The following is a 57,028-nucleotide window of genomic DNA, read 5'->3' on the forward strand; positions in this document are numbered from 1 at the left end:
TTCCGGCGGCAACGCGCGGATCCACATAGATCACGCGCGCGTCCGGGATGCGGGCGCGAAACTCCCGTCCAAAAGCGCGGCCGGATTCGGTGCGCATGTCGTCCGAAAAAATAACGGCCAGCGTCTGGTTATGGGTCTCCTCTCTGGTCATATACGGAAGGCCAGTCTTGCCGGTTCCCTTGGATTTCAGGGGAAGCACCTTGCCGTTGTCGCGAACCAGGGTGATGGCACTGTCGGCAACCAGTTGGCCAAACGTGATATTTTCCGGCCTTCCGATGGTCGTTGCGATCGCCCCGGGATCGACCGTGCGCGTCTTGTTCAGGCCCAGGCTGCCCTTTATTTTCAGAATCTTGAGAACGGAATGATCGAGACGCTGCCGCGAAATTTCGCCTGATCGCACGGCCTTCAGCATGGACTCATAAGAGGCTCCGAGATCGGCAGGGATGATCAGCAGGTCGTTGCCTGCCTTGAAGGCCTCTACGGCGGCGCGTCCGATATCGTTGGCGAAAAGATGAGTCAGGCCGGCCATATCGAGAGCGTCGGTCACGATGAGGCCTTTGAATTCCATCTGTTTTTCGAGCAGATCGCTGACCACCGCCGGCGAAATTGAGGCCACATGATTGGGATCGGAATCGAGCGCCGGGACGGTGACGTGCGCGATCATCACGGAGTCGACGCCGGCGGCGATCGCCTGCCGAAAAGGCGGAAGTTCGATCGAATCGAGATGCGCGCGGTCGCCGTTCACGCTGGCCACGCCCAGATGCGAGTCGGTGGCGGTATCGCCGTGGCCGGGAAAGTGCTTCACCGTGGTCAACATTCCGCCCTCATGCGCTCCCTTGATATAGGCGGCGACCAGGTCGCCGACTTGTTTGGGATCTTCGCCAAAAGATCGCGTGTTGATAATCGGGTTGGCGGGATTCGAGTTGACGTCGGCGTCGGGAAAAAAATTCCAGTGCACGCCGATGGCGCGGGCTTCCTGCGCGGTAATGCGGCCGAAGTTCTCGGCGTCTTCAATTTTGCCATCGGCGCCGAACGCCATGGCGTGCGGAAAATTCGCGGTCCCCATCAGGCGCGTGGCGACGCCGCGCTCGAAGTCGGCGGCAAACAGCAAGGGCAGCTTCGATTCCTTCTGTAGGCGATTGAGCAGTTCGGCAGCCTCGTAGGGCTCGGTGCGAAGCAGAAACGGGCCGTCGACGTGCACCGACATGGCGAACGAGCCCACGTGATATTTCTGCATGTCCGCCAGCCATTGCAGATACTCGGGATTCTGCATGTTGAGAAAACCGGCGCGGCACCAGATCATGAAGACCTGCCCGATTTTTTCTTCCAGCGTGAGTTGACGTAGCGTTTTCTCCGCCCACTTGTCACCGCGCGTGGGATTGATGGGGCCCGGGTGCTTGCTTTTGTCCTTAGCAAAGGCAGGGAGAACTAGCGTCAGGGTAAGAATGAGGGCTGGAACGATTCGGGACATGGGGGAACGATAGCAGAAAGTCCGGCTTCCAGCGCTCGGCTACCGGCTTCCGAATCACATCTCATTTTCAATGCGAGTGATGGCTGCTTCAATGCGAGAGATGGCTGCGCGCTGCATCTCCACATCTTCTCCGAAGCCCTTCAGCCATGTGACTGCCGGCTCGCGGCGGAACCATGTCAGCTGGCGCTTGGCGTAGTTGCGGTGGGCTTGCTGGGCAGCTTGGAGGGCTTGCTCGCGGATAAGTTCGCCGCGCAGGAATTGGACCGCCTGCTTGTAGCCAAGTGATGCCAGCGGGCTTGCCGCTAAGCCGTATTTGTTCAGCAACGTCTGCGTTTCTTCGACCAGGCCGGCTTCGAACATTCGGCTGGCCCGCAGGTTGATCCGTTCGTAGAGCTCGGCGCGATCCGGATCAAGCCCTAGCCGTAGAATTCGAAAACCCTTTAATGGATCACGACCCTGCTGCCAGAGTTCAGACATTTTCTCTCGCGACGCGAGGCAGACTTCGATTGCGCGGATCAGCTTTGGCGCGTCGTTGGCGTGGATTTTTTCGGAGGTCGCGCGATCAAGGCGCTGCAGCACACCGTGCAGATGATTTGGGCCGCGCCTTGCCGCGCTTGCGCGCAGGCGATCGCGCAACCCTTCCGAGCGTTGCGGACCAGGGAAAAGTCCTTCGAGCAATGCGCGCAAATATAGCCCGGTGCCGCCGACCACAATGGGCAAGTGCCCGCGCAGCTTGATTTCCATTAGCACGTGCCGTGCCTGGCGCGCGTATTCGCCCGCCGTCATATATTGCGTGGGATCGACGAAATCGAACAGATGATGAGGCGTGCGCTTTCGCTCATCAGCGGTGGGCTTGGCCGTCCCGATATCGAACCCGCGGTACATCGCCAACGAATCGCAGTTGACGATCTCGCCGTTGAACTTCCGGGCGAGCGAAAGGGACAAAGCCGTCTTCCCACTGGCGGTCGGACCGACGATCACGACCAGCAGCGGCTCTGCCTGAATAGATGCGGCAATCGGCTCCGCACCCACGTTCAGCGCAGGCTCCAGTGAATGTCATGCCAGTACCGAACCAGGGTGAGAATCAGCAGGATGAATGCGATTACGAGCAGCCCGGTGGTTTCCGACGTATAGACTGCATGGCGGCGATGCTTGCGATCGTCCTGGGGAGGGGTATCGGGCACCGTGACATTGTAGCTCCGCCAGAGCCAGGAAATGCTCGCGTAGACCCGAACGCATTCGTTCGGGACCGATGCTGCGACTCGCCGGGTCTCTGCCGAACCCGGGGCGGACGAATGCGTCCGCCCCTGCGCGATTCCCGCGGTGCTAAACTACGGCGTCGCCATCGCTCATGCCTGTTCCACAAAATCACAGCCGCGTCGCGCGCTTTGGAGTTTTCGAACTCGACCTGAGCGCTGGCGAATTGCGCAGGAGCGGAGTTAAGTTGCGTCTGCAAGGGCAGCCGTTCCAGGTGCTGGCGGTGCTGCTCGAACGTGCCGGGGAGGTCGTAACGCGCGAGGAGTTGCAACAAAGGCTGTGGCCCTCTGATACCTTCGTCGACTTCGACCACAGCCTGAACACAGCCATCAACAAAGTGCGCGAGGCGCTGGGCGACTCCGCCTCCAGCCCGCGCTATGTCGAAACTTTGGCTCGCCGCGGATACCGCTTTATCGCTCCGGTCCAGATTCCCGACGGCGGGCACACTTCGGGTGCAACTTCTTCGGGACACGGCGCGGTCGCAACTATCGTGCGTCCCGCGATAGCCTCGTCCGATCCGCCTGTCTCGATTCATCCCGAACTCGAAGTTCCCATCCCGCGCCGCGCCATTACCCGCGGCCTGTTCGCGCTGATTCAATTGATGTATCTCGCGTTCTATCTGAGCGCCCTATTTCGCATTCACGATGTCCAGGCCGTCGCAGACTTGATTCTTCCGGGTTGGGCCGCGACGACACTCGCCGCCGCGGTGATGGTGACGGCTGGCATCGGCATCCCGCTGCGCTGCTGGTTGATGTCGGCAGTGGGATTCGACTATCAGCGGCTCGGCGAGAAATTCCGCCAGATTTTTCCCTTCGTGCTGGCGCTGGACCAGTTGTGGGCCGTCGCTCCGTTTCTCTTGATCCAAGAGATTGGACTGGGAGCAGCCTTCGCGGTCAGCGCGGCCCTGCTATACCTGCCGTTCTCAGAGCGCACGTTGATTCGCATGGCATATCTCCCTTCTCAGAATCGAGGTTAGATTTCTTCACGTCTGCGCTTTTTTTGGAACCAACCTCACCGATGCCGCGTAACTACGTCTATCAGCTTGGGCGAAGTGCGCCCCGCCCGGGGATGGGACGAGAACAAGATCTGACGAAGAAGATTGAACCAGAAGAAGCACGCACGAAATGAGGCTCTTATGACACCTGCTGCCGTGAAGCGCCTGTTACTCGCCGTAGTGGCCGTCGCCATCGTCACCAACCTCCCCGCTTACGCCGACGAGTGGTCGAAGACCTACACCCTGAGCGGCAAGCCCGACCTGCGGATCGACACGTCGGACGCAAACATTCGCGTAACGACTTGGGATCAGAACACGATTGAAGCCAAGGTCATCACCAGCCATTACAAGATCGGCGATGGCGGCATCCGCGTCGAGGAGCATCAGACGGGCGACTCGGTCGACATTGAAGTGCGCTACCCGCACCACGGCCTCACCATCGATTGGGGCCAGCATCGCGTAGACATCGTCATCCAGATGCCGCGTGAGGGCCGGGTCGACTTGAAGACTGGCGATGGCAAAATCGACCTCGCCGGATTGAAGGGCGAGATGGAGTTGCATAGCGGCGACGGCTCGGAGAACCTGGAAGACGTTGACGGCAAACTGCACGCCTCGACTGGCGATGGCCACATCACGGCCCGTGGCCGCTTCGACGAACTCGAAGTAAAAACCGGCGACGGACACCTCGAAGTGCGCGCGACACAGGGCTCTACGCTGGCCTCAGGCTGGCGGCTTGAGACCGGCGACGGCAACGTTTCCCTTGAGATTTCCCCGGAACTCACGGCCGACGTGAGCCTGCACACGAGCGACGGCCATATCGATCTCGACATGCCGATTACCACGGAGGGCGCGATTCGCCAGAATGAGGTTCATGGCAAACTCAACGGCGGCGGCAACCAACTCACAATCCGCACCGGGGATGGATCGATTCATTTGCGGAAAGGCTGACTTCGGGCCGGGGCGCCAGACTTCAGGATTCGTATCGCCATTTAACACATGAAACACGCAGCCCCGACACATTCGTCCGGGGGCCTTATCATCACGGACTGCATGTGCTGGCGGACGAATGCGTCCGCCGCCACGTTGTTCTCATTTAGGCGAAGGATCGAAAAACGGACTCCCGCCGATTACTGCAAATCCGACTTGTCGGGGTTGTAATAGAAGCGAAAGCGCAGCGCCAGATACGGGCCAGTAAATTCTGTGGGCAGCGGCGGAAACGGATTAGAAGCGGAAATGCCCGCCCAGGCGGCGCGATCCAGAGCCACATCCCCGGACGGAAATGTTAACCGCATGTCCGCCACTTTGCCGTCTTTGGTGATGGCAAACTCGATCTGCAACTTCCCCTTCTTCATCTCGGCGGATTCTGGAATCGCCTGATACCAGTGTTCGCGGACTTCCTGCAAAATGCGCTGCAAGTACGGTCCGAAGTCGACGCCCTGCGTATCGCTGAGCACTTCGAGATTGCCCAATTGCCGGCCGTGTGCACCCGTGCCCAGGCCAAAGTCGCCTTCCTGTCCTCCGCCACCTCCGCGGCGGGCGGCGGCTGCTTCGGTCGCCTGCTGAATCGCGGAGCCTGCGCTCATACCGGTGCCGAACTTGGCAAACTCGTTGGGCCGGGCCGGAGTCTGCAACTGCGCCGTCTGATCGCTCTGGAATTGCGGACGCTGCGCCTGCTGCTGTCCCGGCTGCGGAGCCGGTTGCTGATTCTGCGACACTGCTGGCGGCGGCTGTGCCGGTTGCGCCGCGCGTGGAGCAGACAGTCCTGGGGCGCCGGGAGGCGGCGTCGCCAGAATTTTTCGCAATTCCTTCGGATCGAGCTCGGGATGCCGCGAAGTTGCGATGCGGTCCTTGTCGGACGCAATGTTTGTATTCGGCCGACGTGGAGCTTTCTGTAAATCCGGCGGAAGCTCAAGGTACGTCAAATTATTGTTCTTATTCGCATTCAGCGGCACGGCGACCGCCGTATGCCAGCCGATTGATTTCTGGATCCAGTCCAGATGCCACAATCCGATGAACAACAGCAGGTGGACAATGATCGACAGCCATAGCGCCTCGCGCTTGCGCGACCGTTGCAGATCGTCCTGCAATTGGATGAGCAGGTGCGGCACGCGCGCGTCCAGATCACGGTATGCGGTTTCCCAATCCTGAGTGTCGTAAAGCCCGAGCTGTTCTGGTTGCGGCTTTTCGGGCGGAGCCACCGGGTCCTGGAATGGAATTTGAGTGATCGGCATGCGCTGGGGCTCAACTGCAAAACTCAACTGCAAAGCCTAACCATTAGGTTAGCTGTATTCGCCTGTCTTTAGACACCGAATACAGTCACGGCGTTGCATCCGGCCTCCAGGAAGTAACGCAAGGGTGCGCGCGCGCTTTTACAACCAAGTTATCTCTATTTTCGCATCTTTCGCGTCATTCTGCTCACCAACAAATCAGATGCGTCCTAGGCATGTAAACATATGTAAATTGTCGTTTTTGGTGGGATAGAAAACTCATGTGGGGACAGCCGCCTCGGCTGTCCGGCGCCGGCGAAGCCGCGCCGGCCCGCGTCGATTTTTCTTAGTAACGAATACTCTCAGAGCTTCGCCGACGCAATCCCGGCGAGATTCACTTTCTTCCCGTGATCGCGAATCGCCGCCACAATCTCGAGTGCGAGCGCCAGCGCGCGGCGCCCGTCCTCGAGCGGAACTTGCGGGCTGGAACGCTCGCGCACGGCGCGCAAGAACGACTTCAGTTCCGCGTGCAGCGGCTCTTCAGAAGCCACCGGAGGCTTGCTCACTCCTATCTGAGGATTCGCCGAAGGAGTTCCCTCTGCCGCTCCATCCTGCCCGACGGTGAAGACCAGAACTTCCTGGCGTCCATAATCGAGAGAAATATACTGCCGCGGCTGAAAAAATCGCAGCTTGCGCACGCGCTCGGTGGAGACTCGGCTGGCGGTGAAGTTGGCGACGCAGCCCGATTCCAGTTCCAGGCGCACATTGGCAATGTCCACCTTGCCCGACAAGATCGGCAGACCGACGGCGCGAACTTCCTTGACCGGCGACTTGGCAAACGCCAGCACAATATCGAGATCGTGGATCATGAGATCAAGCACCACATCCACATCCAGCGATCGCGGAGTAAATACACTCAGCCGGTGGACTTCGAAAAACATAGGCTGCGTCAGCAGCGGAATCGTAGCGCGCACCGCAGGATTGAAACGTTCAAGGTGACCGACCTGCGCAATCCGTTTGTGCCTGGCGGCGAGTGCGACGAGTTCGTCGGCCTCGGCCAGAGTTGTCGCCAGCGGCTTTTCGATCAGAACGTCGACGCCAGCCTTCATCAGTTCGCTGGCCACGCTCAGGTGATGCACGGTCGGCGACGCCACCGACGCGGCTTGCAACTCGCTATGCGTGGTCAACATCTGGTGCACCGAGCCGAAGCCCTTGCAGCCAAACTCCCGGGCCACCTCATCGGCGCGATTCACATCGCTATCCACCACTCCCAGCAGCCGGACCGGTTCCCCTTGTTGTTCGAGTTCCTTGTAAACTCGGGCATGATTGCGTCCAAAAACGCCCACGCCCACGACGGCGACGGAAACGGAATTGTGCGACGGCTGATCTTGCGATGACAGAAGAAATTCCCGCTGGCCGGTTGCCGGAACGAAATTGTAAACGGAAACCAGGGAAAGAGCATCACTGGTGCGATATAACGTTCACGGCTACGATCTCAGGCTTAACGGCCGCGGCGCGGTACCCAAACTGCATAGCGGCGCCCCTGAGCGGATAGCTTTTGTAACCGCGACCCAGAAAGGACTCCCTCGCCCCATGAGGACGATCGCACTGCTCACTATCTCCAACATCTTTATGACGTTCGCCTGGTATGGACATCTGAAATATCGCGAGGTGCCGCTCTACAAGGTGATTGTGATCAGCTGGCTGATCGCCTTCTTCGAATACTGCTTTCAGGTCCCAGCCAACCGCATCGGTTCATACGAATTCACCGCGGCGCAATTGAAGACCATCCAGGAGGTCATCACTCTGACGGTCTTCGCCGCCTTCTCGGTCCTGTACCTGAAGCAACCGCTGCGCTGGAATTACCTGGCCGGCTTCGCGCTGATCGTGGCTGCGGTGGCGGTGATCTTCAAAAAGTGGTGAAGCGAAGATGGAGCCTTGAGTGTTAGGTCTTGGGTTTCGCTCTTCGTTACTATCTGAGTCTGACGTATGAAGTCCGAGGTCCGACGCCGAACGCCTGACGCCGATCCTAAGACCTACCGCCCCAAAACCTTCTTCAGAACCGCAATCTGTCCCGCATGATAAAGCTCATGCTGCGCGATCCCATGCAGCATGTGATAGAAGTCATAGCGCTTGCCGGGAACGCGATCTCGCAGCCGTGAGTCGGGCAGAGCGGCGACTGTTTTGACGAGAGCATCGTGCGTGCGCTTCGCCGCGGCGACCGCCTTGCGCCAGGCAGCCTCTCTCGCTGCCGGCGCCGGCGGAAAGTTTGCCACTCCCGCCGGCTGACATTTCTCGCCACTAAGCCTCCGTGCCCCGGCGGCGTCCCACACTGCAATGTGCAAGACCAGTTCCCAGATGCTGTGAACTTCAGGCAGAGGCTTGGCAGCCGCACTGGCAGCGTCGACGTCCTCCAACAGTTCGAGCAAGGCCGGCCCGTGCCACGCGCTGCCGTAGAAGGCGCGCTGAAGCTGGTCGGCGATGCGGCTGGCTTCGGATTGCATTTGTGCCTGCTTCGATCTCATCGAATCAAATCCCGTTTGCGACGATTGCGATTCTCGCCGTGTTGGCGGCGTCGATAATCTTCTGCCCGTCCAGGAGCAAGCATTTTCCCGCCTCCAGAGAGAGACAAGTCGCCCCCGCTTCCTGCATTACGTCGATCGTCTTCACGCCGATGACGGGCACATCGAAGCGCATATCCTGATTCGGCTTCGCAATTTTGACCACCGTAAGAGCGCGGCTCAGCGTGGAAATATCGCTCTTCAAGGGGTCGTTATTCCGAGGGTCGCCAATCTCGGAGGTGCTACTCAACGACCGCATAATCTGTCCAGCCCGCTCGATGGTTGCGTCGGTGCCTTCCATGGCTTCAACCGCAACGCATGCAGATTCTGCAATGACTACTGTCTGCCCAATATCGTGCTCCGCAAGTTGGCGGGCCACACTGCGCCCGTACTCGATATTCTTGCGCTCCTGCTCAGTTGGCTCCCGCTTTGTCAGCACGCCGGACTTCGCCAGCAGCGGTTCGAGCAGCCAGGTTGAGCTTTCGAGCGTCACGCCTTCGTCGCTCAACACCTTCGCCACCGCTCCCAGCAATGAATCCGTATTGCGTGCCGTTAGAGAGAGCAGAAGTTTAGCCAGCCGCCAGTCTGGCCGGATGCTGGAAAAAATCTGCTTGTGCTTCACCTGCCCCGCCATAATGGCGCGCTTCACCCCTTCGCGCTGAAAGGTTTCAATCAGCTTCGAGAGTTCCCCGAGCGAAACCCACCGCACCACCGCGGCCCCGCGAGATTCGATCTCTGGAAAAGTTTCTTCCTTGATAGCGACCACCACGACTTCATATCCCTGCGCGCGCGCCGCGTCGAGCACCAGGAAAGGAAACTTGCCGTTGCCGGCGATGAGGCCGAGACGTTGCATAAGTGATCCGTGATCAGCGATCAGTGGCTAGTAAGGTGCGATGTTACTGACCACTGGCCACTAGCCACTCACTTAATCACTCCTCGCTCCGACACTTCGATAAACCGGATCATCATATCGACATCGTCCCCGCGGTCGGCGTCGGACTTCAAAGCCTCCAGCGCCTGCGAAGTATTCAGCTTCGACGCCAGCAAAATTTTGAACGCGCTCTGGATCTTCGCGATGCGATCCTTCGAGAAGCCGCGGCGTTCGAGGCCGACTTTGTTCGCGCCGTAAGCATGATTTTCGCGCGCCGCCGAGGTCATGGAGAAGGGCAGCACATCCTGCGTGATCATCGCTCCGCCGCCAATATAGGCGTGCGCCCCGACCCGCACGAACTGATGGACCGCGCTCAGCGCGCCCACGACAGCCCATTCTTCCACGATCGCGTGGCCCGCGAGCGTGGCGCCATTGACCAGCATGGCGTAATCGCCCACCACGCTGTCGTGCCCGATGTGCGCGTACGCCATAATCAGCAGATGACTGCCGAGCTTAGTCACGCCGCCGCCCTTCGCCGTGCCCCGATTGATGGTGACGAACTCGCGAATCTCGTTGTGATCGCCGATTTCAAGCTGCGTCGGCTCGCCTTTGTAAGTCACATCCTGCGGCGCCATGCCGATGGCGGTGAACGGGAAGAAGCTATTGCCCGCGCCGATTTTCGTCGGCCCTTCGATCGTTACATGCGAGACAAGCCGGCACCCCTCCCCCAGTTCAACCTCGGCGCCAATCACGCAGTAGGGGCCGACGTTGCAGGAGGCAGGAACCTTCGCGCGCGAATCGATAATCGCCGTAGCGTGCACGTTCGAGGAATTCACGTTACTGGCATCTGCGTTCATGGGTGGGACATGCCTGGACAATCGCGGCGGGCTGAGCACTTGCAGTATTTACCTCGCACCGGCGTTCCCTGGCGTTCGGTCGATCAGTTGGCATGACAAGGTTGCCTCCGCCACACGCTTGTTGTCCACGTAAACGAGACCCTCAAGCTTCGCAGCGGTCATCCCTTGCATCGTGCGCCAGCCGGTCACTTCCACCTCGAGCCGCAGTTGATCGCCGGGACTCACTGGACGCCGGAACTTCGCCCGCTCGATGCCGGTGAACAGCAGAACTTTGTTGCTGCGATCCTCGAACTCGATCAACAAAAGGACTCCCCCCGCCTGCGCCAGCGCCTCCACAATCAGCACGCCGGGCATGATGGGCAACTGGGGAAAGTGTCCGACAAAGAACGGCTCGTTGACGGTCACATTCTTAATGGCCACGAGGCGCTCTTTGCGCCTCACCTCGATCACACGATCGATCAGCAAAAAAGGATAACGATGCGGAAGAATCTTGAAAATTTCGTTGATATCGAGCGTGGTCTTTGCGGAGCCAGCCGAATCGTCCGGCACAGGGATGCTCTCATTCATGGTCGTTAAAACCAGTGATCAAACCGGTTGTTCCCAACCCTGTTCGAATATTACTCAAATCGTAGAACGGGGTTCGTATCAAAACGGCTTGAAGATTATACTGTACGGCTTGTGCCCAAGCTGCCGTCGGCTCCGGGCTGGAGACCAACGACCGATGCCGCGCCAGAAAAAAAGTTCACAAAAGCTACAGCCGGAACAAGCGCGCTCCAACTTAGTTGAGCCCGAGGCTGCCGAGGTAACTCCGCCGTGGCCCGAGCGATTGGCCTACTTCGAAGCGCGACAGGAAGCGATCGTCAAGACCATCGGCGAATTCGTCGAGATCGAATCTCCCAGCGACAATAAGCACGCGGCCGACGGCATGGGTGCCTTCCTCGCAGGCGCCTTCGAGGCCGTCGGCGGACGCGCCCGCGTGCATCATTCCGAACAATTCGCCGACAGCGTGCAAATCGATTTTTCCGCAAGCGTCAATGCCCCGGGTGAAGCGCTTCGCCCCGTTCTGCTCCTCGGCCACTTCGATACCGTCTATCCTTTGGGAACGCTCGCCACCATGCCCTCCTATGTTGCTGATGGCCGCATGCATGGCCCCGGCGTACTCGACATGAAATCGGGCATCGCGCTGATGCTGTATGCGATCGCCGCGCTGCAAGCCTGGCGCGGCGGCCTGCCGCGCCCGATCACTGTGTTTCTGGTTTCCGACGAAGAAGTCGGCAGCTATTCTTCGCGAAAAATCACCGAGGCGCTGGCGCTGGAATCGGCTGCTGTACTCGTGCTCGAACCGGCCGCATCGCGCGGAGCCGTAAAGACCGCGCGCAAGGGCGTCGGCGAATACGTCCTCAACGTGAAGGGCGTCGCCGCGCACGCCGGTCTCGACCCCGCCAAGGGACACAGCGCTATCCGAGAACTGGCCCGCCAGATCGCCGCCATCTCGAAGCTGAACAATCTGAAGCTGGGTATCTCGGTAAATCCCGGCGTGATCCGCGGCGGAACCCGCACCAACGTCATCGCGGCCGAAGCCGCCGTCGAAATCGATGTACGCATCGCGAATGCCGAGCAGGCCGCTGCGCTCGATCGCAAACTGCGAGCGCTCAAGCCCTTCGATAAACACTGCAATCTCACCATCGAGGGTGGAATCAACCGCATGCCGATGGAGCGAAATGCCGGCGTCGCCGCACTCTACGAGAAAGCGAAAGCGATCGCGAAGCAAGTTGACTGGAAGCTCGAAGAGGCCGCGGTCGGCGGAGGCTCCGATGGAAACTTCACCGCCGTCTTGGGCATCCCGACCCTCGACGGCATGGGAGGCGCGGGCCAGGGAGCCCACGCTGTTCACGAATACATCGAGATCGCCGAGTTGCCGCGCCGCGCGCTGCTTCTGGCCGGAATGATCGAAAGCGCGTGATTGTCGTTTCGACGATGTTCTGTGAACGATCTCGGAAGACGCTTACTGGAGACACTCGCTTGCTCAAGTTCATGGTTGTCATCTACCGCCGTCCCGATCTGACTTCAGAACAATTTCGGCGTCATCTCGCGGAGGTTCACGCGGCGCTCGCGAAGAATCTCCCGGGCGTCAGAAAGTATGCGCAGAATTATCCAATTGCCGATCCCAAGCGGAAGGCCCCGCAGTGGAGCGCTATCGTTGAACTTTATTTCGATAGTTGGGACGCGATGGAGGCGGCTTGGGCCACCCCGCAAGGCGCGGCCTCCGACGCCGACCTTAGTGCGTTCGCCGATTTGAGTCGCACAGCCTGGTCGGTGGTGGAAGAAATTACTCTGCTGCCGTAAAAACCAGAAAATAATCCATCTTGTCGCCCTTCACGAAGTCGTACGTCTCGACTAACTTGTAGCCCGCCTGTTTGGCTTCGCGAATCACGATCTCGCGGCCGACTCCGTGATCTTCTCCGTTTCCGTTGCGGTCAATCACTCCTACCCGCGCGCCGAGGCGCAGCGCCGCGCGCAAGTTGCGCAGCAACTCGATCGGACGTGCAACTTCGTGGTAAGCCTTCAGCAAGAGCACAGCGTCCACCGAATCCGATGGCAGCAGCGGATCGTCGGGCTTGCTCAAGATCGTCTTCACATTTTGTAACCCCTCGTTCTGCGCCCGCTCGCCGATGTGGCGAATCGCTTCAGGATTGATGTCGACTGCATAAACCAACCCACGGGCGCCCACGCGGCGCGCAGCCCGAACCGTAAACCAGCCCGATCCCGCCCCAATGTCGGCCACATTCTTTCCCGGAGCGATGCCGAGAATGTCCATCACCCGATTGATTTGGAGCCGCTCGTCGCGTCCTGGCGAATCGAATACCGAGAGATCTCCCGTATACGGTTCGCTGGTTTTTCTCTGTTGTTCCGGCGAGGCCTGTGCGGAAGCGGCGTCCTGGGCGGAGGCGAACGCGGCCGCGCAGACAAGAAAAAGCAGCGCAATCAGGCGAAGACGTATTTTCGGCATGCCACCCCTTCGGAGAGAAACACTCTAAACATAGACTTCTTCCCGTTCGCTTGGTGAGCGTCTCGAATGAGATCCGTCCGGCGCAGCGTCCGCTTTGACTCGCTGACTTCACCGGCCTAGAATCTCATCAGCCTGTGTGTCTGGGTCGTGTCGGCGCACGCACTACTGCGCGTCAGCGAATATTCCTACGGAGGAGCGATGGGTGAGGGTCTATTTTCTCCTTTACATCTGTTGTTGCTCGTGATCATTTTTCTGCTCCTCTTCGGGCCATCCAAGTTTGCCTCGGTGACCAAGGGCCTGGGCAAGGGTCTGGGTGATGGCTATCGCAACTTCAAGTCGGCGATGAACGAAGGCGAACAGAACAAAGAAGAGAAAGAAGAGAAAAACGTAAAGACGACCGATGCAAAGACGAGCGACGAGAAAAAGTCCTAGTCAATCTCGCTCGCGACCAGCCTGATCCTCGCCGACCATCTCGCGCAACATACGATACACCAGCGCTACCGGCAGCCCCACTACGTTGCTGTAATCGCCCTCAATCCGCGGAATCCAGCGCGAAGCTATTCCCTGAATCGCGTAGGCCCCCGCTTTATCCATCGGCTCGCCGGTCGCGACGTACTCGCGAATCTCATCCTCGGACAGTTCGTTCATCGCCACCAGAGTCGTTTCGGAGGCAGTTCTCAGATCTCGGTTCCCAGTTCCACGTATGTTTGCTCCGGGCTTCGAGTGGGACAAAGGAGCGGAGGACGAACCAGACGTTCCCCCTACCAGGCAAACACCTGTGATCACAGAATGCAGGCGCCCCGATAGAAGGCGCAGCATGCGCGCGGCATCGTCCGCGTCACGGGGTTTACCGAGAATAGTATTGTCGACCACCACAATCGTGTCTGCGCCCAGGACGGTATCGCGCGGCCGCAATCGCGAAACTGCCAGAGCTTTCTCTCGCGCCAACCGCTCGGCGTAATCACGCGGCGCCTCGGCCGCCAGCGGAGTCTCGTCGACATTCGCGGGTTGCACGCGGAAGGAAATGCCTGCGTTGCAAAGTAGTTCCTGTCGTCGAGGTGAAGCGGAGGCGAGAACGAGCATGCGGCTCTGATTCTATCGAAGTTGGATAACGGAGCAGCACACTGCGGCAAAGAACAAGAGCCTCGGAATTCTCCGAGGCTCTTAAACTGTGGGTCAGAACGGCACCCCGCGACATCATCAGTATCGCCCGACAATCCGCGGGCAGTCAAGTTACTTTTGTCGGGAGCTTATCCTCGCATTTCGCTCCCTTTGGAACCCGCGCTCCACAGAACCGAAGCGTGGACCCCGACGGGATTCGAACCCGCATCTGCGACCGTCGCGAGGTGCCGTGTTTCCGTTACACCACGGGCCCAAACCGACTCTACTCTCCGAGCGTATCCATGGCTGGTAGCGGCTGAGATCCCTGGCCGCGTCCAATTCAGAGAGGAACAGGCAACTGCTAGAATCAAAGATTAACCATAGCCTCATGGACGCCGCTTTCATCCGCAATTTCGCGATTATCGCGCACATCGATCACGGCAAATCCACGCTGGCCGATCGCCTGCTGGAGTTGACCGGATCGCTGACCGCGCGCGAAATGCAGGCCCAGGTTCTCGATTCCATGGACTTGGAACGCGAGCGCGGCATCACCATCAAAGCTCACGCTGTGCGCATGAACTACACCGCGCAGGACGGCCAGACTTATCAGCTCAACCTGATCGACACTCCCGGCCACGTGGATTTTTCCTATGAAGTCTCGCGATCGCTCGCGTCGTGCGAGGGCGCGCTTCTTGTTGTCGACGCTTCGCAAGGAGTCGAAGCCCAGACCCTCGCCAACTCGTATCTCGCCATCAATCACGGTCTCGAAATCATCCCCGTCATCAACAAGATCGACCTGCAAAGCGCCGACATTCCCCGCACGAAAGAGATGATCGAAGGCGCAGTCGGCCTCGATGCCACCGACGCGGTCCTCATCAGTGCTAAGACCGGTCAGGGCGTCCCCGATGTGCTGGAGGCGATCGTAAAACGCGTTCCTCCGCCGAAGGGGTCGCCCGACAATCGGCTTCAGGCGCTGGTTTTCGACTCCTGGTTCGATCCTTATCGCGGCGTCGTCGTGCTCACTCGTGTGTTTCAGGGAACACTTCGCAAAGGACAGCGGATCCGCCTGATGTGGAATGGCACCACCTTCGACGCGGAAACTCTCGGCGTGCTCACCCCGAAGCCAGTCGAGATCAACGAACTCTCCGCCGGCGAAGTGGGATTCATTATCGCCAACATCAAGAATGTTGCCGACACAAAAATCGGCGACACCATTACCGACGACACCAACCCCGCCATCGAACCGCTGCCCGGCTTCGAAGAAATCAAGCCCATGGTCTTCGCCGGGCTCTATACCGTCGATGCCCACGAGCACACGCAACTGCGCGAGGCGCTCGAAAAATTGCGCCTCAACGATTCGTCATTCTTCTTTGAACCGGAAAGCTCCGTTGCGCTCGGCTTCGGCTTCCGCTGCGGCTTCCTCGGCCTGCTCCACATGGAGATCATTCAGGAGCGCCTGGAGCGCGAATTCAATCTCGACCTGATCACGACCGCCCCCGGCGTCCGCTACAAGATCACCAAGACCGACGGCACGATGGTCGAAATCGACAATCCGTCGCGTTGGCTCGATCCCAGCGAGATCGAAAAAGTCGAAGAACCGGTGATCCTCGCGACCATCCTGACCAATGAAGAGTACGTCGGCGGAATCCTGAAGCTCGTCGAAGAAAAACGCGGCAAGCAGAAAACTTTCGAATACGTCAGCTCCTCGCGCGTCATGCTGCATTATGAATTGCCCTTGAACGAAATCGTGCTCGACTTCTACGATCGCCTGAAGTCGGTCTCGCGCGGCTACGCCTCTCTCGACTATCACCTGGCCGGCTATTGGGAATCGCCCATGGTTAAACTCGACATCTTAGTCGCGGGCGAACCGGTCGACGCACTTTCCATCATCGTGCATCGTGAATTTGCTTACGAGCGCGGCAAGCTGCTGGTTTCAAAAATGCGCGAACTCATTCCCCGGCAGATGTTCGAAGTCCCAATCCAGGCTTCCATCGGAGCCAAGATCATCGCGCGCGAAACCGTCCACGCCATGCGCAAGAACGTCATCGCCAAATGCTACGGCGGCGACATTTCCCGTAAGCGCAAGCTGCTGGAAAAACAAAAAGAAGGCAAAAAGCGCATGAAGCGCATCGGCCGCGTCGACATCCCCCAGGAAGCCTTCCTGGCCGTTTTAAAAGTAGGCGAAGGCAGCAACTAGCCCGCATAGAAATTATTCAATGATCCGCTGCCGCGAGGCATACAATTGCGCCCAATGCAGGAAGAGGTTCGTATATTTTTAGAGTGGAATACGGGAGCTGCTCGTGGACTCGATCACCCAGCTGATTCCTAAAATTCTCAGGTTTCGTCCTTTCCTCCCGGCAAAGGAATTCGAGACGAGTTTGCGTTTCTATAAAGCGATCGGTTTCGAGGCGTATCAGTTGGGGGATACTCTCGCCGAATTGAGCCTCGGAACTCACGCTTTTCTGCTTCAGGGTTACTACGTTAAAGCGTGGGCCGAAAACACAGTGATGCACGTCCTCGTCAACGACGTTGACGCCTGGTGGCGACACCTCAATTCGCTGGATTTGGCTAACAAGTTTGGAGTTGCGCCCCCCGCAGCACCAAGAGTTGAGCCGTGGGGCCTGACCGTAGCGTATGTGTTCGATCCATCGGGCGTTCTGTGGCACTTCGCGGAACCAACGAAGCCGGAAGAAGAACGGCGCTGATACCTTTTTGCCGACAACTCCCAGCGGGCCAAACTGACACGTGCGCCTGAGCCGTTGACGCTTATCGTTGCGTGCCACTGCCTCAACTCTGCGGAGTGGCGCTACGGAAGAATTTGAGGACATGCTCGGCCTTGTCCTTGGCAGTGAGGAGTTGGAGCATGTGATGAGATCGTTCGTCGGTGAGGTATGCAGAATCGCCATCTCACCCATAGACGGGGTTTCGAGAATCCCTCGGCTTTCACGGAATCCCTCGATCGGTGTATGCTTTTCACGCCATGCGCTATCTAACCGCTGCCCTTCTTATGCTCGCAACTCTCGCCGCTTCTGCGCTCGCTCAGCAACCCGCCGCGCCCGAGCCCAAGCCCGAAGACACCGAAGTCTGGCAGCCCGAGCCCAAAGTCGTGACGCCCGGCGCAACCTGCGGCGCCGCGCCCTCCGACGCGATCGTGCTCTTCGATGGCAAGAATCTCGACGAGTGGGTTTCCGCGCAGGACAACGATAAAGACCGCGGCGCTCCTGCGAAATGGACCGTCGCCAACGGCATCCTCACCGTCAACAAGGCCGTCGGCAACATCGAAACCAAACGCAGTTTCAAGAATTATCAACTGCATGTCGAATGGCGGATTCCCGAGAACGTCACCGGCTCCGGCCAGTTGCGCGGCAACAGCGGAGTCTTTCTCGCATCCACCGGACCCGGCGATGCCGGCTACGAACTCCAGGTGCTCGACAACTACAACAACAAAACCTACGTCAACGGACAAGCCGGCAGCATCTACAAGCAGGCCGTCCCGCTCGCCAACCCCAACCGCAAGCCGGGAGAATGGCAGACCTATGACATCGCCTGGACCGCTCCGGTCTTTAACGCCGACGGAACGCTGAAGTCTCCCGCCTACGTCACCGTCTTTTTCAACGGCGTACTGGTGCAGAATCATTTCGAGCTAAAAGGCGAAACCCGCTACATCGGCCAGCCCTTCTATAAAGCGTTTGATGGAGCGCCCATCAAACTTCAGGCCCACGGCGACCCCAGCCCACCCATCAGCTTCCGCAACATCTGGGTGCGGCCGCTGGACTGATTTCCGTCGGGTGATTCCGAGCAGATTGTGGGTGTGCCCCAGCCGTTCAGAATCGGACCGCGATACCGGTGGACACGCGATAGTTGGTGCTGGGCTGGGATCTTGCATCGGCGTCCTCTCCAGCCACGCTGTTCGTGTTGCGCAGGTAGTCGAACTGCACCAGGCGAACGCCGATGTGCCGCGTGGCCCAAAGATTGACGCCGCCACCGAGAGCAAAGGCGAACGACGTTCCGGAATCGCCCGGGAATCCCCGAGTAAAGGTCAGACCTCCGAAGAGGACATGGCCGAACACTCCGACCCTGTGAAAGTTGGTGAAGAACCGTGGCCCTGCCATATAGGTTCTGGTGGAAGTAGTGTATTCGTTGGGCGTATTACCATTGTTCATAGTGGGTCCGATGGCGCCGGAGAAATCGGCTTCCGCTGCGTAGTACTTTCCTAATCTATAGGCAGCGGAGGCTTCCCCTCCGTCAAAACCTTGCCGAGCCCAAGAGCTGCCGTAGATGTCGGTAACGGGATAACTCAGGTGCATGTATCCGGCGAAGATGTCGAATCGGCTCTGCGAATCTTGACATTGCGAGGATACAACTAGGAGAAGCACGCAGATCGGCAGCAGAGGGGGTTTGTTCACGGTAACGTATTCTCCGAGAGTACGGTGACGCAGGATCGGATCATCTTGGAATTGACTTAGAAAAGGGTAGTCTGCGTCGTTGCATATGAATTCAAGCGATCCCCTCTGGTTGCCTCAAGTCAGGATGGAAAATCGTTACGGTCGAGTTGGCGAAAGGAGCAACTAATTCCCTCGTTGTTCCCTTGGCCGGCTGCAACCGCGCCATCACCGAAACCGATGGTTCCGATCAGCCTTTTGTTGCGGCCCGGGCGAAGTGACGGAGAGCGAAAAACCGCTGAAAATGAGCCGAAAACTAAAGTGCCGGAACCTCAAAATGTGCAAATCTCAAAAGAGAAACGAATCCACTCCTGCTTGCCCAGCCGTCATGTTAATGTCTCGTGAATTGCATAACTGGTTACTATTCATGGATTTAAAGACGCGAACTTGTCCCTTTAAAACCGATGGCAACTTCTTTGCTAAAAGAAATTCCGAACACGGTTTTCAATTCCACAAGCTTTTCCACAGGGAAACGGATCGGTCGGACGAACTATGCAAACCTAAGTTCCTAAGGGACTTACCTAGGCACTTCTAAGGGACTCTCCTAGCCACTTCTACAGTGATCGCTGTAGCCGAAAGCTAATCCTCTGGATCGCTGCCATCATCGGCGCGCGACTCAAATCGCGTGCTGCTCTTCAGGAACGCCATCTTCACCTTGCCTATTGGCCCATTTCGTTGTTTGGCAATAATGATTTCGGCCTTACCCTGCAACTCGGCGTCGTCGGGCTTGTAAATCTCTTCGCGGAAAATGAACATGACCAGGTCGGCATCCTGCTCAATCGATCCGGACTCGCGCAAGTCGGCGAGTTGCGGACGATGATCTCCGCCGCGGCTCTCCGGAGCGCGGCTCAATTGCGACAGCGCAATCACCGGAACGCTCAATTCCTTGGCCAACGCCTTCAGCCCCCGCGAAATCGCCGACACTTCCTGCGTGCGATTCTCGAAGCGCTTGCTCCCGCCCGACATCAATTGCAAATAGTCGACGATGATCAGGTCGAGCTTTCCGCCCTGCGCCTGCTTTAAGCGCCGCGCCTTAGCGCGCATCTCGCTCAGGGAAATGCCGGGAGTGTCGTCGATGAAAATCGGCGCGTGCGCCAGTTGCTCCATGGCACGCACAACTTTCTTGGTATCGTCCTGCCACAGCGATCCCGTGCGCATCTTGTGGGCATCGACCCGCGCCTGCGAACAGAGCAAGCGCATCAGCAGGGCCTCGCGCGACATTTCCAGCGAGAAGACTCCGACGACTTGCTGATCTTCAATCGCGGCGTTTTCGGCGATGTTCATCACGAACGCCGTCTTGCCCATCGACGGCCGTGCCGCAATGATCACCAGATCGGAGCGCTGCAATCCCGACGTCATCTCATCGAGATCGGTGTAGTGAGTCGCCAGTCCCGTGATGCGCTGGCCGCGCTGCAACAGCGCGTCGACCGACCCAAACGATTCGCGGACGATCTCCTGCACCCCCATGAAGCCGCGCCCAATGCGCTTTTCCGAAAGGCCGAAGATTGCGGCTTCGGCGTCATTAATAACTTCTTCGGCTAAGTCCGACTGATCCGACGCTCGCGCAATCGCGGTGGTCGCGGCGGAGATCAATCCGCGCAGCAGCGCCTTGTCGCGGACAATCTTGACGTAGTGCTCAATGCTCGGCCGGTCCGGCACGCCATCAACCAGGCTTGCCACATACGCGACATCGCCGATCGGTTGGAGATCCTTGTGCCGATCGAGTTCCTCGATCAGCGTGATCATATCGATAGGCCGGGATGATTCGGCCAGATCCACCATGCGCGAGTAAATCCGCCGGTGCGAGTCCAGCGAAAAATCCTCGATCCGCAAATGCTCTGCGGCCTGGTTGTAGGCAAAGTTGTCGAGCAGGATCGCGCCTAGAATCGAACGCTCGGCTTCAACGTTCGCCGGAAGTGTGCTGATGCTGTAGTCGGTGGTTGCCAACAGTTTCTTTCTCCGTAAGCTTCCGCAGCTGCAAACCGAACACTAGTCTCCTTGCCCTTGTGAATGCACGCGAGCCCTGTAGGAAATCTCAGACCAAATCCAAAAAAGTTTGGCGCGTCATTCGTAGCCACTCGGTCAAATCCAGAGTGTAGGCGAATAAAATACGAATTTCAAGAAGCGCTGGTGAAACGCTGCGCACCCATCTTCGCGTTCTTTGCGGTTTGAGGGTTTTGATTTTGCCAGTAGCCCAAAGAAAGCCTAGACCGCAAAGGACGCAGGTTTCATCTCAGGCGCTTCCCAAGGAGGAGAAAGATGGGAACTGTGAGGAAGATAGTACTAGAAAAACAAATGCGGTCAGGCCAGCCACCCGACCGCATTCGTACGTGGATTCCCGCGCCCTGCCTCGTCACCGCTTGGTGGCGGAGGCGAAATGACTGCTTCAGCCCGACAGCGCTCCCCAAGGAGTGCCGCTTTTGCCAAAGCCAGTCGCCGGTTTGCAATCTTGCGATCACGCACCTGCGATTGCTGCGGTGGCCAGCGGTCCTTTCCTGCTCCACGCTTCAAAGAAGCAAGAGGAGCGAGGTGGGGGAGGAGGCCGCAACGCCCGGGCAACCAGTCGCGCTCACGCGCGTTTTCTGGAGTGTCCCCCGGCAATTCACCCTCGAGAATCGCCGGTTGCCGCTGGCTCTGCCGCAATCATTCGGCAAGCTCAGGAACTCTCACGTTTCGCTGAACCCACTCTCGGCCAGATTGTTGCGCCCCGCAACACAAAAAACTTCCGCCGTTGTGCAGAAGCTGTGGACGATGCGACTTCCCTGTGGAACGGCGTGGAAAACTAAGAATAAATGTTTGCGTCGGATTTTCCGCCGCAACTTTTTCAATAACTTACACACCGTGCAAGCAATTCACTGCCGCCCGGAGGACGTGCCCCAGAACTCCGGGCAGGCTCTGTCCACTGCCTTTGACCTTGAAGTTGATCTTGACTTACTGGAACGACAAGCTCGGAGGAGGCGCCCTATGACATGTGATATACTATAGGATGTAGTGTTAAAAATCATCGTGGACACGTCGGTCGTTGTCGCCGGATTGCGAACGCGGCTCGGGGCGGGAAATGCAGTTTTACGCTTGGTTGCTGAGAGGCGCATAGGGATATTGGCGACCCCGCCGCTCTTCTTGGAATACGAAGATGTACTAAAGCGCCCGGAACATCGATTGGCTCATGGTCTGACAGAAAACCAGATTGATGAATTCCTGGCGGAACTCGCGGCCTTAATCGAGCCCGTCGAGGTTCATTTTCAGTGGCGGCCGCAGACGCGAGACCCGAATGATGAGATGGTTCTGGAAGCCGCCATTAACGGTCAGGCAGACGCCCTGGTCACGTACAATGTGGCCGACTTTGCAGCCGCAGGTGAGCGATTTGAAATTGCTATCATGCGCCCAGCAGAATTACTGAAGAAGGTGAGATTATGAGCAAAGCAACCTATCCCCTAAAGCTTCCCCTTTCGATCAAGAAAGCGGCGCAGCGCTTGGCGAAGGAAGACGGCGTGTCTCTGAATCAGTGGATTGCCGCCGCCGTCGCCCAGAAAGTCGGCGTGGTAGAAACGGCCGCCGACTTCTTCAGGAAGCGCGCCGGAAAGGCAACTGGAGCCGGTTTGATCAAGTTTCTCCGCACCGCTCCCAAAGTCCCACCGGAACCGGAAGATACGATGCACTGATTTGCCAGAGATTCCATCGACGAGATTCTCGCCGATCTTCCTGCCTTGGCCGATCTTCCTGCCTTGAAGGATGAGGACGTGCTGGCTAGCGTGCTATGGATTGGAAGCCCACGTTGTTCTCCGCGGCTGCGTTCAGCGGGGATGACTTGAGGATCTTGTAGCTGCGGTACTCGATGGAAAGGGTTGCGGTGCCTCCCAAACGCAATACGCTTTCGGTGCGATTCTCCTCGGGGAGCCAGAAATCGTCGACCTTCACATATTTGTGATTGATCACAGTCTTCTTGATCCACATCGAGGGGTTCTTTCCCGGTTCGGCTTCGATCCGAAGCACCGCAAAATCTTTGCCGTCAACCCAGATTTTTCCGCGATAGAGAAATTTATTCTTGGATTTGGGCAACAGATTGAGCACGTATTGCCCACCATCGGAACCGGGCTCGTAGGCCGCGAGTTCGAAATCGTAATTATCCCTGGTCAGCGAGCTCTGGCTCCGGTTTTCTGCTTTCGCGGCTTCCTTTTCTCCCTCCAGCAGTTTCTTGAACACATGGTCCAGAATGAACTTGGAACCAGTCTGTGAGACAACCTCGAACTCCTTGAAATCGGGAGCGCGATAATTGACCTTCACCACCATCTCGGCATTGTGATCGCTGGGAAAGCCGCGATATTGCATGCGATAGACGCGCTCCCCCTCGAATTGGCTGAGCGCGGCCGCCCGGCTTGCGTTCCGCTCCTCGAGGTTCTTGACCACCTGTTCAAGTTGCAGCGGTGCATGGAGTGACGCCGTCGCATAGATCGCTAGAGGAGCAGCCTCCTGTGCCCTGGCCAATAGCGAGGTAGTCCCTAGAAGGCCCACGACGACTAGCACTTTCCCGATGCTGCGGATTTGCCTTGAAGTATTCATCTTCCCTCAAATGGCAGGCCTCAAATGGTTAGGCCTCAAATGATTCGCCTTAACTGGTTCGGCTCGCCGCGACGCTTTGAAGCACAAGCCGGTTCAGGGCAGTACGGTGTGCGGACGCATGCGAATCTTTCTTCCGGTTGTTACGGAACTCCGCAGTACCCGCTCGTAGGCGGCATACACCGACTTGAATACCGCGTCCCACGAGGCGGTCTCGGCCTGGGCCCGCGCATTGCTGCGCATCAGCTTTAACTCGTTTGGATGCTGGGCAAGGTTCGTAATGTTTACCGCAAATTCGTGCAAGTCCCGGGCCACAAATCCCGTTTCTCCCTGCCGGACGATGAACTGTGGTCCTCCACTGTCGGTCACGACCGCCGGAACCCCCGAGGCTAACGCTTCCAGAACAACATTTCCATACGTGTCGGTTCGCGACGGGAACGCGAACACATCCATGTTGGCATAAGCTCGGGCCAGCGCTTCTCCTTTCAACACCCCGGTGAACGTAGCCCCTGGCATATTCGCTCTAAGCCACAGTTCCTCAGCGCCTTGCCCCACAATGACGAAGCGGAAGTTGGTCAATCCGTCGTCGATCAACCTGCGCTCCAAATCGGCGAGAAAGCGAATATTCTTCTCCACTGTCAGGCGGCCGACGTATCCGATGACGAAAGGGCCTTCTTCGCGCCTCCGCCGTTGCGGATGGAACAGTTCGGTGTCCACTCCGCGATACATCGGATAACAGGGCTTCCCCGTCCCCTTCTCGATCATTTCAATGAGTTCCTGGTTGGGCGCAAAGAGGAGTTGAGCCGCGTGGTAAAAGCGCAGCGTCGCTAAAAGACTGCCTTTGCGAATGGCAGCGCTCAACTTCGCTCGGACACCCTTCGGAACGAACGAAAGCAACGATGCTGCGCGCTGTTCCGCGTACTGATGAATGTTGGTGTGCCATGAAGCGACCAGGGGAATGCGCAGGTGTTCGGCAATCGCCAACGCCAGTTGGCCAACATCGCTGGGGCCGGTAATGTGAATAATGTCCGGATCGAAGTCGCGAACCACGGCCTCCACCCCCCGGAAGTGACGCCAAAACGCCAGATCAAAGTCGTGTTTCTTGTCGAGGGGGAAGCCAAACTTTCCGCGACGGCGGCATACTCGCCACACCGAACCGGTTCGAAGCGATTCGTCGGCCGCCCCGCCGTGAACTGTCAAAAACGGCAAATCGTGACGCATCGCGAACCCCTCAAAATGGCGACTCGTATTCGCGACGCCATCGATCTCGTTGTATGCGTCGGGGAAAAAAGCTACCCGCAAAGTATTTGACATCATGAAGCAGCCTCCTGGCTCCTCTCTAGAAGATCATTTTCGCGTTCCGGCCGCGCGAGCGCCAACCGCATGGCCCCTTTCACCGCACTCACTTCCAATAAAGCGACCACCGAAAAGAAATAGCGAATATAGAACGGAGGTTTCTCCCAAAGGGCCGCCAAAGGCCGTATGACTCCGGCGCTGTCGGGGTGAAAAACCCGCTCATCCCAACGCCGCGAACCAATCGAGTAATCGGGACTCTCCCGGATCACGTCCAACAATGTCTGCAACACGCGCAGCGTGTTGGGCTCGGTATACTGCGGCATGAAGAGAACGTGGCTCGATCGTTCGCTGCGCACTTCATGAACGAACTCCGTAAAGCTCTCCGCGCGCGTAAGGTTCAGGGCCGCATTCGGTTCGCAGCCATGACGATCGCCTCCTGAGATAACCAGTTGGTCGCACGCTTCCGACAGTTGCAGCACGTACTGGTTCTCCTGCCAGCTGCGGATGCCGCTCAGCTCGAGCGCATGCAGGTATTGGCCGTGCCGGCAAAGGAATGTCCGCAGATTCAACTCGTGCCGCTCCCGCCCCTCGCCTCCCAGATCCCACATGGGGTGATTCAATATGACCATCACTTCAGGAATTTCATGCAGCCCGCGCAGGAGTTCGGTCAGCCGGGGGCCGGCCATGGGATGGCTCGTATACTCAGCCAGGTCCGCCATGATGGATTCTGCGCGACCGCTGGGAAGATTGTGAACTCCGAGATGGAACTTCGTGCTTTCAAAGGGAACCGTCCATTCCACCGAGACCGGAATCCGCCGGGCTTCGGGAACCACGCGCAGCAACATCGGGGCCTCGATATTGTCGTGGTCCGTGATGGAAACCATGGCGTCGAGTTCCAAAACCGCTTCGATCTGCTTCTTTTCCAGTTCGAAAGCGGCAAGGGGGGGAAGAGGCGGAACCCAGTAGCCTTTCCAGAAATCGACCTTTACGCCCGCCTCGCGCTGCGCCTTTCTATCCTGCGCTGCCAGCGCTCGCTGCAACGGCCAGTGGCGGGCGGCATACTGCGCGATGAAGTACAGCCCTTCCTTCGAATGGTTAGTGTGGCTGTGTAGCGATACGCCGAAATGATAAGGCGCCGCAGCTCGGGGTTCTTTCCAAAGGCAGGTTACTTTGCGTTGCAAATCGCCTCCTTGTCGACAACCCGGCACCAGGATGGTGTTGTGGAAAAAATTTCATAAAGACATTAAAGGCAAATTACGTTTTAAACATTTTTGTGTGAATTTGTTTTTTGGAATTCCTTTTTTTAACAATGAATTAATCTTTCTGCGGCCAAATCTGGACCATACTGCAACCGTGGACACAAATCCTCCACGCAAAACAACTACGCCCGCGCCGCTCAAGCCTGCCGCGCCCGTGATCGGCCTTTTATCGGCCGTCTTCCTGCACCCCCGCCGAATCTTGATGCTCTGGAACTGGAAATCCGCTTTCCTGAGCGTGATTTTGCGCGCGCCAATCTTTTTTGTCGCCGCACTCCGTCAGGGGTGGAGAGCTATGCTGTCTGCCGTAATTACCGAGTCGATTTTCTGCGCCGTAAGCGCAGGCTTTTACGGCAGCGTGGTGCAAAGCCTGAAAGATGCCGAGCCGCAGTGGCTCACCGGAATCTTCCTGGCGGTCCTGCTCCCGCTGTTCTTTCAGGGGTTGGAATATTTACTACATTGGTTCCGGGGAACGCCTCACCTGCGCGTCGCCGCCATCGTCTCCTTAGTGGTGAGCGCCGTCTCAGCGCTCTTTAACTGGTACGCCATGCGGCGCGGCGCGCTGCTGGTCGGCGGTGAGGGCGGCGGCTTCGGCGGAGACCTGCGCCGCCTGCCCCGGCTTCTGTTCGGATTCCTGGCCGTTCTGCCCCGCAAACTTGCCCGGTATATGAAGAATCGTTCTTTGAAACTGTTAACCGAACCACGAGGTGACCTGTCTCTTGGGAGCTAGCTTCCTTCGATGAAGACTCTGCACCTGACGAATGCGTGGCATGAGACCTCGGGCGGCATCGCTACTTTTTATCGGGCATTGATCGCGGCTGCGAACCGCAAGGGCCACGATATTCGCCTGGTTGTGCCCGCTCCGGCCGACCGGGTCGAAGAGGTGGGCGAGTTCGGCAGGATCTACCATGTTCTCGCTCCCAAGGCCTTTCTGAACTCCGAATACCGCGCTATTTTCCCCTCCCAGTTCCTCTCTCCGGGCAGCAAACTGCAAAAAATTCTGGCCTTCGAATCTCCCGATCTGATCGAAATCTCCGACAAATACACTCTGAACTATCTGGGCGCGTTGCTACGCATGCAGTTGGTACAAACCTTGAACTATCGTCCGCTGGTCGTCGGACTGAGCCAGGAGCGCATGGACGATAACGTTCGCGCCTATTTTGGTTCTATCCCGTTCTCTCAGAAGTTCTGCTCGATCTACATGAAGTGGTTCTACTTCCCTTTCTTCGATCATCACATTGCCAACTCCGAATACACCGCGGCGGAGTTGCGCGCCGCCGCCCGCGGGCAACTGGTGCCCCGGAAAACCTGGATTCGCTCCATGGGCGTGGATCTCGCTCATTTCTCGCCGCAACGGCGGCGACCCGAACTCCGCCGACGGCTCCTACAGAATCTCGGCGTTGCTGAGGACGCAGCTCTTCTTCTCTACGCGGGCCGTCTCGCGCCCGAAAAAAATCTACAACTGCTGTTTGACCTGATGGCTCGCCTCGCATGCCACGGCCAGCGCGAGTATCGGCTGCTCGTCGTCGGTGACGGGGTGGATCGCGAATTTTGGGAACGTCGATGCGACCACGATTTACGCGGCCGGGTTCAGTTCTTCGGACACATCGCGGATAAGAATGTTCTTGCCGATATCTACGCCAGTTCAGATGTTTTCGTTCATCCCAATCCTCGCGAGCCCTTTGGCATTGCCCCTCTCGAGGCAATGGCCTCGGGAATCCCGCTGGTGGCGCCCAATTCCGGCGGCGTAGTTTCTTACGCGAACCCTCGGAACGCATGGACGGTCCATGCCGATGTGGAGAGCTTCGCCGATGCCGTCAGGGAAGCCGTCACCAACCGAACCGCCGCTGCCGAAAAAACTCAACGCGCCTTGGCAACGGCGAATCAGTATCGTTGGGAAACTGTTACGCAGTCGTTCCTCGAGCTGTACGAACAACTGCTGCGCCTGCGCGCTGACGTTGGTCAACTCTCGGGACCCACATCTTCCTCGGCATTTTCTTCGACATTTTCTTCCACCCCCGCGACGGGCTTCCATGCAGCTCTGATGCGCGGGGTTGCAGCCACGGCAATAGCAATGTTCCGCATGTGCTCGAAAATCGCTTCCAGATCGCACTCCCGTCGTCCACGCCTAACCGCAGATCCCGCAGTCCGATCGTAAGTCCGATCGTCAGCCCGATCGTCAGCCCGACGGTAAGGCAGACAAGCACAACCCACCAATAGCTCCGGATCGGTTGCATCCCGTCAGGCCACTGCTTCGCGCGCCAGTATCGGTTCCCCGAAAGCGCGACAGGGTCCAGCTTCGCGACCACTGCCGCTATCACTGAGCCGCTCTGCGGGCCGACAAACTGACCTCTCGCTTCACCCGGGATGACACGATGGTGACAAATTTGTAGGACGAGATCCTACTGAATCGGCTCCGACACGTGCTCATGCACGACCACCCACTTGCCGTCCTCGTTCTCGAAAATCCCCGTCCAGCGAAAATTGCCCATCTCGACTTTGCCCGCCTTCGTGGTCATCTGTTCCGCAATCGTGGCCGTCGCCCAGGCGAGATCGCCATGCGGATGAATCGCCAGATCATCGTTCACCGTAAACTTTGCGCTCTTATATCCGGCCACAACCGCCTTCACGCCATTCGAGTATTCCTCCCAGTTGTTATATTTCAGCGGAGCAATATCGAAGAACGTGTGCGGGCCAGTGGTGGCGTAATACTGCGCGACGTTGCCAGGGTCAAGCGTCGACCATCCATCCCATATTTTCTGGATGTAGGCTCGGTCGGGAACAGGCCCGGCCTTCTTCATCGCCACTTTCTTCGCCCGTGCCGCCGCTTGTGCTGAAATTTGAGGGAAGCCAGAGATCGTCAGGAAAAAAAGACAGAATGAAGCGACTAGAACGCGGTTAAGCATAGAGAATGTCTCCTCCAGGAATTCGCCGGAATTCTCGCACACGAAAAGCCAAACCGCAAAAGGGTAAGTAGTTGGCTAAATTAAATTTCTGATGTCATCCTGCGCGTAGCCGTTCTTCGGGCGGAGCGAAGGATCTCTGCGCGCAATCAACCCCGCGCGAAAAAGCGCAACGCGACCGTCACGCATTTCTGTTTGACCGATTTCCACACCCCACGTTAGAATAGTGGAGTTTGCCTGTACTCGCCGACCCGTTCTGGGGACGCCTGCCTTGGCTGCTAAAGCGCCGCGGCGGAAAACACAGCAAGCACAGGAATATCGGCAAGCCCCCTGGGTTGCGCCCGTGTGCGCTCCGGGCTCGGTTTCGGCTGAATTTCAACGACATTCGACGGAGGCAGACGTATGTACGCGGTTATCCGCGCCGGTGGAAAGCAGTACCGGGTGGCGCCCGGAGACGTAATTCGAGTCGAAAAACTTGGCACCGGCGCTAACGGTGACGGTTCGGTGGAATTCTCCGACGTGCTGGCAGTTTCCGGCGACGATGGACAAGTAGGCAAGCAGGCCGACGCCCGCGTGGTCGGCGAAGTCGTCGAAGAAGGCCGCGGCGCCAAGATCCTGGTCTTCCATTACAAGCGCAAGAAACAATACAAGAAACTCCGCGGCCACCGTCAGTCCTACACAGCCGTACGGATTTCGGAAATCGCCTTCGGCGGCCAGAGCTTCAAAGCTTCCGAATTGCCGAAAAAGGAACCAAAGATAAGGAAAATCCGGGCAGCCGAGCCGGAAGAAGCGCACGACGCGGAGCCGAAAGCGAAAAAAAGTTCGGCCAAGAAAAAAGCCGCACCCAAAAAGGCGGCCAAGAAAACCGCAAAGAAAAAGTAAAGATATTCAGACGGGCGATGCACCCGTCCCAGTTCTACTGGCCACCACTAGCAACTGACAAATGAGGTTTTATGGCACACAAAAAAGGACAAGGCACTTCACGAAACGGCCGCGACTCCAACGCGCAGCGGCTTGGCTTTAAAGCATTCGGCGGACAGATCGTCCCCGGCGGCACCATCATCGTGCGCCAGCGCGGCACGCGCGTAAAGCCCGGCCTCAATGTCGGCCGCGGCAAAGACGACACCCTCTTCGCCAAGATCACCGGACGCATCAAGTTCCTCAACAAAGGACAGATGGGCAAGTTCGTGATGGTCGAACCGGTAGAGATCCAGTAAGACTCTCGTTGTCGAAAGGTTACGCGGCACATAGAGCCTCGCCTTCGGGACGAGGCTTTTTTTCGGTCGTTGGTCGATAGTCGTTAGCGAAAACCCGGCGGCCGTGGGCCAAAGACTAACGACTGACGACTAACGACTAACGACCAACAACGGAAGACCGAAGACCAACCCCATGTTCATCGACGAGGCAAAAATCCGAGTCAAGGCGGGCGACGGCGGCAACGGTTGCATGGCCTTCCGCCGCGAGAAGTTCGTGCCCCGCGGCGGACCCTCCGGCGGCGACGGCGGCAAGGGCGGCGACATCGTCATGGAATCCAGCGAGCGTCACAACACGCTCGTGCATTTTCGCTTCAACCCCGAGCACACCGCTCAGCGCGGACGTCACGGCGAAGGTTCCAACAAAACCGGCCGCGAGGGCGAGGGCATCGTCCTGAAAGTCCCGGTCGGCACCATCGTCTATGACGACGAAACCGGAGAAAAGCTTTTCGAGTTCTCCCAACCCGACCAGAACTTCGTAATCGCCCGCGGCGGACGCGGTGGCCGCGGCAACGCCCGCTTCGCCACATCGGTACATCAGGCGCCGCGCGAACATGAAGAGGGTCGTCCCGGCGAGGAACACACCTATCGCCTGGAATTGAAACTCCTCGCGGATGTCGGCCTGGTCGGCTATCCCAACGTCGGCAAGTCCACACTGATCTCCCGCATCTCCGCCGCGCGCCCCAAGATCGCCGACTATCCTTTCACCACCCTCGAGCCGAACCTTGGCGTAGTCGCCGTGGGCGACGCAAGAAATGAAATCAGTTTTGTGGTCGCCGATATTCCCGGATTAATCGAGGGCGCTCACGAAGGCGCCGGACTCGGCACGCAGTTCCTGCGCCACATCGAGCGCACGCGCCTGCTCGTCCATCTGGTCGACGTTTCCGACTCCAGCGGCCGCCCCGACGTCACCAAAGACGTCGAAGTAATCCTCGGCGAACTCGGCAGCTTCGGCGCTCATCTCGACGAGAAGCCGATGATCATGGCCGCCTCAAAAATCGACGCCGTAAACAAGGACAAGCTCGCCGCCCTGAAACGCTATTGCCAGAAAAGGAAGCTGAAGCTTTATGAGATTTCGGCCGTAACAGGCAAAGGAATGGAAGACCTGAAATACGCGATGGCCGGAGCGGTTCAAGAACTTCGCGAGAAAGCCTTGAAGCTGGCCGAGCAAGAAGATTCGTAAGAAGCTTCGAAATCAGTTCACTGGCCCCGCACCGCCTGTTGGTGGACGCTGTAGAGCTGTGCAGCCAAACAATCCGATACCAGTTCCTCCATCGAAGACACATCCAACCTTCCGTTTCGATCGGCGGCGTCCGCGGCCTGAAGTGCCCTGTAATATCGATCCCTGTTCTTAGGCACGTCCGCAATTTGCTGCGGAACTGTCGGGCTTCCCGGCAGGTAGTATCCGAGACGTGCGCACAAAACGAAGTACGACAATGCTCGGGACACTCTGCCGTTGCCGCCAAAAAAAGGATGGATCCAATTGTGCCTCCACATTACGTAAGCCGTTAAATGGATGGCGGACATGTTGAAGTGCGTGTTGACGTACTCACACATCCCATCCACCAATGGCACTACGTGTTCCCACGGTGGCGGTTGGTGAAGGTTTGGGTCCTGATCGCTGCGAAGCAGATACACAGCGCCGGTTCTGAACTTTCCGGCACATGTGTAAATGTCACGAATCGCTAGATATTGGAGGCGGCGTAGAATATCGGGAGTGAGCCTGAAACCGCTGACGGACTCTGCAACAAGCTTCTTTACCTCATCAAACTGCAAAAGGCCGTTCCTCGCCTCGAGGTCGGCCTTCTGTTCAGGAGTATCAAAAAGTTGATGCGGCTCGCGCGGCAACAGGCCCTCCGCTATTTATTTTTCAGAGTCTCCGCAGCGCGATTGATCCTGTCCCAAGTGATTGAATCATTTTCGATTTTCGTGTTCCCGTACGCAAAACTTCGCCGCTGTTCTTCCGCTTGCTCCGGCGTCATTTCAACCCTACGAGCCATCTCCAACAACTTGCTAAGCTCCTCGGACATCGCGCTCCTCCTGCCCACAGACCATGTGAACTAATGCTTATGCACTCTATTCGCTTGCAGGTTTCCAGTCAATACGGGTAAAGGTTTATGCCTCTAGCCGTAACCAAGATGTGCAAAATGGGGATTAAACTGCAAATCGGAACTGCGAAAGCGGCTTCGTGGGTCCCCCTCACGCCCGCGGCAGCGGCCCATGCTGAAAGTGATACTGCAGAATCCGCGCCGCCAGCGCCGGACTCACCGTCTCTCCCCGGTGCTCAACCGTTCTTACCACTTCTCCCCGGCACACCACTTCCGTCGCCGATAGCCCCGCAATTTCCGCCGGCAGCACCAGATTGATCTCCACCTGCGCGCTCGGCTGCAACACTTCATCGGCTTCAAACAACAATCCCGACCGGCTGATATTTTCCGTTTTTCCCACATGCCACTCGTTCTCGCCCAGTCGGCGATAACGCAGCGGCAGGTGCAGTTGAAATCTTTCCGCACGCGCCGGCGGAATTCTCCGGGCACGCGAACTGTCTTGGGGGGCTGTGGATTGCATTCCCATGGCGACCTCCGGACTAGTTGGAGTAGCATCGAGCACTTCGCGCACTATGCTTTTCAGGTCGCGAAGGTTGAAGGGCTTCTGGAGCAGGCGTATCCCCGCGTCCATGATGCCGTTGTGTCCGATCACATTTTCCGTGTAGCCGGACATGTACAGCACTTTCATGTTCGGCCGAATTTCAGAAATACGTTGCGCCAGTTCTCGCCCATTCATGCCCGGCATAATCACATCGGTCAGCAGCAGATGAATCGTCTTCTCATGCGCGACCGCAATCTGCATCGCGACCGCTCCATCGGCTGCCTCAATCACTTTGTATCCCTGCTTCTCCAGATATTGCCGCGCCAGGTAGCGCAGGTTAGCCTCATCTTCCACCAGCAGGATCGTCTCCGTCCCCGGTTCCACTTTGCGCTCCTCGATCGGCGCCGCGGCCACAGGGGCTGCCGCTTCGCCCGTCGCCGCCACGCGCGGCAAATAAATCTTGAACGTCGTCCCTCGCCCTACCTCGCTCGACACCCAGATATATCCTCCACTCTGCTTGACGATGCCATACACCGTCGACAGCCCAAGACCCGTTCCCTTCGTTCCCTTCGTGGTGAAAAAAGGTTCGAAGATGTGAGACTGGGTTTCGGTATCCATGCCGGCGCCGGTGTCGCTGATGGCGACCACAACGTACTCCCCGGCCCGCAACGGTGCGTGATAGCGCGCGTACTCGTCATCCAGCGTGATGTTCGAGGTCTCGATCGTCAGTTTCCCCCCCGAAGGCATCGCATCGCGCGCATTGACCGCCAGGTTCATGATGACTTGTTCGATCTGTCCCGCGTCGGCGCGCACCGGCCACAATCCTTGTCCCGGCACCATGACGAGATCAATGTCTTCGCCGATCATGCGCGTCAGCATTTTTATATTTTCCGTCGCGACGTCGTTCAGATTCACTACCCGTGGCGCGAGCATCTGCTTGCGGCTGAAGGCCAGCAGTTGCCGGGTGAGCGACGACGCCCGTTCCGCCGCGCTGGCAATTTCCTGCGCCGGACCGCGCAGGTTCGGTTCCGCTCCCAACCGCTCCAGCAAAAATTCCGAATAACCGGAAATCACCATCAGCAGATTGTTGAAGTCATGCGCAATGCCGCCCGCCAGCCGGCCCACTGCTTCCATTTTTTGCGATTGCCGCAGTTGGTCCTCCAGCACCCGCCGCTCGGTCACGTCTTCGGCAAACAATTCGAACACCACGCCTTCTTTGCCATTCGCCACCGAACGCCCGGAGACGCGAACCACGGTCGTAGTGTTATCCCCGCGCTTCCATTCCGCCGTCAGTCCCTTGAAAGGCGCTGAAGAGCGCAGATAATCCGCAAGGTCGAACCATTTTTCCTGTTCCGCATACAGCCCAAAAATGTGCTGCCCGATCAATTCGTCAGAGGAAGTCCCGAGCATGTCAAGAAAGGCAGGATTCGCATCGAGAATCTTGCCGGCGGAGTCGCACCGGCAAATCCCGTAGGGCGCGTTAGTGACCAGCGACCGGAAGTTCAGCTCCGACAGCCGTAAGTTCTCCTGGGAGGCGCGCAAGGCCGCATTCAGCCAGCAGATGAGCATCGCCACAAAAAAGAACAGCGAGAGCCGCAGGATGGCAGTCCGCAACTGCTCCGGCGTATGTCGTCCCGCGAGCGAAAAATAGGCCCCCACCGTCAGCGCGAATGAAGTGGCGACCAGTCCCGGCTTCCATCCCCCATACCATGCGCTCACCATCACTGCCACGCCAAACAGCGCGAGCCGGCTCTCCGACACGTCGGCGAGCATGACCGTGGGAATCAGCGCCAGAGCCGTACTCAGAACGGCCACCCCATATCGCAGAATGGGAGCGCGTGCCGGCGGGATGCGAAGTAGGGGGAGGGTTACTCGCATGCCCCCATCCTAGTTCTTAAGTTGAAAAACAGATACGTTACAGGAGTTCATTTCTTCTCGGCCCATCAGCAGTTCGCAGCAATGTCCCTTGGCCCGCGGTAGGACGCCCAGTTGGACAATGCCACGGCGTTTCCGCTAGCATCTCCTCCGGAATCCAGAGACGCGAACTAATCGTAAACTTGATTTTGATTTGGAAGGGCCGATCTCTAAGCTCGGCCTTGATTTGAAGCAGCGCGGCTTCAGCCGCGCCGAAAGGCGGCCCCTTAACCAACCCGGCTTTAGCCGCTGAAGCGACCACACCACATGAACATCGGACTCTTCGGCGGCACCTTCGACCCCGTGCATCGCGGACATCTCGCCCTTGCCCGCGCCGCACTCGAGCACTGCAAGCTGCACCGCATTCATTTCGTCCCCGCCAACGTCCCGCCCCACAAACAAAGCCAGCCGCTCTCGCCCTTCGTCCACCGTTTCGCCATGCTCGCTCTTGCCACCGCGCCGGAAAAATCCTTCATACCGTCGCTGCTGGAAGCTCCCGAAGAAAATGTAGAGCCGGTCCGAAATAATCCTCGCAAAGCGCGCGAGCTCAGGCCTAACTACACCATCGACACCATCCGCCGCCTGAAACAGTCGTGCAAGGGCGCCGACAAACTTTTCTTACTAATCGGCATGGACGCCTTCGCCGACATCGCGCAATGGCGCCAGTCGGAGGCAATATTCCGCGAATGCGAATTCGTCGTCGCCAGCCGTCCCGGCTATTCCCTCGCCGACGTAGCCAACGCTTTGCCCGAAAAACTCCGCCCTCGCGCCGAAGTGACTCGCCCATTCCACAAGCAGGCCGCCGCCGGAGACCTTGTGCTCCCCGGCGTGACTATCCACCTGCTCCCGGATCTGCGCCAGCCCGCCTCAGCCACCGCGATCCGCGAAGCCGCCGCCGCCGGCAAATCGCTCGCTCGTTTCGTCGACCCACCCATCGCCGAATACATCAAGAAGATGGGCTTGTATAAATAGCCTGCCTGCCAACATCGCGGGAACAGCCCGCACCCGGTATGATGATTTGGTTCGGAAATTCAGCCATGGGCGATGCTCCAGTGCCACTCAGCCTGGCGCCCCAGGCCAACGACCGACGACTAACGACCAATCACAGGAGAACACCATGGCCCAGAACCACTACGTCACCAAAGCAAAACGCCGCCAAAAGAAACGTAACCGCAAAGATCCCGCCGCAGCCACCATGAGCAAACTGCGAGAGCTCGCCGCCGCCGCGAAAAAGTCAGCCAAATAAATTACACAAGGAACGATCTACGCCTTTGACAAAGGCCCATCCGTGCGTTTAATGTTCCGTGGCGTAAACGTTTACGAGATCGTTATTGCTCTGCTATCGGCGCTGTGAGGTTCCTTCATTTCTTCCTCAATGCTGCTCAAGACACTCCGCGAAGAGGTCCTGGAAGCGAATCTCGAATTGGTTCGCCGCGGTCTGGTGCTATATACGTTCGGCAATGCCAGTGGCATCGATCGCGGTGAAGGCCTCGTCGCCATCAAGCCCAGCGGCGTCCCCTATGAAGAGCTCACGCCGCTGCACATGGTTATCGCCGATCTCTCCGGCAAAATCGTCGACGGCAATCTGCGGCCATCTTCAGATCTGGCCACGCACCTGGAGTTGTACAAAAACTTCCCCAGCATCGGCGGCGTCGCCCACACTCACTCCGAATACGCCACCGCCTGGGCCCAGGCCGAGACGCCGATCCCATGCTTCGGTACCACCCACGCCGATTCCTTTCACGGTCCCATACCCGTCACCGAGCGCTTGAGTTCCAAAGCGATCGAGGGCGACTACGAACTCGAAACCGGCGCGGCCATCTGCCGCACATTCGAAAAACTCGACCCCAGCTCAATCCCCGCCGTCCTCGTCGCCGGTCACGCTCCCTTCTGCTGGGGAGCAACCGCCGCCGAGGCCGCGCACCATGCGGTCATTCTCGAATATGTGGCCCGCCTGGCCAGCCACACGCTCTCCATCAACGCTCAATCCCGGCCGCTGGCGCGCGACTTGCACGATAAACATTTTCTGCGCAAACACGGCCGCAACGCCTACTACGGACAGGTAAAACCCTAATGAATCCTGCTCTGCTGGTGCTGAGTACCGCTCCCACGCTGGTGCATCTGTCGCCCGTCGATCTGGTTATCATCGTTTTCTATTTCGCCCTCGTGCTGGCGATCGGCCTATACCTGAAAGAACAAGCCAATACCGGAGAAGATTTCTTTATGGCAGGCCGCGAAATGACGGCCTGGGTCGCCGGCCTCGCCTTCCTTTCGGCCAATCTGGGCTCACTCGAACTAATGGGGTGGGCCGGCAACTCTTACAAATACGGCATCCTCGCCGCGCACTGGTACTGGATCGGCGCCATCCCCGCCATGCTTTTTCTCGCGCTGGTGATGATGCCCTTCTACCACATCTGCAAAACCCACTCCGTCCCCGGCTACCTCAAACTGCGCTTCGGCCCCGGCGCTCAGGCCATCTCGTCCATTTCCTTCGCCTTCATGACCGTTTTGATGAGCGGCATCAACATGTATGCCATGGCCGTGGTGATGCGCGTAGTCCTCGGCTGGAATATGAACACCAGCATCCTGGTGTCTTCTATCACCGTGGCAATCTATGTAGCGCTGGGCGGCTTGCGCTCCGCCATCTTCAATGAAGTCCTTCAGTTTTTCCTGATCTGGGCCGGAGCCTTGCTGATCCCAATCCTCGGATTGATCGAAGCCGGCGGCTGGAGCGGGATGAAAGCCAAGATTCTCCAGAACCTTACCGAGCAACAAGTCGCCAATCCCGGTTCCTACACCCACGCCTGGTCCACTCTCGGCAACTTCGCCGACAATCCCATGGGCATCAACTGGGTCGGAATTGTCTTTGGCCTCGGCATGGTGATTTCGATGGGATACTGGACCACCGACTTCCTGGTCGTGCAGCGAGTGCTCGCGGCGAAAGATCTGCGCTCGGCCAAACTCGCGCCCATCATCGGCGCGGCATTCAAGATGATGGTTCCCTTCATCGTGATCCTCCCCGGCCTGCTCGGTCTGGCTCTGTTGCGCGATCCGCACACTGGCAGCCTCCTGCGGCTCGTGCCCGCCGACCTTGCATGGTCCGATGCTGGGCAGGCGCAGGGCTTGCACGGTTATGACGAAGTTCTGCCGCTGATGCTGGCCCGCTATTGCGGCCCCGGCCTGCTCGGCCTCGGCATCACCGCCTTGATTGCCGGATTTATGTCCGGCATGGCGGGCAATGTCAGCGCCTTCACCACGGTTTGGACTTATGACATCTACGGCGCTCTCATCAACAAGAATGCAACCGACGAATCCAAAGTCAGGATGGGCCGCTGGGTCACAATTATCGGCGTGGTCGTCAGCATTTTCACAGCCTACCTGGTGATGCACGCGCAAAGCATCATGGACTACGTGCAGTCTCTCTTCAGCTTCTTCATCGCTCCTTTGTTCGGCACGGTAATCCTCGGCATGCTCTGGAAGCGCGCCACTCCCGCCGGGGGATGGAGCGGGCTCTTAGCCGGAACGTTGTCTTCGGTCGGCATGTACGCCTGGGTGAAAGTAAATCCCGATGCAGTGCGCTACGTTGCATTGTCGTCTCAGGCGCAGGATCAAGCACAAAACATGTTTCGCGCGTTATGGTGCTGGCTCATTTGCGTGATCGTGACGGTGGTCGTGAGTCTGCTGACCAGGCCCAAGCCTGACGCGGAGTTGACCGATCTCGTCTACGGCCTCACGCCCATCCCGCACGAAGAAACAGTTTCGATCTTCCAGCGGCCCGCATTCTGGGGAGCCGTGGTAGCGATCGTATTTATCATTCTGCAAATTATTTTCTGGTAGCTGATAGGAGGGAACGATGAAATCCGGCGGGTCGTTGTCCATTTGGTTCTTCATCGGCGTGTCGCTGGCTGTGAACGGAGCCATCATCTGCGCCACCGGAATTTACGAACTCGTGAATCCGCCCGAGCATCAAGTCGTGCTTTACAATCTGCACGCCAACGTCTGGTGGGGCGGAATCCTCCTGATTCTTGGCTTATTTTTCAGCCTGCGTTTTTCGCCCGCCCGCGAACGCGCCCGCATGGCCGGCAATTCCTGAGGGAACGATGTGAGCGCGCACGCACGAGATAAACCGCCTGGTGTCATCCTGAGCGGAGCCGTTCTTCAGGCGAAGTGAAGGATCTCAGTCTCAACCGGCCCAGCGCGTTAGCCCGAAGCGAGACACCTATATCTCTACAAGAAGGACTTTTATGCCAGACAAAAAAATGACCATGGGCCTCATCGTCGGGAACCGCGGATTCTTTCCCGATCAACTCGCCAAATCCGGCCGCGAAGAAATGATCCAGGCGCTCGCCAAGGCCGGCATGGACTGCGTCGTCCTGGGCCCGGAAGACAGCAAACACGGCGCAGTCGAAACCCACGAAGAAGCAAAAAGATGCGCCGCTTTATTCCAGAAAAATCGCGACCGCCTCGACGGCGTAATCGTCTCGCTGCCCAACTTCGGCGACGAACGCGCCATCGCCGACACCATGCGCCTCTCGAAGCTCGACGTCCCCGTGCTGGTGCAGGCCACGCCCGACGACGCGGCTAACATGACTATCCTGCATCGCCGCGACAGCTTCTGCGGAAAAATGTCGGCCTGCAACAACCTGCGCCAATACGGCATTCCCTATTCGCTTACGCGCCTGCACACAGTGAGTCCCGGGTCGCAGGATTTTCAAAACGACCTGGCTTGGTTCGCCGCCGTCTGCCGCGTAGCCAATGGCATGCGCAACCTGCGCGTCGGCAGCATCGGCGCGCGGCCCACTGCGTTCAATACGGTCCGTTATAGCGAAAAACTTCTGGAAGCCCACGGCATCTCCACCGAAACCCTCGACCTCTCGGAGGTTTTTGGCCGCATCGCGAAATTAAAAGATGATCAGGCCGGAGTGCAAGCCAAGCTCGCCGACATCCGCAAATACGTCACCACCGGCGGCGTTCCCGACGCGGCGCTCATCAAAATGGCGAAGCTGGGCTACGTCATCGATGACTGGATGAAGTCGACCGACGTCAAAGTCAGCGCCGTGCAATGCTGGACGTCCATGGAAGAATATTTCGGCGTCGTCCCCTGCACCATCATGAGCATGATGAGCAACAACCTGCTGCCCGCGGCCTGCGAAGTCGACGTCTGCGGCACGCTGAGCATGCACGCGCTCGCGTTGGCCTCGCAAACCCCCAGCGCCCTGCTCGACTGGAACAACAATTACGGCGACGATCCCAACAAAGCCGTCTGCTTCCATTGCAGCAACCTGCCTAAACATTTCTTTCAGGACGTGCGCATGGATTTCCAGGAGATCATCGCCGGCACCGTGGGAAAAGAAAACACATTCGGCACAGTCGTCGGCCGCGTGAAACCCGGTGCGATGAGCTTCGCGAGATTCTCCACCGACGACACGTCGGGCGTGATTCGCGGCTACGTTGGCGAAGGCTCGTTCACCAGCGACGCGCTGAACACATTCGGAGGCGTAGGCGTAGTGCAGATCGCCGATCTGCAAAAGCTATTGCACTACATCTGCGAAAACGGGTTCGAGCACCACGTAGCCGCCAACTTCTCGACGACAGCCGCCGCGGTGCACGAAGCGTCCATCCGCTACCTGGGATATCAAATGCACTGGCACGGAAACTAAGCAGAACGTCGCCCAAGAAAAGTAGCGCCACCGTCCCGGCGGCGGTCACGGCGGGCGTCGCGCCCGCCGCGCCGAGAGCGAGATGCCTTCAAAAAGGTCAGGCAGGCTCTCGCTGCCGGCACCGAGGGGCGTGACGCCCTCGGGACAGCCGGCGAGACGCCGGCGCTACAGTTGCACAAGGTACAGGAGAGAACGTCTTTATGCCTATCGTCGCAGGCGTAGATTTCGGCACACTTAGCGTGCGCGTCTCGATCGTCGACAGCGAACGCGGCCTGCTCGCCTCCGCGATCGCCGAATATCCCCTGCATCGCAAGCGCGACGATCCCGACTTCGCAACGCAATCCCACGAAGATCACATGCGCGCCCTGGCCGAGGCCACGCGCGGAGCGGTGAAGGCCGCGGGAATCGCGGGCGATCAGGTGCAGTCGATCGCCCTCGACACGACCGGCTCCAGCGTCATTCCCGTAGGCGAGGGCATGGTTCCTCTCGACGATTACTACCTCTGGTGCGATCACCGCGGGAAACAAGAAGCCGCGCAGATTACAGAGCTGGCGCGCCTCGAAAAACTGGAAGCCATCGAATGGTGCGGCGGTGTTTACTCCTCCGAATGGGGATTCGCCAAGTTGCTGCACTGGCTGCGCCACAACCCTGAAAAGCGCGCGCAATTCGTCAGCGCCTTCGAGCATTGCGACATGGTCGCGGCCACGCTCTGCGGAATCATCGATGCCAAGCAGGTGAAGCGCAGCGTCTGCGCCATGGGCCACAAGTGGATGTGGAATGCCGCGCTGGGCGGCCTTCCCCCGGAGAGTTTTCTAGCCAAGGTCGATCCCTTGCTCGCGGGCGCGCGCGCGAAACTCGAGGGCGAGTACGCCACGTCCGACAAAATTGCCGGCACACTCGCGCCGCAATGGGCGGAGAAGCTTGGCCTGCGCGCCGGCATTCCCATTCCCGTCGGCGCTTTCGATGCCCACTGGGACGCAATCGGCGCCGGCGCTCAACCCGGCGACGTGGTCAACGTGGTCGGCACCTCGACCTGCATCATCGCCTACGCGCCGCAAGCGCAGTTAATTCCCGGCGTGTGCGGCGTCGTGCCGGGCAGCGTCCATCCGCAATTCACCGGCATCGAGGCCGGACTCTCGGCCACCGGTGACATTTTCAGCGCCATCGCCCGCCGCACCAACACCACAGTCGAAGAACTGAGTAAAGGATTGGAGAATTACCGCGCCGGCCAGACCGGATTGTTGCGCATGACGTGGGACAACGGCGACCGCACCGTCCTCGTGAATCCGAATCTAGGCGGCATCACGCTGGGCTGGAATCTCCTGCACACCGCGCAGGACGAACTGTTCGCCGCCATCGAGGGCACGGCGTTTCATACTCGCGTAATTCTCGATCGCATGAGCGAATACGGCGCGCCCACGCAGCGCGTCCTCAACGGCGGCGGCATTCCCCAAAGCAACCCCGTGCTCAACCAGGTCTATGCCAATGTGCTGGGCCGCCCCGTGCTGGTGCCCAGCGGCAAGGTCACTGGACTTGGTTCAGCCATCTTCGCCTTCGTCGCCGCGGGAATTTTCAAAACGATCGAAGAAGCGCAAAAAAAAATCTGCCCGGCGCACACCGTCTTCGAACCTCAACCTGAGACGCAGGACGCGTACCGCGACCTCTACGACCTCTATCGCAAAATTTATTTTGAATTCGGCCGGCCAGCGGACGGCTCAGCCTTCGGCCACGTGCTGCCGAAGCTAATTCAGATTGCGCGCGGCTGATACGGCGTGGAATCAACCGAATGTTCCCGCGGGAACACTGTGGAAAAAGCACGAAATCGATCCCTTCAAGTGATTGATTCTGCTAGAAGCGATTTCAGCGAGCTAACCTTTTCATAAGGTTAGCCTGTGGACAAAAGGTCTACTTTCGAGGACGTTCCATGCCTACAAAAGTGGACTTGACGTATCAGTCACTTCTCCGGCTACTTCGAGACTTCAGATGCGAGCTTGGCAGCACTCCACTGCTGCTCCAACCCTAATTCGGAAATCCATTTCTCCACATATGTACGATCGAGCGTATTCAGCCTAACGCGTAGTATCGCCGCCACGTCATCGATCTGTCGCTGCGAATCCGCCAGCCGTGCCCATTCCAGCTTAGCGACGATCATATCTTCAGGACTTGCCACAAAAAGCTCGAGCCCCTGCACATTGACCAGTTGGCGACGTCCAAACTCCTCACGACTGAAGGGGCGTGACTTGCGGAAGATCAAGTCAATCTTCCAACCCGTAGCGATGTCGATGATGTTGAACAAAGACTCGCGACGATGGCTTTCCAGCGCCGCATCCGAGTCAACATAGTATTTGTCAGCCGGAAAGCTTTGGATCAAGGTTTGCAACTCCGCTGCAGATGCCTCAATGACGAAGTCGATGTCCTGAGTCGAGCGAGGAGAACCGTAGTGTGCGCTGGCGAATGAACCGGTCAGCATATACGCCACCCCAGCCTGATCTAGCGCCCCAGTGACTCTTTGGAGAACTTCTGGCAGCGTCATCGGAATCCAGGCGGCAGCGGATCCGGCAGGAAGGCGATTCTCAGCAACTCTCGGTTGACGAGGGCTTCGTCCCACTCCGGATGGTCGCTGATGATGCGAGCCCTGGCCAGTTCGCGGGCGAACATGCTCATCTCGTAAGCGAGAAGCAACCGCTGCTCTCCCGACATCGCCCGATAAATTCGGAACTGAACCTCTCGCGCCTCGGGAGTGGTATCGCTGAAGGGCACGGCAGAATATTATCACGCACCCAATGAGCCGCTAACCCCCGGCGATGGCGCCGACGATCAGAAACAGTTCTTTCCCCGAGGCGACGGCCTCGGGCAGCGGGGCGTCGGGCGATTCGTGAGACAAGTCTTCTTCGCAGGCAAAGAAGCGCAGGAAAGGCCGCCGCTGCTGAGTGCCATGCTCGCGAATCGTGCCGCGCAGCATGGGATAGCGGGCTTCAAGCGCGTCGAGCACCGAGCGCTGCGTGACCGGGCCCTCGATCTCGAGATGGACTTCGCGATCGACATGCGCCAGCGTGCGAAGGTGTTGCGGAAGTTCTACGCGAATCATGGCTGCTTGATCGCGGTCTCCTGAATGTAGAGAGCTTTCCAGCCCGCGCCCTCGTGGACCCAGACCTCGCCGAAAATGCTGTCGGATTTCGCCAACTGGCCGCCGGTCTTGCCTTCGTAGTGCGCCGTGTAGGTGACCAGGGCGCTGTGAGTGCCGAGCGACTTGACGTTGAAATCTTTGAGCATGTAACTGGTGAGCTCGAACTCGTCGACGGAAGCAACCTCGGCTTTCTTGTCGGCCATTCCGCTATTGCCCTCTTCCATCTGCCGGAAGTCGTTGGACAGCGAAGCTCCCAGGGCGGCTTTGTTCTTGTTTTTGAAGGCTTCCCAGACGTTACGGACGTTCGATTCGAGAGCGGAGGTCGCGGGCGCGGCTGCGGACCTGGCGGCCGCCTGCTGCATTTCCTGCGCGGTCGCCAGGCTAGCCAGCAACAGCAGGCAGGCCGCAGCGATGTGAATCGTTTTCATTTGTTCTCCTCGAGTAATCCGGATGCGACGCTATCATTCCGAGAGAGGCAAAGTCAAAGATCCCGCTTCTCGCGCAGTGGTGCACTTTGGCTTACGCGCCGCGTCGGTTGAGCTACAATGGGGGCCCCATTTCTCGCACGTTTCTGGGCGAGAAGTGGGGATTTCGAGTCAACCGAAAGGAATCGGTCATGAAAAACTTTTTGGCCGCGTCTCTCCTTCTCGCGCTCACAGCTTCCGCCTTCGCCGCCGACGGCAAGCCCGTCACCTACAAAAGCGGCGACGAAACCGTGCAAGCAATCCTCTACACTCCCGCCGGCAAAGGACCGTTCCCGGCTCTCATTGTGATCCACGAATATTGGGGATTGAACGACTGGGTGAAAGAACAAGCCTCGAAGCTCTCCGACCAGGGCTATGTCGCGCTTGCCATCGATCTCTACCGCGGCAGAGTCGCCAGGACTCCCGATGAGGCGCACGAACTTATGCGCGGCGTCCCGGAGGACCGCGCCAAGCGCGACCTGCACGCCGCTTTTGAATTCCTCACCTCGCAGCCCAACGTGAAGAAAGACCGCATCGGCTCGATCGGATGGTGCATGGGCGGCGGCTACTCGCTCGACGTCGCTCTGCAAGAGCCCACGCTCGCTGCCACCGTGATCAACTACGGCCACCTCGCCACCGACCAAGATGCGCTCAAGAAAATCAACGCACCCATCCTCGGCCTGTTCGGCGGCCAGGACCGCGGCATCACTCCCGACGACGTGCACAAGTTCGAATCATCGATGAAACAGCTTGGCAAGAAGATTGAAGTCAAAATCTACGACGACGCCGGCCACGCCTTCGAAAATCCCAACAACAAGGACGGCTACCGCCCCGCCGACGCCGCCGACGCCTGGCAACGCACGGTCGACTTCCTGGCCAGCACGCTCAAGAAATAAGCCCTGGTGAAGACCCACGTGGCACCGGACGCATTCGTCCGGTGCTGGCCGTGAGCGAGAGGCCGGCAAGCGGCATGCAGCGAATGCACCACCACGCCAACGCCCAGCGTCATCTGAAGATTACTTATACACTGTTAAAGTTAATCCACCCATCACCGAAACTCCGTTCCATCCCCTGCGTTTTTCGTATGGCACTTCCGTACGCTACATGGCACAAATTTCCTACTTGCCAGACGGTGCTGATCTGGTTACTATGACCCATCCTGAAATGCTTCCTACCATCAATATCGGCGAGACCATCCGTAACTATCGGCTGCAAAAAGGCATGTCGCAGGGCGACATCGAAAAGCGCACCGGTCTGCTGCGCTGCTACCTGTCGCGCGTGGAAAACGGCCACACCATTCCTTCGCTCGACACGCTCTCAAAAATTGCCGGCGCCATGGAACTCCCGCTCTCGCAATTTTTCGCCGAGTCCGGCCACACCAACGGCTCCAAGGGACTGCCTCAGCTCTCCGACGACGAGGTCCGCTTCCTCAGCCAGATTCGCCGCTACTCCACCAGCCTCAACGACAGCGACCGCAAGCTCGTCCTCGCGATGGTGAAGAAGATGGCGTCGAATTCGGGGAAATAGCCGTCAGCCGTCAGCTCTCAGCTTTCAGTTCAAACCAATAACACCGGCACTCTGCCGCATCCCCAGGTTCGCTAGCACGATTTCACCGACGGCCGGTTTTAACTGAAAGCTGAGAGCTGAGAGCTGACAGCTGCTTACTTTCGTACCATGTCCCTTGGTGACCCACAGGCACCTCGCCCCTGCCTCTTCTCCTCACTACACTGTTCACGGAGACATCTGTGACCACTGACGAGGAACTGAATCTTCTCGACTCGCAATTGCGCCGCCTGAAAATCGAGTACGAGATCTTTTTCAGCAACCCTACCAAACGGCCTCCTGCCGATATCGAGTGGAAGGTGCTGGCCCTTCTGCGCAAGTTCTCCGACGGCGTGCGCATGAATTTTTCCCAGCGCTATCGCTACAACGAAATGGCCCAGCGCTACGCCATTTATAGCGATTTGTGGCGCAAAAAATCCCGCATCCGCGAGGAAGGTTACCGTCGCCCGCAGGACGCGATCCTTTCCGTTCAGGGAGTTCGCGTCGCCGAGGACGAGCACAAAGCGCAGCATCATCCGGTGTATGGCGTCAGCCAAGCCGCTGCGGCCGCCGCCGGCGCGACAGCATCGCAACCTTTCACTCTCCATAGCGTCGACCAGGACGAGCGCGAACAGGTCGAGCGGCTCTACAACACTCTTGTCGCGGCCAAGAAGAAGGCAGGCGAAAACGTCTCCGGCAACATCGACTCGTTTACCACCTTCGTGCAGAAAAAGACCGAGCAGATCCGCAAGCAATACAAATGCGAGAACGTCGAATACTCCGTCGAACTCGCCGACGGCCACGTCAAACTCAAAGCCAAAGCGAAAACCTAAAGCCAGGCGGCGGACCTCAGACCTCGGGTGTAAAGCTTCAGACCTCAGCCAACCGAGACGCCGCCACTCTATTAGGCCGCCAGTCTATTAGGAAGAATCGTTCGATACTGCTTACCAGGAAGCGCCCGGGTTAGAGTCCGCGAATCTGCAACCCAGGCCGAGGCGCGACGGCCCGTTTTCCCGACGCCTGACGGCCGACGCCCGACGCCTGTTTTTCGTAAACTTTCGGCCTCAGGTCTTTCCTCCATTGACTTCCCGCACTCTATGGATAAGATGGCCAGCGCAGCTCGCGCTCGCGCCATTGGTTATCGCATTTCCCAGGGAATGTATGTCTGATGTCGCAAGCTTGATTTCTCAAGCCATGATGGAAGGCTCCCCCAAAAGGGTCGCCAATCTGGGGCGGTGCTGCAACTCACGATTGGAGGATTAGAAAATGGTATTGAAGCGCGCACTCAGCGGCTTATTCGTTTTCACGCTCGCCTCCGGGATGCTCTTTGCCCAAAGCTCCCGCCTGAAAGTTGCCCACACGACCCACACTGGCCAAAACACCGCAGCTCCAAAAACTCCAGCTGGTTTGACGGTCATTTTTACTAACATCGGCCCCACTCCCAGCAACGCCTATAACGACACTACCGGGTACTACATACTCGGGCCCGACAACTCGGTCGGCCTTTCCGAACAGGCGATCGGCGTACCCTTTACACCGCGCTCGGCTTCTCACGTGACCGAACTCACCGTTGCGGTTGGCTGGATCTCCGGCACCAAACTGGTGAACGTCGGCCTCTACAGCGATAGCGGCGGCACCGTAGGAACCCTGCTCGCAGGCGCAGAGTCTTCGGCCATCCCGGCCTTCGGCACCTGCTGCGGTCTGGTCAGCGTTACGATTCCTTCGACTGCGGTCGCCTTCGGAACCCAGTACTGGATCGTCGCCAGCTCGGACGACGTCAACGCTCCCGACTTCACCGGCGTTTACCAGGCCGCCAACAACGGCATCATCGCCGGCGACGTAGCCCAGGCCGGTTGGTTCTCCTTCACCACCAACACCCCCGCCGCCGCGGCGAAGGGCACCGTCCCATAGTCGGTTGAAGATGCTCAAGCACCCTCAACGAAAAACTTCAGGCCGCAGATCATCGCGGCCTGTTTTATTTTCGGATCAACTTCGTCGTCGGTCGTCGGTCGTCAATAGTCATTAGTGCGGTTTACCAATGGCGGTTGTCACCCGAGCGCAGCCGTTCTTCAGGCGAAACGACGGATCTCGTCGCCGACGACCGAAGGCCGACGACCGACGACCGACGACCGACGACGGCCACCGCCTGATAGAATTTTCCTTCGCTCATCATCATCCCATTCCATCCGAGGCTCCGCATGTCTGCCCGCATCCAGCGCGCCATTCTCTCCGTCACCGACAAAAACGGAGTCGTCGAGTTCGCCCGTACACTCTCCGCTCTCGGCATCGAACTCATCTCTACCGGAGGCACCGCCAAACTTCTTCGCGACTCCGGCGTCACGGTGAAAGACATTTCCACCCTCACCGGCTTCCCCGAAATGCTCGACGGCCGTGTCAAAACGCTGCATCCTAAAGTGCACGGCGGCATTCTTCATCGCCGCGACGATCCCAAACACATCTCTGCCATAACCGAACACGGTATCGCGCCAATCGACATGGTCGTCGTAAATCTTTATGCCTTCGAAAAAACCGCTGCCCAGCCGGATGTGAAATTAGAAGAATTAATCGAGAACATCGATATCGGCGGACCGTCGATGATCCGCTCCGCCGCCAAGAATTTTCACGATGTCGCGATCGTCACTTCTCCCTCCGACTACGATTCCATCGCCGCAGAGCTCTCCCGCTCCGGCGGCGAGTTGTCAAAACAAACCAAGTGGCGCCTCGCCCAAAAAGCATTTGCTACCACCGCCGCCTACGATTCCACCATCGCAAGCACGCTCGAACGCATCGGCGCGGATGGCTCACCATCGAACCCCGAATCTTTTCCCCCAACCCTGCGTTTCACGTTTCGCAAGACCCTCGACCTGCGCTACGGAGAGAATCCGCACCAGAAGGCCGCCATGTATTCCGATGGCTCCGGAGCTGGCGTGGCCAACGCCCGGCAGCTACAAGGCAAGGAACTTTCCTACAACAACATCGTCGACCTGCAAGCCGCCTGGGATCTCGCGCAGGAATTTGACGAGAATGACTTTGACGATCCCGTGGTTGCCATTATTAAACACACCAACCCGTGCGGCACCGCGACCGGCAAGACTCTCGCCGAGGCGTACAGGCGTGCCCTCGAATGCGATCCCGTCTCGGCCTTCGGAGGCGTGATCGGTGTGAATCGCCCCATCGACGCCGAAGCCGCCGAAGAAATGCACAAACTCTTCCTCGAAGTCATAGCCGCTCCAGCTTTCAACGAAGCCGCCAAAGCCATATTCGCGGGCAAGAAAAATCTCCGTCTGGTAGAAGTAATCGACCCAGGTAACCCCGGACGCATTCGTCCGGGGGCGAACGAGGCGTCTTCCGCTCCACGGCAGTGGGTCCTGAAGAACATCTCCGGTGGCCTGTTAGTACAAGACGCCGACCTCCGCCCCCTGCGAGACGCCGACCTCAAAGTCGTTACCCAACGCCCGCCTACGCCCGAAGAAACTCGCGCTCTGCTCTTCGCCTGGAAAGTCTGCAAGCACGTCAAGTCCAACGCCATCGTCTACGCCCGCGACGGCCAAACCATCGGCGTCGGCGCCGGCCAAATGTCCCGTGTCGACGCTGCAAAAATCGGCGCCATGAAAGCCCAACTCCCACTCAAGGGAACCGTCGCCGCCAGCGACGCCTTCTTCCCCTTCCCCGATGGCGTCGAAGAAATCGCCAAAGCCGGAGCCACCGCCATCATCCAACCTGGCGGCTCGCAGCGCGACCCCGAAGTCATCGCCGCCGCCGATCGTCTCGGCCTCGCCATGCTCTTCACCGGCGTCCGCCATTTCCGCCACTAAAATCAGGGCGCCTCGCTTTGATAATTGACATACCCTTCCGGTCGACGACATCAGTTGGTGTCAAGGGTGTCCGGGGGGACGGTGGTTTCAGGGATTTTGAGCGTAATGGCCTGATTTCAACACCTATGCGTTCAGCTAGGAGAATTAGGGTCTTTGGGCCAGTAACCGCCATTACTCGTGTCGTCGTCATCGCTCAAATGATGACTCGTCACACCTGCGATGATGGCCACCACGAGGCCAACAACCGATATCAGGATTCCCATACCAGTGATGGGCGCTAGTAGAAACACGAGACCCGCGATTCCGGCTACAGCCTTGAGTAAGCCTGCCAGCGCCTGTTTCATGTGGCCGAAAGAATGGCAGTACTGGGCGAGCAAGTCAATGAGTGAAATGGCCTGTTAACAGAATTTATCGCTCGCGGAGCCCCACGTTCAGGCATAATACCGCCGGAGCCAGTTGGGTGAGAGTCATCAAGAGTACCCTCTTGTTCGGCGCTGTGGGACTCGCGCTGACGCTTGTTATTGCAGGTCTTGCGAGTATCGCCCTAGCGTATTTGGTTGGCTCACGTTGCCCTTGTGGATTCTTCCAGCAGCAGCAAACATGGGTGCTCATGATGTCGATTGGCCGTTGTTTCTGCTCAGCGGCAGTATCTGCTACGGTGTCGTGGCGTTTCTTCTGTACAGACTGCGAGTGCGGCACATGCGACGACGAGAGGTATCGGGCACGCAGAATCCTCGTCGATAACGTTGGGGTGGTTCACGGTGTCGATAACTGTTGAAAAATCCCGATTACACTCATCGAACCCGAAGGCTATTAGCAAGTAAGAAAGAGGGTAAGCAGATCCGAAATCCCGCGGTTCACCGGGCGTCAGCGATACCATCCGCGAGTCGTGTTTTCAAGGTACAGGTACGAGGCCTGAGGTCCGAATGCCCGCCGCCCGCTTTACATAACTACACATTCCACCAGTCCCTGACCTTCCGGTGCCAGCAGTGTTTTTTCCATCTCCGTGCCCCTCAGGTTAGAATAAAAGCACCTTTCCCCCGGCGGCTTTGCATCCAAGAAAGCTGAGGCTTCGGAAACGCGCTGCCAGCGCAACAGGTCAAGCATGAATTCATTTTTTCGCCTTTCCTCATCGTTCGCATTAATGATTACTACCGTTTTCGCTGGAGTTGCGGTCTCCCAGAGTAATGCCAGCCCGGATACTCCCAAACACGATACCGCCGGCCAGAACAGCACCACTCAGGATAATTCCGCTCCGAGCACATCCGACGCCAAGCCCGCTCTCCGAAAGGTCGACCGCTCCGCCGCCTACTACCATTACACCGTCGCCCACATGTACGAGGAGATGGTCACCGCGTACGGCCGCAGCGACTTGGCCGCCAAGGCGACCGAAGAATATCGCCTGGCGATTGAGGCCGACCCCTCGTCGGAATTCTTGACCTCTGCCCTTGCCGAACTCTACGTCAAGACCGGCCGCATCGCCGACGCGGTCAAAGAAGCTCAGGACATCATCAAGCGCGATCCTAAGAATCTCGAAGCCCACAAGCTTCTCGGCCGCATCTATCTTCGTTCCCTCGGCGATATGCCCGGAGGTTCCGGCTCTGACAACATGCTCAAGCTGGCCATCGACCAGTATGAGCAGATCACCAGGCTCGATCCCGACAGCGTTGACGATCACCTCTTACTCGGCCGCCTCTACCGCCTGAACACCGATATGCAAAAGGCCGAAGCCGAACTCAAGACCGCCATCAAACTCGATCCCAACTCCGAAGAGGCCGTCACCACCCTCGCCATGCTTTACACCGACGAAGGCGACACGGCGCACGCGCTCAAAGTTCTCAGCTCCATTCCCGACTCTGCCCGGTCCGCCAAGCTCTACGCCGCCCTCGGTGCGGCTTACGAGCAACGCAAGGATTACCATAGCGCCATCGATGCCTATCGCCATGCCATCGTCCTCGACCGCGACAACCTCGATGCTATTCGCGGCCTGGCCGAAAATTTATTGAATGACGGTCAACTCGACGCCGCCCTCGAACAGTACAAAGTTATCGCCGACTCCAATCCCGAGGACGCACAAACCTACGTTCGCATGGCCGAGATTTATCGCCGCCAAGGTAAATACGACCAGGCCCTCGAAAATCTCAAGCGCGCCGATACCCTCGTCCCCGATACCATGGACGTTCCCTACAGCATGGCCTCGGTTTACCAGGCCCAGGGCCGATACGACGACGCCATCAAGCTCTTGCAGGATCTGCTGAAGCGGACCGACAAGAGCGACACCGCCATGAGCCAGGCCGACCGCAACAATCGCGCCATCTTCATCGAGCGCCTCGGCATGGTCTACCGCGAGCAAGAAAACTACACCGCCGCCGTCGATACTTTCCGCAAGATGCTGACGCTCGGCGACGAAAACGCCCGCAGCGGCTACCAGGAAATCATCGACACCTATCGCGAAGCCAAGCAATGGCCGCAAGCCACCGCCGTCGCCAAAGAAGCGGTCAAGAAAATGCCCGATGACCGCGACCTCCGCATGGTGCTCGACGCCCAACTCGCCGACTCCGGCGAGATCGACAAGCCCATCGCCGATATCCGCTCCATGCTCAAGGGCGGTCCGGAAGATCGCGAAGTCTATCTCCGCCTCGCCATCATCTACACCCGCGCCAAGCGCTACGACGAAGCTCTCGATGCACTCGCCAAAGCCGAGCAATTGTCAACGAAGCCCGACGAGAAGGCCTATGTGTCATTCCTGCGTGGCGATCTTTACCAGCGCCAGAAAAATTTCGATCAGGCCGATGCCGAATTTCGCAAAGTCCTGGCCATCACTCCGCCCAGCGACCCTCAAGCCGCCGCCACGCTCAACTATCTCGGCTACATGAATGCCGATCGCGGCGTGAAGCTCGAAGAGTCGCTCAACTACATCAAGCAGGCCTTATCGCTCGATCCCAACAACGGAGCTTATCTCGACTCGCTCGGTTGGGCCTACTTCAAGCTGGGAAAGTATGAACAAGCAGAAGAGAATTTGACGAAAGCCGAATCGCACATGAGCACCGATCCCACGGTGCAGGAGCATCTCGGCGATCTCTACCAGAAAACCGGACGCCTCAAACTCGCCGCCTCGCACTGGGATCGCGCCGTCCAGGAGTGGAATAAGACCGTCCAGGCCGAAGTCGACACCGAGGCCTTCGCCAAAGTCCAACAAAAACTGGACGCCGCCAAAGTAAAACTGGCCAAAGAAGAATCCGACAAGCACTGACACAATTTCAGTTGACGATTTCAGATTGAGAACCATTCGAGAACCGCTGAGGTTTTCAATCTGAAAATCGCAAATCTAAAATCTGAAATCAAACCGCTGCCGCAAACCTGCTATCCTCTCCCCATGCTCGCCGCCTACGCGGTGCACGTTACCCAGTCCCGCGGACGCCGCTTTCCTGAGGCCCCGCATCCCTACCGCAACGATTTTCAGCGTGACCGCGACCGCGTCATTCACGCCCGCGCCTTCCGCCGCCTGGAAGCCAAGACGCAGGTCTTCACCCGCCGCTATTCCGACCACTTCCGCAACCGCCTAACGCATACTCTCGAAGTCTCCCAAGTCTCCCGCACCATCGCCGGAGCCCTCGCCCTCAACGTCGATCTCGCCGAAGCCCTCGCCCTCGTCCACGACCTCGGCCATCCCCCCTTCGGCCACGCCGGCGAAAAAGCGCTCAACCACGCCATGCGCGACCATGGACTCAGCTTTGACCACAACCTCCACGCCCTCCGCATCGTCGAAGATTTCGAGCGGCGCTACGCCGCCTTCCGCGGCCTGAATCTCACCTTCGAAGTCCGCGAAGGCATCATCAAGCACTCGCGCGACTACGCGGAGAAAGATCATCCCGAACTGGCAGAATATCTCTTAGACCAGCGCCCGCCACTTGAAGCCCAGCTGATCGACCTGACCGACGAAATCGCCTACAACACCGCCGACCTCGACGACGGCTTCGAAGCGCATCTCCTCACGCTTGACCAAATCCGCGATGGCGTCCCCGTCTTCGACCGCTTCTTCCGCGAAGTCGAACAAATCTACCCTACCGTCCCCGCCAAACTGAAATTCAACGAAACCGTAAAGCGCATTCTCAACCGCTTCGTCGACGACCTCATCACCCACACGCGCGCCCGAATCAGGCAGGCGAAAATTGAAACCTTGGAAGATGTTCGCGGCCACAAAGACCGCCTCGCCGCCTTCAGCCCCGGAGTCGAAGCCGAGCGCAAAGAAAGCAAGGATTTCCTCTACGAAAATCTCTACTACAGCCCATCGCTAGCCGAAGAAAAAGACGACGCAGAACGCATCGTCACCGAACTATTCGCCTTCTGGCGCTCCCACCCCGAGTCCCTCCCGCCCAACTACTACGAGAAAGTACGCAGCCAGCAAGACTCCCTCCCCCGCGTAATCTGCGACTACATCGCCGGCATGACCGATACCTTCATCTCCGAGCAATACGAAAAACACTGCGGAAGCTAACCGTGCTCGCGTAGGGGCGGACGCATTAGTCCGCCCCTATGGGTGGCCCACGCAAGCCCGGTTTTGGCTTGAGTGGGGCAGGTCAACAAGCTTGAGTGGGCAGTTCAACGGACGGGAGCCATTTTTCTCATCTTGCGAGAAGTGTGAGCGTTGTGGCACAGGCCGGGAAGGCTACTCGCAGGGAATTTCAACTTCCACATAGCTGCCGGGCGTGGCGGCATTGATGGTGCCGAGAATTTTGGTGGCAGCCCGCTTCACCATCGGCCATTGGGAATTTTCTAAAACGATAAGCGCAATCTTGCGGCCCTTGAGATTCTGCTGATACCGGATGTTTTTGTCCGTGGTGATGATGACAGAAAAACCTGCCCGCTCGGCGGCGTCGATCAACGCCCCGTTTGTGAGTTCTTCCCAGCCATGCAACCGCGCTTCTTCGATGGTATGGCCGGTTAGAAAACGAGCAAGACCGCGTGGAGTGCCATTGTCGAAAAGAATAAGCATGACGCTGCGGCGTTAACCGTAGCTTGGGGCTTTGTCGAGCGAACGTGCGACGAAAGCCATAAGCTCGTCGATCTGTTCGCGGGTCACGGGAAACTCTTCGATCACTTCTTCAATGCTCATTCCGGCTTCAAGGTTTTCGAACAACACTTTGACCGGCGTTCGGGTACCCTTCAATACCCAGGCGCCGCTCACCTTGCCGGGGATGCTCTCCACCGCGGGACATTGCGACCAATCCAAGGTTGCCATGTTTATCCCCCTCCGTGCTCGTATTTCTACCACTCTTTAGCGTTCGCAACAAAATCCCGCCACATTCGCCACCACATCAATCGCCACGCCCCGCACTTCCTCCACTCGGATTCGCTCGACTGAATCCGTAAGAGAGCAACCCCGGCAGCTGGTACTTTCTACAAATTCGTGGGCACTCGCACCACTCGCTTCTGAATCGCCCACATCACCAATTCCGCCTTATTGTGAATCCCCAGCTTCCTCATTAAGTTGAATTTGTGCGCGTCCACCGTCTTCATGCTGAGCCCCAACACGCCCGCCGCAGACCGCACTGTCCTGCCCTCCGCCAGCAACTTCAACACCTCGCGTTCGCGCGATGTCAAAAGCCGCTGCCGTGGAAGCATCTCCTGGGCTGGCCAATCGCCCCGCCGTCGTTCCCGGATCTCCGGTCGGCCAATCCTCTGGCCCGCGTGCGTCCGCCTCACCATCTCCACTAACTCTTCCGCCGATGTGCGCCGCACCGCGCAACTGGCAGCATCGCCGCGCGCCTCCCGCAGCACGTCGTCATGCTCATATGTGGTCAGGAACAACACCTTGGTGGTCGAGCACTCCTGCACGATCAACCACTCGGTCTGGTCGGGAGCGCAACTGAACAGGCGCGCGTCGGTGATGACGATCTCCGGCCGGTGCGCATACACTTCGCGTAAAGCTTCGGCGGCATTTCCGGCCTCCGCCACTACCTTCACGTCCGGTTCGTCCTCCAGCAGCCGCCTCAATCCCTGCCGCAGCAAAACATGGTCGTGCACCAGCAGGCAGTGAATTACCTTATCCTCAAACACTTCTTCGCCTTCCATCTGTGCGTGGGGCAACACAGGGCAACTCCTTACAATTGATTGGCCAGAGAACCTTGCGATGCGGCGCAGATGCCACTTCAATCCGAGGCGGAGAACTCGTTGCGTAATTGTACCGCTCAGGGTCGCCCTTTGGCTTGTGAAATTCACTTTCCCGCGCCTTTTCTTCAAAATACGTGCCCCCGGATTCCCACTCTGAAACCCTGATCCCTCCCGCATCAGGTACAATCGAGCGTTTATGCTGCGCTATTTCACCGCCGGAGAGTCCCACGGCGAAGCCCTGGTTGCCTTCCTTTCCGGCATGCCCGCCGGATTGAAAATCGATCAGGCCTTCCTCGACCGCGAACTCTGGCGCCGCCAACAAGGCTACGGCCGCGGCGGCCGCATGAAGATCGAGCGCGACTCGGCCCACATCCTCTCCGGCGTCCGCCAAGGCATGACGATCGGCTCCCCCATCTCCGTCCAACTCGAAAATCGCGACTGGAAGAACTGGCAGGAATCCTTGCCCGTCGCCGAGGGCGATCCGGCTAAGCACAAACGCGTCGCCTCGCCCCGCCCCGGCCACGCCGATCTCGCCGGAGCCTTGAAATACAACTTCCCGGAAGCCCGCTACGTGCTCGAACGCGCCTCCGCCCGCGAATCCGCTGCCCGCGTGGCCCTGGGCGCGATCGCCAAACTTTTCCTGCAAGAACTGGACATCGAAGTCCTCAGCCACGTGATCACCACCGGCAGCGTCACTCTGGCCGACGAAGTTGAATGGAAAACAATCCACGCCCTGCATAGTCGTGAGGAAGTCCTCCTCAACTGCGCCGACCCCGAAACCGAGCAGCGCATGAAAGAAGAAGTCGACAAGGTTCTCCGCAGCGGAGATTCTCTCGGCGGCGTCTTCGAGGTCGTCGCCCACCAGGTCCCGCCCGGCCTCGGCACTTACGTTCAATGGGATGAACGCCTCGACGCCCTGCTCGCCGCCGCGGTCATGTCGCTGCAAGCCGTCAAAGCTGTAGAAATCGGCGCCGGCGTTGCTGCCGCCTTCGCTCCCGGCTCCGCCGTACACGATGAAATTGGCTACTCCGCCACATCCGGCTACACCGCGTTCTCCCGCACTCGCAACAACGCCGGCGGCATTGAAGGCGGCGTCTCCAATGGCCAGGAAATCCGCGTGCGCGGCTATCTAAAGCCGATCTCCACGCTGCGCCGCCCGCTTCAGTCTGTGGATTTTTCTACCCGCGAGCCGGTGAAAGCCGCCTACGAGCGCTCCGATGTCTGCGTCGTGCCCGCCGCCGGAGTCGCAGCCGAAGCCATGGTCGCTCTCACCCTCGCCCGCGCCGCCCTCGAAAAATTCGGCGGCGATTCCATCACCGAAACCCTAAGAAATTTTCAAGGCTACTGCGAGCAATTGAGAAACTATTAACGAAGGAGGGCCGAAGACCAACGACCGACGACCGACGACCGACGACCGCCCATGATCTATCCCATCGTTAAATTCGGCAACCCAGTTCTCGAAAAGCCCTCCGAGACCGTCACCGTCTTCGATGACGCCCTGCAAACGCTCATCGCCGACATGTTCGAGTCCATGTACGCCGCCCACGGAGTCGGCCTCGCCGCCCCTCAAATCGGCATCGGCCGCCGCATCGCCGTAATCGACGTCACCTTCAAAGAAGATCCCAACGCCCAACTCGTCCTCATCAATCCCGAAATCATTCACACCGAAGGCCGTCACTCCCAAAGCGAAGGCTGCCTCAGCATCCCCGATTTCCGCGAAAATGTCTCCCGTCCCACCAAAGTCACCGTCCGCGCACAGGACGCCAA

57 protein-coding genes and 1 tRNA gene (2 of these 58 cut by a window edge) are annotated in these 57,028 nt (G+C 58.4%); 32 read left to right on the top strand and 26 right to left on the bottom strand.

Translation table 11 applies throughout. The features are described from left to right. The 3 genes in view from VGM18_21120 to VGM18_21130 are tightly spaced (at most 54 nt apart) and all read right to left on the bottom strand, a layout consistent with a single transcriptional unit that may run on beyond the window. A protein-coding gene (locus VGM18_21120) for a glycoside hydrolase family 3 N-terminal domain-containing protein (protein HEY3975514.1) crosses the window boundary here: on the bottom strand, positions 1-1,471 show its 5' portion. It extends 401 nt beyond the left edge of the window; 1,471 of the gene's 1,872 nt are visible here — the first part of the coding sequence; its start codon is at positions 1,469-1,471; its stop codon lies off the left edge, out of view. Positions 1,472-1,525: 54 nt separating this feature from the next. Continuing rightward, positions 1,526-2,503: a tRNA (adenosine(37)-N6)-dimethylallyltransferase MiaA gene (gene miaA, locus VGM18_21125; GenBank protein HEY3975515.1), complete on the bottom strand. Its 978-nt coding sequence runs from the start codon at positions 2,501-2,503 to the stop codon at positions 1,526-1,528. A 2-nt stretch (positions 2,504-2,505) separates the two neighbouring features. Beyond that, on the bottom strand, positions 2,506-2,655 hold the full coding sequence (locus VGM18_21130) for a hypothetical protein (GenBank protein HEY3975516.1): 150 nt from the start codon (positions 2,653-2,655) through the stop codon (positions 2,506-2,508). 167 nt (positions 2,656-2,822) lie between these two features. Here VGM18_21130 and VGM18_21135 point away from each other — a divergent pair, with 167 nt between their 5' ends. Then, the gene (locus tag VGM18_21135; protein ID HEY3975517.1) at positions 2,823-3,704 is read left to right on the top strand and encodes a transcriptional regulator; all 882 of its coding nucleotides are present in this window, start codon (positions 2,823-2,825) and stop codon (positions 3,702-3,704) included. A 159-nt stretch (positions 3,705-3,863) separates the two neighbouring features. Next, positions 3,864-4,670 (top strand): DUF4097 family beta strand repeat-containing protein, encoded by an 807-nt coding sequence (locus tag VGM18_21140; GenBank protein ID HEY3975518.1) that lies wholly within the window; start codon positions 3,864-3,866, stop codon positions 4,668-4,670. Between the two features lie 179 nt (positions 4,671-4,849). Here VGM18_21140 and VGM18_21145 read toward each other — a convergent pair whose 3' ends face one another. After that, complete coding sequence (locus VGM18_21145; GenBank protein HEY3975519.1) at positions 4,850-5,953, bottom strand: TonB family protein; 1,104 nt, start codon at positions 5,951-5,953, stop codon at positions 4,850-4,852. A 338-nt stretch (positions 5,954-6,291) separates the two neighbouring features. After that, a complete protein-coding gene (locus VGM18_21150) occupies positions 6,292-7,281 on the bottom strand; it encodes a Gfo/Idh/MocA family oxidoreductase (GenBank protein HEY3975520.1) in 990 nt (329 codons plus the stop codon). 241 nt (positions 7,282-7,522) lie between these two features. On the opposite strand from VGM18_21150, the gene VGM18_21155 reads away from it, so the two are divergent. After that, positions 7,523-7,852, top strand: a complete 330-nt coding sequence (locus VGM18_21155; protein ID HEY3975521.1) for a DMT family protein — start codon at positions 7,523-7,525, stop codon at positions 7,850-7,852. A 113-nt stretch (positions 7,853-7,965) separates the two neighbouring features. Here VGM18_21155 and VGM18_21160 read toward each other — a convergent pair whose 3' ends face one another. From VGM18_21160 to fabZ, 4 genes are all read right to left on the bottom strand, one after another. Continuing rightward, positions 7,966-8,454, bottom strand: coding sequence for a DinB family protein (locus VGM18_21160; protein HEY3975522.1), 489 nt, complete (start codon positions 8,452-8,454; stop codon positions 7,966-7,968). Between the two features lie 4 nt (positions 8,455-8,458). Then, on the bottom strand, positions 8,459-9,343 hold the full coding sequence (gene lpxI, locus VGM18_21165) for a UDP-2,3-diacylglucosamine diphosphatase LpxI (GenBank protein HEY3975523.1): 885 nt from the start codon (positions 9,341-9,343) through the stop codon (positions 8,459-8,461). Positions 9,344-9,411: 68 nt separating this feature from the next. Beyond that, positions 9,412-10,218: an acyl-ACP--UDP-N-acetylglucosamine O-acyltransferase gene (lpxA, locus tag VGM18_21170; GenBank protein ID HEY3975524.1), complete on the bottom strand. Its 807-nt coding sequence runs from the start codon at positions 10,216-10,218 to the stop codon at positions 9,412-9,414. A 48-nt stretch (positions 10,219-10,266) separates the two neighbouring features. Continuing rightward, complete coding sequence (gene fabZ, locus VGM18_21175) at positions 10,267-10,785, bottom strand: 3-hydroxyacyl-ACP dehydratase FabZ (GenBank protein ID HEY3975525.1); 519 nt, start codon at positions 10,783-10,785, stop codon at positions 10,267-10,269. A gap of 154 nt (positions 10,786-10,939) precedes the next feature. Between fabZ and VGM18_21180 the strand changes: the two genes are divergently transcribed. Next, entirely contained in the window at positions 10,940-12,181 is a 1,242-nt protein-coding gene (locus VGM18_21180) for a M20 family metallopeptidase (GenBank protein ID HEY3975526.1), read from the top strand. Between the two features lie 59 nt (positions 12,182-12,240). Continuing rightward, positions 12,241-12,564 (top strand): EthD family reductase, encoded by a 324-nt coding sequence (locus tag VGM18_21185; GenBank protein HEY3975527.1) that lies wholly within the window; start codon positions 12,241-12,243, stop codon positions 12,562-12,564. Here the strand turns inward: VGM18_21185 and VGM18_21190 are convergent. Further along, positions 12,548-13,228: a class I SAM-dependent methyltransferase gene (locus VGM18_21190; protein ID HEY3975528.1), complete on the bottom strand. Its 681-nt coding sequence runs from the start codon at positions 13,226-13,228 to the stop codon at positions 12,548-12,550. The genes VGM18_21185 and VGM18_21190 overlap by 17 nt on opposite strands. A 147-nt stretch (positions 13,229-13,375) precedes the next feature. On the opposite strand from VGM18_21190, the gene VGM18_21195 reads away from it, so the two are divergent. After that, the gene (locus VGM18_21195) at positions 13,376-13,660 is read left to right on the top strand and encodes a twin-arginine translocase TatA/TatE family subunit (protein ID HEY3975529.1); all 285 of its coding nucleotides are present in this window, start codon (positions 13,376-13,378) and stop codon (positions 13,658-13,660) included. Here VGM18_21195 and VGM18_21200 read toward each other — a convergent pair whose 3' ends face one another. Both VGM18_21200 and VGM18_21205 read right to left on the bottom strand, forming a co-directional pair. Then, a complete protein-coding gene (locus VGM18_21200; protein HEY3975530.1) occupies positions 13,661-14,311 on the bottom strand; it encodes a Maf family protein in 651 nt (216 codons plus the stop codon). Positions 14,312-14,530: 219 nt separating this feature from the next. Then, positions 14,531-14,603: transfer RNA gene (locus VGM18_21205), tRNA-Arg, on the bottom strand. Positions 14,604-14,717: 114 nt separating this feature from the next. Between VGM18_21205 and lepA the strand changes: the two genes are divergently transcribed. The 3 genes from lepA to VGM18_21220 all read left to right on the top strand — a co-directional run bounded on the left by lepA (position 14,718) and on the right by VGM18_21220 (position 18,107). Next, positions 14,718-16,526 carry a translation elongation factor 4 gene (gene lepA / locus VGM18_21210; GenBank protein HEY3975531.1) on the top strand — a complete coding sequence of 603 codons (1,809 nt, stop codon included), beginning with the start codon at positions 14,718-14,720 and terminating at the stop codon, positions 16,524-16,526. A gap of 103 nt (positions 16,527-16,629) precedes the next feature. Continuing rightward, complete coding sequence (locus tag VGM18_21215) at positions 16,630-17,034, top strand: glyoxalase (protein ID HEY3975532.1); 405 nt, start codon at positions 16,630-16,632, stop codon at positions 17,032-17,034. Positions 17,035-17,336: 302 nt separating this feature from the next. Next, positions 17,337-18,107 carry a DUF1080 domain-containing protein gene (locus VGM18_21220; protein ID HEY3975533.1) on the top strand — a complete coding sequence of 257 codons (771 nt, stop codon included), beginning with the start codon at positions 17,337-17,339 and terminating at the stop codon, positions 18,105-18,107. Between the two features lie 46 nt (positions 18,108-18,153). Here VGM18_21220 and VGM18_21225 read toward each other — a convergent pair whose 3' ends face one another. Together VGM18_21225 and dnaB are read right to left on the bottom strand one after the other, a co-directional pair. Next, positions 18,154-18,735 (bottom strand): outer membrane beta-barrel protein, encoded by a 582-nt coding sequence (locus VGM18_21225; GenBank protein HEY3975534.1) that lies wholly within the window; start codon positions 18,733-18,735, stop codon positions 18,154-18,156. A 615-nt stretch (positions 18,736-19,350) separates the two neighbouring features. Next, positions 19,351-20,718, bottom strand: coding sequence for a replicative DNA helicase (gene dnaB / locus VGM18_21230; protein HEY3975535.1), 1,368 nt, complete (start codon positions 20,716-20,718; stop codon positions 19,351-19,353). Positions 20,719-21,762: 1,044 nt separating this feature from the next. Here dnaB and VGM18_21235 point away from each other — a divergent pair. Then, positions 21,763-22,188 carry a putative toxin-antitoxin system toxin component, PIN family gene (locus VGM18_21235; protein HEY3975536.1) on the top strand — a complete coding sequence of 142 codons (426 nt, stop codon included), beginning with the start codon at positions 21,763-21,765 and terminating at the stop codon, positions 22,186-22,188. Continuing rightward, on the top strand, positions 22,185-22,433 hold the full coding sequence (locus VGM18_21240; protein HEY3975537.1) for a hypothetical protein: 249 nt from the start codon (positions 22,185-22,187) through the stop codon (positions 22,431-22,433). The genes VGM18_21235 and VGM18_21240 overlap by 4 nt, the downstream gene beginning before the upstream one ends. Before the next feature lie 85 nt (positions 22,434-22,518). Here VGM18_21240 and VGM18_21245 read toward each other — a convergent pair whose 3' ends face one another. The 3 genes from VGM18_21245 to VGM18_21255 all read right to left on the bottom strand — a co-directional run bounded on the left by VGM18_21245 (position 22,519) and on the right by VGM18_21255 (position 25,805). Beyond that, positions 22,519-23,331, bottom strand: coding sequence for a hypothetical protein (locus VGM18_21245; GenBank protein ID HEY3975538.1), 813 nt, complete (start codon positions 23,329-23,331; stop codon positions 22,519-22,521). 93 nt (positions 23,332-23,424) lie between these two features. After that, the gene (locus tag VGM18_21250) at positions 23,425-24,645 is read right to left on the bottom strand and encodes a glycosyltransferase (GenBank protein HEY3975539.1); all 1,221 of its coding nucleotides are present in this window, start codon (positions 24,643-24,645) and stop codon (positions 23,425-23,427) included. Then, complete coding sequence (locus VGM18_21255; protein HEY3975540.1) at positions 24,642-25,805, bottom strand: hypothetical protein; 1,164 nt, start codon at positions 25,803-25,805, stop codon at positions 24,642-24,644. Before VGM18_21255 ends, VGM18_21250 begins: the two co-directional genes overlap by 4 nt. Before the next feature lie 172 nt (positions 25,806-25,977). Here VGM18_21255 and VGM18_21260 point away from each other — a divergent pair, with 172 nt between their 5' ends. Beyond that, entirely contained in the window at positions 25,978-26,610 is a 633-nt protein-coding gene (locus VGM18_21260; GenBank protein ID HEY3975541.1) for a hypothetical protein, read from the top strand. Between the two features lie 9 nt (positions 26,611-26,619). Further along, positions 26,620-28,038: a glycosyltransferase gene (locus tag VGM18_21265; GenBank protein ID HEY3975542.1), complete on the top strand. Its 1,419-nt coding sequence runs from the start codon at positions 26,620-26,622 to the stop codon at positions 28,036-28,038. Between the two features lie 244 nt (positions 28,039-28,282). On the opposite strand, the gene VGM18_21270 is transcribed toward VGM18_21265, so the two are convergent. Further along, positions 28,283-28,786: a nuclear transport factor 2 family protein gene (locus VGM18_21270; GenBank protein HEY3975543.1), complete on the bottom strand. Its 504-nt coding sequence runs from the start codon at positions 28,784-28,786 to the stop codon at positions 28,283-28,285. Positions 28,787-29,185: 399 nt separating this feature from the next. Between VGM18_21270 and rplU the strand changes: the two genes are divergently transcribed. From rplU to obgE, 3 genes are all read left to right on the top strand, one after another. Next, a complete protein-coding gene (rplU, locus tag VGM18_21275; protein ID HEY3975544.1) occupies positions 29,186-29,665 on the top strand; it encodes a 50S ribosomal protein L21 in 480 nt (159 codons plus the stop codon). Positions 29,666-29,736: 71 nt separating this feature from the next. After that, positions 29,737-30,000: a 50S ribosomal protein L27 gene (gene rpmA, locus VGM18_21280; GenBank protein HEY3975545.1), complete on the top strand. Its 264-nt coding sequence runs from the start codon at positions 29,737-29,739 to the stop codon at positions 29,998-30,000. Between the two features lie 172 nt (positions 30,001-30,172). After that, complete coding sequence (gene obgE / locus VGM18_21285; GenBank protein HEY3975546.1) at positions 30,173-31,219, top strand: GTPase ObgE; 1,047 nt, start codon at positions 30,173-30,175, stop codon at positions 31,217-31,219. 1,016 nt (positions 31,220-32,235) lie between these two features. Here obgE and VGM18_21290 read toward each other — a convergent pair. Next, a complete protein-coding gene (locus VGM18_21290; GenBank protein HEY3975547.1) occupies positions 32,236-34,503 on the bottom strand; it encodes an ATP-binding protein in 2,268 nt (755 codons plus the stop codon). Positions 34,504-34,806: 303 nt separating this feature from the next. Here VGM18_21290 and nadD point away from each other — a divergent pair, with 303 nt between their 5' ends. The 7 genes from nadD (at position 34,807) to VGM18_21325 (ending at position 41,965) form a co-directional block, all read left to right on the top strand. Then, a complete protein-coding gene (gene nadD, locus VGM18_21295; protein HEY3975548.1) occupies positions 34,807-35,511 on the top strand; it encodes a nicotinate (nicotinamide) nucleotide adenylyltransferase in 705 nt (234 codons plus the stop codon). 145 nt (positions 35,512-35,656) lie between these two features. Next, positions 35,657-35,785 (top strand): hypothetical protein, encoded by a 129-nt coding sequence (locus VGM18_21300; GenBank protein ID HEY3975549.1) that lies wholly within the window; start codon positions 35,657-35,659, stop codon positions 35,783-35,785. A gap of 129 nt (positions 35,786-35,914) precedes the next feature. Beyond that, entirely contained in the window at positions 35,915-36,613 is a 699-nt protein-coding gene (gene araD / locus VGM18_21305) for an L-ribulose-5-phosphate 4-epimerase AraD (GenBank protein HEY3975550.1), read from the top strand. Then, positions 36,613-38,376: a sodium:solute symporter family protein gene (locus VGM18_21310; GenBank protein HEY3975551.1), complete on the top strand. Its 1,764-nt coding sequence runs from the start codon at positions 36,613-36,615 to the stop codon at positions 38,374-38,376. The genes araD and VGM18_21310 overlap by 1 nt, the downstream gene beginning before the upstream one ends. Positions 38,377-38,392: 16 nt before the next feature. Beyond that, entirely contained in the window at positions 38,393-38,632 is a 240-nt protein-coding gene (locus VGM18_21315; protein ID HEY3975552.1) for a hypothetical protein, read from the top strand. Between the two features lie 151 nt (positions 38,633-38,783). Continuing rightward, positions 38,784-40,199, top strand: a complete 1,416-nt coding sequence (locus tag VGM18_21320) for an L-fucose/L-arabinose isomerase family protein (protein ID HEY3975553.1) — start codon at positions 38,784-38,786, stop codon at positions 40,197-40,199. 200 nt (positions 40,200-40,399) lie between these two features. Further along, a complete protein-coding gene (locus VGM18_21325) occupies positions 40,400-41,965 on the top strand; it encodes a ribulokinase (protein HEY3975554.1) in 1,566 nt (521 codons plus the stop codon). A 200-nt stretch (positions 41,966-42,165) separates the two neighbouring features. On the opposite strand, the gene VGM18_21330 is transcribed toward VGM18_21325, so the two are convergent. From VGM18_21330 to VGM18_21345, 4 genes are read right to left on the bottom strand one after another with little or no spacing between them, the layout of a single operon-like run. Then, the gene (locus VGM18_21330; GenBank protein ID HEY3975555.1) at positions 42,166-42,669 is read right to left on the bottom strand and encodes a DUF6036 family nucleotidyltransferase; all 504 of its coding nucleotides are present in this window, start codon (positions 42,667-42,669) and stop codon (positions 42,166-42,168) included. A 59-nt stretch (positions 42,670-42,728) separates the two neighbouring features. Next, on the bottom strand, positions 42,729-42,959 hold the full coding sequence (locus tag VGM18_21335; protein HEY3975556.1) for a hypothetical protein: 231 nt from the start codon (positions 42,957-42,959) through the stop codon (positions 42,729-42,731). A gap of 31 nt (positions 42,960-42,990) precedes the next feature. Beyond that, on the bottom strand, positions 42,991-43,287 hold the full coding sequence (locus VGM18_21340) for a MoaD/ThiS family protein (GenBank protein ID HEY3975557.1): 297 nt from the start codon (positions 43,285-43,287) through the stop codon (positions 42,991-42,993). Further along, positions 43,284-43,754, bottom strand: coding sequence for a nuclear transport factor 2 family protein (locus VGM18_21345; GenBank protein ID HEY3975558.1), 471 nt, complete (start codon positions 43,752-43,754; stop codon positions 43,284-43,286). The genes VGM18_21340 and VGM18_21345 overlap by 4 nt, the downstream gene beginning before the upstream one ends. A gap of 188 nt (positions 43,755-43,942) precedes the next feature. On the opposite strand from VGM18_21345, the gene VGM18_21350 reads away from it, so the two are divergent. The 7 genes from VGM18_21350 (at position 43,943) to VGM18_21380 (ending at position 53,645) form a co-directional block, all read left to right on the top strand. Then, a complete protein-coding gene (locus tag VGM18_21350; protein ID HEY3975559.1) occupies positions 43,943-44,686 on the top strand; it encodes a dienelactone hydrolase family protein in 744 nt (247 codons plus the stop codon). Between the two features lie 268 nt (positions 44,687-44,954). Next, positions 44,955-45,317: a helix-turn-helix transcriptional regulator gene (locus VGM18_21355; GenBank protein HEY3975560.1), complete on the top strand. Its 363-nt coding sequence runs from the start codon at positions 44,955-44,957 to the stop codon at positions 45,315-45,317. A gap of 218 nt (positions 45,318-45,535) precedes the next feature. After that, positions 45,536-46,165: an MXAN_5187 C-terminal domain-containing protein gene (locus VGM18_21360; GenBank protein HEY3975561.1), complete on the top strand. Its 630-nt coding sequence runs from the start codon at positions 45,536-45,538 to the stop codon at positions 46,163-46,165. A gap of 433 nt (positions 46,166-46,598) precedes the next feature. Next, positions 46,599-47,243 (top strand): hypothetical protein, encoded by a 645-nt coding sequence (locus tag VGM18_21365; protein ID HEY3975562.1) that lies wholly within the window; start codon positions 46,599-46,601, stop codon positions 47,241-47,243. Positions 47,244-47,530: 287 nt separating this feature from the next. Then, positions 47,531-49,147 (top strand): bifunctional phosphoribosylaminoimidazolecarboxamide formyltransferase/IMP cyclohydrolase, encoded by a 1,617-nt coding sequence (gene purH / locus VGM18_21370; protein HEY3975563.1) that lies wholly within the window; start codon positions 47,531-47,533, stop codon positions 49,145-49,147. Between the two features lie 1,105 nt (positions 49,148-50,252). Next, complete coding sequence (locus VGM18_21375) at positions 50,253-52,400, top strand: tetratricopeptide repeat protein (protein HEY3975564.1); 2,148 nt, start codon at positions 50,253-50,255, stop codon at positions 52,398-52,400. A gap of 123 nt (positions 52,401-52,523) precedes the next feature. Further along, positions 52,524-53,645, top strand: a complete 1,122-nt coding sequence (locus VGM18_21380; GenBank protein HEY3975565.1) for a deoxyguanosinetriphosphate triphosphohydrolase — start codon at positions 52,524-52,526, stop codon at positions 53,643-53,645. Between the two features lie 171 nt (positions 53,646-53,816). Here the strand turns inward: VGM18_21380 and VGM18_21385 are convergent, their stop codons facing one another. The 3 genes from VGM18_21385 to VGM18_21395 form a co-directional block, all read right to left on the bottom strand. Next, on the bottom strand, positions 53,817-54,143 hold the full coding sequence (locus tag VGM18_21385; GenBank protein ID HEY3975566.1) for a hypothetical protein: 327 nt from the start codon (positions 54,141-54,143) through the stop codon (positions 53,817-53,819). Positions 54,144-54,155: 12 nt separating this feature from the next. Further along, positions 54,156-54,389, bottom strand: coding sequence for a DUF433 domain-containing protein (locus VGM18_21390; GenBank protein HEY3975567.1), 234 nt, complete (start codon positions 54,387-54,389; stop codon positions 54,156-54,158). 158 nt (positions 54,390-54,547) lie between these two features. Then, a complete protein-coding gene (locus tag VGM18_21395; protein ID HEY3975568.1) occupies positions 54,548-55,240 on the bottom strand; it encodes a response regulator transcription factor in 693 nt (230 codons plus the stop codon). Positions 55,241-55,457: 217 nt separating this feature from the next. Between VGM18_21395 and aroC the strand changes: the two genes are divergently transcribed. Beyond that, positions 55,458-56,630 carry a chorismate synthase gene (gene aroC, locus VGM18_21400; protein ID HEY3975569.1) on the top strand — a complete coding sequence of 391 codons (1,173 nt, stop codon included), beginning with the start codon at positions 55,458-55,460 and terminating at the stop codon, positions 56,628-56,630. Between the two features lie 51 nt (positions 56,631-56,681). Next, positions 56,682-57,028: the 5' portion of a peptide deformylase gene (gene def / locus VGM18_21405; protein ID HEY3975570.1), read on the top strand. It continues 163 nt past the right edge of the window; only the first 347 of its 510 coding nucleotides appear in the window; it begins with the start codon at positions 56,682-56,684; its stop codon lies beyond the right edge, outside the window.

Origin of the sequence: Candidatus Sulfotelmatobacter sp. (assembly GCA_036500765.1) — a bacterium.
Classification (GTDB): Bacteria; Acidobacteriota; Terriglobia; order Terriglobales; family Acidobacteriaceae; genus Sulfotelmatobacter.

Excerpts from the sequence above, each read along its gene's own strand:
- VGM18_21290 (HEY3975547.1), bottom strand. The coding sequence starts at position 34,503 with ATGCGAGTAACCCTCCCCCTACTTCGCATCCCGCCGGCACGCGCTCCC.
- VGM18_21330 (HEY3975555.1), bottom strand. The coding sequence starts at position 42,669 with ATGCTGACCGGTTCATTCGCCAGCGCACACTACGGTTCTCCTCGCTCG.
- VGM18_21270 (HEY3975543.1), bottom strand. The coding sequence starts at position 28,786 with ATGCTTAACCGCGTTCTAGTCGCTTCATTCTGTCTTTTTTTCCTGACG.
- VGM18_21180 (HEY3975526.1), top strand. The coding sequence starts at position 10,940 with ATGCCGCGCCAGAAAAAAAGTTCACAAAAGCTACAGCCGGAACAAGCG.
- VGM18_21240 (HEY3975537.1), top strand. The coding sequence starts at position 22,185 with ATGAGCAAAGCAACCTATCCCCTAAAGCTTCCCCTTTCGATCAAGAAA.
- VGM18_21200 (HEY3975530.1), bottom strand. The coding sequence starts at position 14,311 with ATGCTCGTTCTCGCCTCCGCTTCACCTCGACGACAGGAACTACTTTGC.
- VGM18_21325 (HEY3975554.1), top strand. The coding sequence starts at position 40,400 with ATGCCTATCGTCGCAGGCGTAGATTTCGGCACACTTAGCGTGCGCGTC.
- VGM18_21140 (HEY3975518.1), top strand. The coding sequence starts at position 3,864 with ATGACACCTGCTGCCGTGAAGCGCCTGTTACTCGCCGTAGTGGCCGTC.
- VGM18_21390 (HEY3975567.1), bottom strand. The coding sequence starts at position 54,389 with ATGGCAACCTTGGATTGGTCGCAATGTCCCGCGGTGGAGAGCATCCCC.
- VGM18_21155 (HEY3975521.1), top strand. The coding sequence starts at position 7,523 with ATGAGGACGATCGCACTGCTCACTATCTCCAACATCTTTATGACGTTC.
- VGM18_21355 (HEY3975560.1), top strand. The coding sequence starts at position 44,955 with ATGCTTCCTACCATCAATATCGGCGAGACCATCCGTAACTATCGGCTG.
- VGM18_21135 (HEY3975517.1), top strand. The coding sequence starts at position 2,823 with ATGCCTGTTCCACAAAATCACAGCCGCGTCGCGCGCTTTGGAGTTTTC.
- lpxA (HEY3975524.1), bottom strand. The coding sequence starts at position 10,218 with ATGAACGCAGATGCCAGTAACGTGAATTCCTCGAACGTGCACGCTACG.
- lpxI (HEY3975523.1), bottom strand. The coding sequence starts at position 9,343 with ATGCAACGTCTCGGCCTCATCGCCGGCAACGGCAAGTTTCCTTTCCTG.
- VGM18_21220 (HEY3975533.1), top strand. The coding sequence starts at position 17,337 with ATGCTCGCAACTCTCGCCGCTTCTGCGCTCGCTCAGCAACCCGCCGCG.
- VGM18_21300 (HEY3975549.1), top strand. The coding sequence starts at position 35,657 with ATGGCCCAGAACCACTACGTCACCAAAGCAAAACGCCGCCAAAAGAAA.
- nadD (HEY3975548.1), top strand. The coding sequence starts at position 34,807 with ATGAACATCGGACTCTTCGGCGGCACCTTCGACCCCGTGCATCGCGGA.
- VGM18_21350 (HEY3975559.1), top strand. The coding sequence starts at position 43,943 with ATGAAAAACTTTTTGGCCGCGTCTCTCCTTCTCGCGCTCACAGCTTCC.
- VGM18_21160 (HEY3975522.1), bottom strand. The coding sequence starts at position 8,454 with ATGAGATCGAAGCAGGCACAAATGCAATCCGAAGCCAGCCGCATCGCC.
- fabZ (HEY3975525.1), bottom strand. The coding sequence starts at position 10,785 with ATGAATGAGAGCATCCCTGTGCCGGACGATTCGGCTGGCTCCGCAAAG.
- obgE (HEY3975546.1), top strand. The coding sequence starts at position 30,173 with ATGTTCATCGACGAGGCAAAAATCCGAGTCAAGGCGGGCGACGGCGGC.
- VGM18_21380 (HEY3975565.1), top strand. The coding sequence starts at position 52,524 with ATGCTCGCCGCCTACGCGGTGCACGTTACCCAGTCCCGCGGACGCCGC.
- VGM18_21340 (HEY3975557.1), bottom strand. The coding sequence starts at position 43,287 with ATGATTCGCGTAGAACTTCCGCAACACCTTCGCACGCTGGCGCATGTC.
- rplU (HEY3975544.1), top strand. The coding sequence starts at position 29,186 with ATGTACGCGGTTATCCGCGCCGGTGGAAAGCAGTACCGGGTGGCGCCC.
- lepA (HEY3975531.1), top strand. The coding sequence starts at position 14,718 with ATGGACGCCGCTTTCATCCGCAATTTCGCGATTATCGCGCACATCGAT.
- VGM18_21245 (HEY3975538.1), bottom strand. The coding sequence starts at position 23,331 with ATGAATACTTCAAGGCAAATCCGCAGCATCGGGAAAGTGCTAGTCGTC.
- VGM18_21320 (HEY3975553.1), top strand. The coding sequence starts at position 38,784 with ATGCCAGACAAAAAAATGACCATGGGCCTCATCGTCGGGAACCGCGGA.
- VGM18_21385 (HEY3975566.1), bottom strand. The coding sequence starts at position 54,143 with ATGCTTATTCTTTTCGACAATGGCACTCCACGCGGTCTTGCTCGTTTT.
- VGM18_21265 (HEY3975542.1), top strand. The coding sequence starts at position 26,620 with ATGAAGACTCTGCACCTGACGAATGCGTGGCATGAGACCTCGGGCGGC.
- rpmA (HEY3975545.1), top strand. The coding sequence starts at position 29,737 with ATGGCACACAAAAAAGGACAAGGCACTTCACGAAACGGCCGCGACTCC.
- VGM18_21190 (HEY3975528.1), bottom strand. The coding sequence starts at position 13,228 with ATGCCGAAAATACGTCTTCGCCTGATTGCGCTGCTTTTTCTTGTCTGC.
- VGM18_21310 (HEY3975551.1), top strand. The coding sequence starts at position 36,613 with ATGAATCCTGCTCTGCTGGTGCTGAGTACCGCTCCCACGCTGGTGCAT.
- VGM18_21250 (HEY3975539.1), bottom strand. The coding sequence starts at position 24,645 with ATGATGTCAAATACTTTGCGGGTAGCTTTTTTCCCCGACGCATACAAC.
- VGM18_21345 (HEY3975558.1), bottom strand. The coding sequence starts at position 43,754 with ATGAAAACGATTCACATCGCTGCGGCCTGCCTGCTGTTGCTGGCTAGC.
- araD (HEY3975550.1), top strand. The coding sequence starts at position 35,915 with ATGCTGCTCAAGACACTCCGCGAAGAGGTCCTGGAAGCGAATCTCGAA.
- purH (HEY3975563.1), top strand. The coding sequence starts at position 47,531 with ATGTCTGCCCGCATCCAGCGCGCCATTCTCTCCGTCACCGACAAAAAC.
- VGM18_21145 (HEY3975519.1), bottom strand. The coding sequence starts at position 5,953 with ATGCCGATCACTCAAATTCCATTCCAGGACCCGGTGGCTCCGCCCGAA.
- VGM18_21375 (HEY3975564.1), top strand. The coding sequence starts at position 50,253 with ATGAATTCATTTTTTCGCCTTTCCTCATCGTTCGCATTAATGATTACT.
- aroC (HEY3975569.1), top strand. The coding sequence starts at position 55,458 with ATGCTGCGCTATTTCACCGCCGGAGAGTCCCACGGCGAAGCCCTGGTT.
- VGM18_21315 (HEY3975552.1), top strand. The coding sequence starts at position 38,393 with ATGAAATCCGGCGGGTCGTTGTCCATTTGGTTCTTCATCGGCGTGTCG.
- VGM18_21365 (HEY3975562.1), top strand. The coding sequence starts at position 46,599 with ATGGTATTGAAGCGCGCACTCAGCGGCTTATTCGTTTTCACGCTCGCC.